Annotated in this window: 56 protein-coding genes (1 of these 56 only partly in view); 37 read left to right on the top strand and 19 right to left on the bottom strand. The window is 68.4% G+C overall.

Annotated features, from left to right (window positions below; genetic code table 11):
- From E0W80_RS08855 to E0W80_RS08840, 4 genes are all read right to left on the bottom strand, one after another.
- Window positions 1-676, bottom strand: partial view of an alpha/beta hydrolase gene (locus tag E0W80_RS08855; protein WP_240740489.1) — the 5' portion only. Its footprint begins 77 nt before the window's first position; only the first 676 of its 753 coding nucleotides appear in the window; its start codon is at window positions 674-676; its stop codon lies beyond the left edge, outside the window.
- Complete coding sequence (locus tag E0W80_RS08850) at window positions 673-1,257, bottom strand: TetR/AcrR family transcriptional regulator (RefSeq protein WP_131492155.1); 585 nt, start codon at window positions 1,255-1,257, stop codon at window positions 673-675. The genes E0W80_RS08855 and E0W80_RS08850 overlap by 4 nt, the downstream gene beginning before the upstream one ends.
- Complete coding sequence (locus E0W80_RS08845) at window positions 1,235-2,137, bottom strand: alpha/beta hydrolase (protein WP_131492154.1); 903 nt, start codon at window positions 2,135-2,137, stop codon at window positions 1,235-1,237. Before E0W80_RS08845 ends, E0W80_RS08850 begins: the two co-directional genes overlap by 23 nt.
- A gap of 76 nt (window positions 2,138-2,213) precedes the next feature.
- A complete protein-coding gene (locus E0W80_RS08840) occupies window positions 2,214-3,260 on the bottom strand; it encodes a YihY/virulence factor BrkB family protein (RefSeq protein ID WP_131492153.1) in 1,047 nt (348 codons plus the stop codon).
- Window positions 3,261-3,409: 149 nt separating this feature from the next.
- Here E0W80_RS08840 and lysA point away from each other — a divergent pair, with 149 nt between their 5' ends.
- From lysA to E0W80_RS08810, 6 genes are all read left to right on the top strand, one after another.
- Window positions 3,410-4,828, top strand: coding sequence for a diaminopimelate decarboxylase (gene lysA, locus E0W80_RS08835; RefSeq protein WP_131492152.1), 1,419 nt, complete (start codon window positions 3,410-3,412; stop codon window positions 4,826-4,828).
- Between the two features lie 21 nt (window positions 4,829-4,849).
- A complete protein-coding gene (locus E0W80_RS08830; RefSeq protein ID WP_131492151.1) occupies window positions 4,850-6,154 on the top strand; it encodes a homoserine dehydrogenase in 1,305 nt (434 codons plus the stop codon).
- Window positions 6,151-7,119 (top strand): homoserine kinase, encoded by a 969-nt coding sequence (thrB, locus tag E0W80_RS08825; protein ID WP_194239211.1) that lies wholly within the window; start codon window positions 6,151-6,153, stop codon window positions 7,117-7,119. Before E0W80_RS08830 ends, thrB begins: the two co-directional genes overlap by 4 nt.
- A 164-nt stretch (window positions 7,120-7,283) precedes the next feature.
- The gene (gene rho / locus E0W80_RS08820) at window positions 7,284-9,209 is read left to right on the top strand and encodes a transcription termination factor Rho (protein WP_240740488.1); all 1,926 of its coding nucleotides are present in this window, start codon (window positions 7,284-7,286) and stop codon (window positions 9,207-9,209) included.
- 11 nt (window positions 9,210-9,220) lie between these two features.
- Window positions 9,221-10,300: a peptide chain release factor 1 gene (prfA, locus tag E0W80_RS08815; protein ID WP_131492149.1), complete on the top strand. Its 1,080-nt coding sequence runs from the start codon at window positions 9,221-9,223 to the stop codon at window positions 10,298-10,300.
- Between the two features lie 34 nt (window positions 10,301-10,334).
- The gene (locus E0W80_RS08810) at window positions 10,335-10,742 is read left to right on the top strand and encodes a phage holin family protein (protein ID WP_131492148.1); all 408 of its coding nucleotides are present in this window, start codon (window positions 10,335-10,337) and stop codon (window positions 10,740-10,742) included.
- Window positions 10,743-10,764: 22 nt separating this feature from the next.
- Here the strand turns inward: E0W80_RS08810 and epsC are convergent, their stop codons facing one another.
- Together epsC and cysK are read right to left on the bottom strand one after the other, a co-directional pair.
- Window positions 10,765-11,334: a serine O-acetyltransferase EpsC gene (gene epsC, locus E0W80_RS08805; protein WP_131492147.1), complete on the bottom strand. Its 570-nt coding sequence runs from the start codon at window positions 11,332-11,334 to the stop codon at window positions 10,765-10,767.
- An 8-nt stretch (window positions 11,335-11,342) separates the two neighbouring features.
- Window positions 11,343-12,281: a cysteine synthase A gene (cysK, locus tag E0W80_RS08800; RefSeq protein ID WP_047520456.1), complete on the bottom strand. Its 939-nt coding sequence runs from the start codon at window positions 12,279-12,281 to the stop codon at window positions 11,343-11,345.
- 99 nt (window positions 12,282-12,380) lie between these two features.
- Between cysK and prmC the strand changes: the two genes are divergently transcribed.
- The 17 genes from prmC (at window position 12,381) to E0W80_RS08705 (ending at window position 29,139) form a co-directional block, all read left to right on the top strand.
- The gene (prmC, locus tag E0W80_RS08795; RefSeq protein ID WP_131492146.1) at window positions 12,381-13,241 is read left to right on the top strand and encodes a peptide chain release factor N(5)-glutamine methyltransferase; all 861 of its coding nucleotides are present in this window, start codon (window positions 12,381-12,383) and stop codon (window positions 13,239-13,241) included.
- Window positions 13,242-13,293: 52 nt separating this feature from the next.
- Complete coding sequence (locus E0W80_RS08790) at window positions 13,294-14,022, top strand: L-threonylcarbamoyladenylate synthase (protein WP_047520460.1); 729 nt, start codon at window positions 13,294-13,296, stop codon at window positions 14,020-14,022.
- The gene (locus E0W80_RS08785) at window positions 14,019-15,188 is read left to right on the top strand and encodes an MraY family glycosyltransferase (RefSeq protein ID WP_131492145.1); all 1,170 of its coding nucleotides are present in this window, start codon (window positions 14,019-14,021) and stop codon (window positions 15,186-15,188) included. The genes E0W80_RS08790 and E0W80_RS08785 overlap by 4 nt, the downstream gene beginning before the upstream one ends.
- A complete protein-coding gene (locus tag E0W80_RS08780) occupies window positions 15,188-15,706 on the top strand; it encodes a hypothetical protein (RefSeq protein ID WP_047520463.1) in 519 nt (172 codons plus the stop codon). The genes E0W80_RS08785 and E0W80_RS08780 overlap by 1 nt, the downstream gene beginning before the upstream one ends.
- A gap of 237 nt (window positions 15,707-15,943) precedes the next feature.
- On the top strand, window positions 15,944-16,636 hold the full coding sequence (gene atpB, locus E0W80_RS08775) for a F0F1 ATP synthase subunit A (RefSeq protein WP_227991600.1): 693 nt from the start codon (window positions 15,944-15,946) through the stop codon (window positions 16,634-16,636).
- Between the two features lie 43 nt (window positions 16,637-16,679).
- Window positions 16,680-16,916, top strand: a complete 237-nt coding sequence (gene atpE, locus E0W80_RS08770) for an ATP synthase F0 subunit C (RefSeq protein ID WP_017830994.1) — start codon at window positions 16,680-16,682, stop codon at window positions 16,914-16,916.
- A 27-nt stretch (window positions 16,917-16,943) separates the two neighbouring features.
- Complete coding sequence (locus E0W80_RS08765; RefSeq protein ID WP_131492144.1) at window positions 16,944-17,498, top strand: F0F1 ATP synthase subunit B; 555 nt, start codon at window positions 16,944-16,946, stop codon at window positions 17,496-17,498.
- Window positions 17,498-18,289 (top strand): F0F1 ATP synthase subunit delta, encoded by a 792-nt coding sequence (locus tag E0W80_RS08760; RefSeq protein WP_131492143.1) that lies wholly within the window; start codon window positions 17,498-17,500, stop codon window positions 18,287-18,289. Before E0W80_RS08765 ends, E0W80_RS08760 begins: the two co-directional genes overlap by 1 nt.
- A 47-nt stretch (window positions 18,290-18,336) precedes the next feature.
- Entirely contained in the window at window positions 18,337-19,977 is a 1,641-nt protein-coding gene (gene atpA, locus E0W80_RS08755) for a F0F1 ATP synthase subunit alpha (protein ID WP_047520471.1), read from the top strand.
- 19 nt (window positions 19,978-19,996) lie between these two features.
- Window positions 19,997-20,893 carry a F0F1 ATP synthase subunit gamma gene (locus tag E0W80_RS08750; RefSeq protein ID WP_047520473.1) on the top strand — a complete coding sequence of 299 codons (897 nt, stop codon included), beginning with the start codon at window positions 19,997-19,999 and terminating at the stop codon, window positions 20,891-20,893.
- A 21-nt stretch (window positions 20,894-20,914) separates the two neighbouring features.
- Window positions 20,915-22,369, top strand: coding sequence for a F0F1 ATP synthase subunit beta (gene atpD, locus E0W80_RS08745; protein WP_047520474.1), 1,455 nt, complete (start codon window positions 20,915-20,917; stop codon window positions 22,367-22,369).
- A 2-nt stretch (window positions 22,370-22,371) separates the two neighbouring features.
- Entirely contained in the window at window positions 22,372-22,632 is a 261-nt protein-coding gene (locus E0W80_RS08740; RefSeq protein WP_131492142.1) for a F0F1 ATP synthase subunit epsilon, read from the top strand.
- Window positions 22,633-22,708: 76 nt separating this feature from the next.
- The gene (locus E0W80_RS08735) at window positions 22,709-23,455 is read left to right on the top strand and encodes a peroxide stress protein YaaA (RefSeq protein WP_131492141.1); all 747 of its coding nucleotides are present in this window, start codon (window positions 22,709-22,711) and stop codon (window positions 23,453-23,455) included.
- Window positions 23,456-23,572: 117 nt separating this feature from the next.
- Window positions 23,573-24,376, top strand: a complete 804-nt coding sequence (locus tag E0W80_RS08730) for a large exoprotein (protein WP_194239212.1) — start codon at window positions 23,573-23,575, stop codon at window positions 24,374-24,376.
- A gap of 88 nt (window positions 24,377-24,464) precedes the next feature.
- Window positions 24,465-25,448 (top strand): aldo/keto reductase, encoded by a 984-nt coding sequence (locus tag E0W80_RS08715; protein ID WP_131492140.1) that lies wholly within the window; start codon window positions 24,465-24,467, stop codon window positions 25,446-25,448.
- A gap of 81 nt (window positions 25,449-25,529) precedes the next feature.
- A complete protein-coding gene (locus E0W80_RS08710) occupies window positions 25,530-26,327 on the top strand; it encodes a protein phosphatase 2C domain-containing protein (RefSeq protein ID WP_131492139.1) in 798 nt (265 codons plus the stop codon).
- A gap of 58 nt (window positions 26,328-26,385) precedes the next feature.
- The gene (locus tag E0W80_RS08705; protein WP_131492138.1) at window positions 26,386-29,139 is read left to right on the top strand and encodes an FtsK/SpoIIIE domain-containing protein; all 2,754 of its coding nucleotides are present in this window, start codon (window positions 26,386-26,388) and stop codon (window positions 29,137-29,139) included.
- Window positions 29,140-29,183: 44 nt separating this feature from the next.
- On the opposite strand, the gene E0W80_RS08700 is transcribed toward E0W80_RS08705, so the two are convergent.
- Entirely contained in the window at window positions 29,184-30,179 is a 996-nt protein-coding gene (locus tag E0W80_RS08700; RefSeq protein WP_131492137.1) for an asparaginase, read from the bottom strand.
- A 67-nt stretch (window positions 30,180-30,246) separates the two neighbouring features.
- On the opposite strand from E0W80_RS08700, the gene E0W80_RS08695 reads away from it, so the two are divergent.
- Window positions 30,247-30,741, top strand: a complete 495-nt coding sequence (locus E0W80_RS08695; RefSeq protein WP_131492136.1) for an OsmC family protein — start codon at window positions 30,247-30,249, stop codon at window positions 30,739-30,741.
- A gap of 15 nt (window positions 30,742-30,756) precedes the next feature.
- Here the strand turns inward: E0W80_RS08695 and E0W80_RS08690 are convergent, their stop codons facing one another.
- Window positions 30,757-31,554, bottom strand: a complete 798-nt coding sequence (locus E0W80_RS08690) for a lysophospholipid acyltransferase family protein (RefSeq protein WP_131492135.1) — start codon at window positions 31,552-31,554, stop codon at window positions 30,757-30,759.
- A gap of 93 nt (window positions 31,555-31,647) precedes the next feature.
- Here E0W80_RS08690 and E0W80_RS08685 point away from each other — a divergent pair, with 93 nt between their 5' ends.
- Window positions 31,648-32,634 carry an FKBP-type peptidyl-prolyl cis-trans isomerase gene (locus E0W80_RS08685; RefSeq protein WP_240740487.1) on the top strand — a complete coding sequence of 329 codons (987 nt, stop codon included), beginning with the start codon at window positions 31,648-31,650 and terminating at the stop codon, window positions 32,632-32,634.
- Between the two features lie 37 nt (window positions 32,635-32,671).
- Entirely contained in the window at window positions 32,672-33,754 is a 1,083-nt protein-coding gene (dxr, locus tag E0W80_RS08680) for a 1-deoxy-D-xylulose-5-phosphate reductoisomerase (RefSeq protein ID WP_131492134.1), read from the top strand.
- 37 nt (window positions 33,755-33,791) lie between these two features.
- On the opposite strand, the gene E0W80_RS08675 is transcribed toward dxr, so the two are convergent.
- From E0W80_RS08675 to E0W80_RS08665, 3 genes are all read right to left on the bottom strand, one after another.
- On the bottom strand, window positions 33,792-35,414 hold the full coding sequence (locus E0W80_RS08675; protein ID WP_205802325.1) for a UDP-N-acetylmuramoyl-L-alanyl-D-glutamate--2,6-diaminopimelate ligase: 1,623 nt from the start codon (window positions 35,412-35,414) through the stop codon (window positions 33,792-33,794).
- Window positions 35,415-35,509: 95 nt separating this feature from the next.
- A complete protein-coding gene (locus E0W80_RS08670) occupies window positions 35,510-36,187 on the bottom strand; it encodes a YcnI family protein (protein ID WP_131492133.1) in 678 nt (225 codons plus the stop codon).
- A gap of 110 nt (window positions 36,188-36,297) precedes the next feature.
- A complete protein-coding gene (locus E0W80_RS08665; protein ID WP_131492132.1) occupies window positions 36,298-36,882 on the bottom strand; it encodes a hypothetical protein in 585 nt (194 codons plus the stop codon).
- Window positions 36,883-36,947: 65 nt separating this feature from the next.
- Here E0W80_RS08665 and E0W80_RS08660 point away from each other — a divergent pair, with 65 nt between their 5' ends.
- The 3 genes from E0W80_RS08660 (at window position 36,948) to E0W80_RS08650 (ending at window position 39,922) form a co-directional block, all read left to right on the top strand.
- Window positions 36,948-38,261 carry a site-2 protease family protein gene (locus E0W80_RS08660; RefSeq protein ID WP_131492131.1) on the top strand — a complete coding sequence of 438 codons (1,314 nt, stop codon included), beginning with the start codon at window positions 36,948-36,950 and terminating at the stop codon, window positions 38,259-38,261.
- Window positions 38,262-38,330: 69 nt separating this feature from the next.
- Window positions 38,331-38,699, top strand: coding sequence for a YciI family protein (locus E0W80_RS08655; protein WP_131492130.1), 369 nt, complete (start codon window positions 38,331-38,333; stop codon window positions 38,697-38,699).
- A complete protein-coding gene (locus E0W80_RS08650) occupies window positions 38,696-39,922 on the top strand; it encodes a DUF6596 domain-containing protein (protein WP_131492129.1) in 1,227 nt (408 codons plus the stop codon). The genes E0W80_RS08655 and E0W80_RS08650 overlap by 4 nt, the downstream gene beginning before the upstream one ends.
- A gap of 17 nt (window positions 39,923-39,939) precedes the next feature.
- Here the strand turns inward: E0W80_RS08650 and E0W80_RS08645 are convergent, their stop codons facing one another.
- Both E0W80_RS08645 and E0W80_RS08640 read right to left on the bottom strand, forming a co-directional pair.
- Entirely contained in the window at window positions 39,940-41,823 is a 1,884-nt protein-coding gene (locus tag E0W80_RS08645; RefSeq protein ID WP_131492128.1) for a chorismate-binding protein, read from the bottom strand.
- 171 nt (window positions 41,824-41,994) lie between these two features.
- The gene (locus E0W80_RS08640; protein WP_131492127.1) at window positions 41,995-42,621 is read right to left on the bottom strand and encodes a pyroglutamyl-peptidase I; all 627 of its coding nucleotides are present in this window, start codon (window positions 42,619-42,621) and stop codon (window positions 41,995-41,997) included.
- A gap of 81 nt (window positions 42,622-42,702) precedes the next feature.
- On the opposite strand from E0W80_RS08640, the gene ispG reads away from it, so the two are divergent.
- Window positions 42,703-43,833: a flavodoxin-dependent (E)-4-hydroxy-3-methylbut-2-enyl-diphosphate synthase gene (gene ispG, locus E0W80_RS08635; protein WP_047522577.1), complete on the top strand. Its 1,131-nt coding sequence runs from the start codon at window positions 42,703-42,705 to the stop codon at window positions 43,831-43,833.
- A gap of 188 nt (window positions 43,834-44,021) precedes the next feature.
- Window positions 44,022-44,888 (top strand): hypothetical protein, encoded by an 867-nt coding sequence (locus E0W80_RS08630; protein ID WP_131492126.1) that lies wholly within the window; start codon window positions 44,022-44,024, stop codon window positions 44,886-44,888.
- A gap of 2 nt (window positions 44,889-44,890) precedes the next feature.
- Here the strand turns inward: E0W80_RS08630 and E0W80_RS08625 are convergent, their stop codons facing one another.
- From E0W80_RS08625 to E0W80_RS08610, 4 genes are all read right to left on the bottom strand, one after another.
- Window positions 44,891-45,583: a hypothetical protein gene (locus E0W80_RS08625; RefSeq protein WP_131492125.1), complete on the bottom strand. Its 693-nt coding sequence runs from the start codon at window positions 45,581-45,583 to the stop codon at window positions 44,891-44,893.
- 56 nt (window positions 45,584-45,639) lie between these two features.
- Window positions 45,640-45,990 carry a GntR family transcriptional regulator gene (locus tag E0W80_RS08620; RefSeq protein ID WP_047522581.1) on the bottom strand — a complete coding sequence of 117 codons (351 nt, stop codon included), beginning with the start codon at window positions 45,988-45,990 and terminating at the stop codon, window positions 45,640-45,642.
- Window positions 45,987-46,892 carry a hypothetical protein gene (locus tag E0W80_RS08615; RefSeq protein WP_131492124.1) on the bottom strand — a complete coding sequence of 302 codons (906 nt, stop codon included), beginning with the start codon at window positions 46,890-46,892 and terminating at the stop codon, window positions 45,987-45,989. The genes E0W80_RS08620 and E0W80_RS08615 overlap by 4 nt, the downstream gene beginning before the upstream one ends.
- Before the next feature lie 71 nt (window positions 46,893-46,963).
- The gene (locus tag E0W80_RS08610; RefSeq protein WP_131492123.1) at window positions 46,964-48,379 is read right to left on the bottom strand and encodes an RNB domain-containing ribonuclease; all 1,416 of its coding nucleotides are present in this window, start codon (window positions 48,377-48,379) and stop codon (window positions 46,964-46,966) included.
- Window positions 48,380-48,464: 85 nt separating this feature from the next.
- Here E0W80_RS08610 and E0W80_RS08605 point away from each other — a divergent pair, with 85 nt between their 5' ends.
- Both E0W80_RS08605 and E0W80_RS08600 read left to right on the top strand, forming a co-directional pair.
- Window positions 48,465-49,235, top strand: coding sequence for an isocitrate lyase/phosphoenolpyruvate mutase family protein (locus E0W80_RS08605; RefSeq protein WP_131492122.1), 771 nt, complete (start codon window positions 48,465-48,467; stop codon window positions 49,233-49,235).
- Between the two features lie 37 nt (window positions 49,236-49,272).
- Complete coding sequence (locus E0W80_RS08600) at window positions 49,273-51,033, top strand: proline--tRNA ligase (protein WP_131492121.1); 1,761 nt, start codon at window positions 49,273-49,275, stop codon at window positions 51,031-51,033.
- 16 nt (window positions 51,034-51,049) lie between these two features.
- Here E0W80_RS08600 and E0W80_RS08595 read toward each other — a convergent pair whose 3' ends face one another.
- A complete protein-coding gene (locus E0W80_RS08595; RefSeq protein ID WP_131492120.1) occupies window positions 51,050-51,553 on the bottom strand; it encodes a pyridoxamine 5'-phosphate oxidase family protein in 504 nt (167 codons plus the stop codon).
- 142 nt (window positions 51,554-51,695) lie between these two features.
- Here E0W80_RS08595 and E0W80_RS08590 point away from each other — a divergent pair, with 142 nt between their 5' ends.
- Complete coding sequence (locus E0W80_RS08590) at window positions 51,696-52,736, top strand: TIGR00730 family Rossman fold protein (RefSeq protein ID WP_131492119.1); 1,041 nt, start codon at window positions 51,696-51,698, stop codon at window positions 52,734-52,736.
- On the opposite strand, the gene E0W80_RS08585 is transcribed toward E0W80_RS08590, so the two are convergent.
- Entirely contained in the window at window positions 52,705-54,060 is a 1,356-nt protein-coding gene (locus tag E0W80_RS08585; RefSeq protein WP_131492118.1) for an NAD(P)/FAD-dependent oxidoreductase, read from the bottom strand. The genes E0W80_RS08590 and E0W80_RS08585 overlap by 32 nt on opposite strands.
- Before the next feature lie 130 nt (window positions 54,061-54,190).
- On the opposite strand from E0W80_RS08585, the gene nusA reads away from it, so the two are divergent.
- From nusA to E0W80_RS08570, 3 genes are all read left to right on the top strand, one after another.
- Window positions 54,191-55,174: a transcription termination factor NusA gene (nusA, locus tag E0W80_RS08580; protein ID WP_047522603.1), complete on the top strand. Its 984-nt coding sequence runs from the start codon at window positions 54,191-54,193 to the stop codon at window positions 55,172-55,174.
- Window positions 55,175-55,236: 62 nt separating this feature from the next.
- Window positions 55,237-55,491, top strand: a complete 255-nt coding sequence (locus E0W80_RS08575; protein ID WP_081996981.1) for a YlxR family protein — start codon at window positions 55,237-55,239, stop codon at window positions 55,489-55,491.
- 94 nt (window positions 55,492-55,585) lie between these two features.
- Window positions 55,586-55,887, top strand: a 302-nt coding sequence (locus tag E0W80_RS08570) for a translation initiation factor IF-2 N-terminal domain-containing protein (protein WP_205802324.1), incomplete at its 3' end; no start/stop codon positions are given.

The following is a 55,887-nucleotide window of genomic DNA, read 5'->3' as shown; positions in this document are numbered from 1 at the left end:
CGTGGCCGCATCCGTCCACGACCTGGAGCGTGCTCTGTGGGAGGGCCGCGTCGAGTGCGGCGGCAGAGCGTTTCATGAGTGCTTTCTCCGCGGCGCCGACCAGGATCACCGCGTCGCCGGGAAAGGCTCCCCACGCCGTGGGGGGAACGAACCGGAGATTCTCTTCGACGGAGCGCAGGAGGGTCTCTCGGGATATGCCTGCGGAGGTCCGGATGTACTCGGGGAGGAGTTCATCGGGGATGTACAGCTGACGCGCCTGCAGCTTCGCGAACCACCTCTGCCGCGCGAGCCACGACAGGGCGCCGAGCATCGCGAGCGTCGCGGCGGTGCCTCGCATCGGCGTGGCCTGCGCGCTGATGACGACCACGCGGTCCACGAGGTCGGGCCGTTCCGCGGCGAGTCGGACGGCCAGTTGCGCGCCGAGCGAGAACCCGACGACCGTCGCAGAACCTCCTTCCTCCTCGAGGAGTTGCGCGAGTGCGGCGGTGGTCTCTGCGTGCGACACATACGGATCGGCGGCGTTGCGGCCGTGGCCCGGGAGATCCGGAACGAGGAGGTTATGCTCCGCGGTGAGGTGGGAACGCAGCGGATCCCACATCCATCCGGCCACGCCCCCGCCGTGGAGGAGCAGCATCGGGCCGTCGTGGGCCGGAGCGGAGGATTCCCGTTGCATCATCGCTCCGTTTCGAAGGTCGCGGCCATCCGGCCGATGGTGTCGATCGTGTCCTCCAGCAGGGACCGATCGAGCGGGCCGAGCAGACGCGCCGCAGAGAGGAGCCCGATCGTCGCGCTCGACAGGGCCAGGGCGAGCGAGCGGGGATCGACGTCGGCGATGATGAGGTGGCGATCCTGCAGTTCCCGGAACCACTCGACCACTCGGTGATGGCGTGTCCGGTAGCGATCGTCGGTCACCTCCATCACGTGGGAGCCGAGCACGCCCCGGTCATCCAGGAAGGCCGCAGTCATCAGCGGATCATCCAGCAGCGCTCGCGCAGTCGCCCGGCAGACATCGCCGAGACGAGGGTGATCTCCTAACTCGCGGCGGACGCGATCGGCCATGCGCGTGTTCCCTCGCAGGAGCAGGGCATCGAGGACATCGCGTTTGCCGGCGAACTCCAGATACACGGCGCCCTTGCCGATGCCTGCGCGTGCGGCGACGGACGCGACACTCATATGGTCGAAGCCCTGAGCGAGCACGAGCTCTTCTGCGGCATCGAGGATGCGTTCTCTCCGGTCAGGGACGCGCGGTCGCGGCATCGTCGCTCCTTCGCAGGTGTTCGATCATCGCGGGGATCACGAGATCGGGCCGGTCGCGCTGGACCCAGTGCCCGGCTTCGGGGACCGTGAGCAGGGCTGCATCCGGCAGCAGCTCAGAGGCCTTCTCGATGCGTGCGAGCGGAACGCCCGAGTCCCGGGTTCCGTGCACGAACAGCGTCGGGGTGCGGATCGACGGCAGCCGTTCCGTGTAGACCGTGCGCAACCGATTCCACTGCACTTGGTCGCGCTGCCACTGACCGAAGGTCGCCAAGCCTGTTCCGTTCGCCGCTTCGACGGCCACGGCGTCCACGAGTTCCGGTGTGCGCGCACGCGGATCGCGGACCAGGTCGCGCAGACCGCGCTCCATCGCCGAGGCGTTGCGCGCGTACGAGCGGGTCATCGCAGCCAGCAGGCCCGAGCGCAGGAGGAGGAAGGAGGCCAGATGGGTCACCCGACCGAGCGGGCCGTCGGCGAGGCGGGGCATCACTCCGTAGCATCCGAGGAGGACAGCGGTGCGCGCCCCGGCGGGGCGGTCGAACAGATGCCCGATCGTCATCCCGCCGCCGAGGGAGAGTCCGGCGATCGCGTAGTCGCTCAGCTCGAGGGCGTCGACGAGTTCGCCGACGTGGCGGACGAGGTTCTCCTGCGTGAGGGTCCACGCGGCGCTCGGGCTCTGTCCGAAGCCGGGATGATCAGGCGCGAAGACGCGGTGTCCGGCGTCGGCGAGGGCGGGGCCGACCTCGCCCCAGGAGAGAGCGGCACTGTCGGCACCTCCACCGTGCAACAGCAGCACGGGCGGCCCGGACTCCGTCGACGGCCGCCACTCCAGCGCGGAGACCGTGGCGTGGGGAAGGTCGATCCGCCGTCGTCGAGCGTGCATGGCTTCCTCTCGTTGTGACCAGTATAGGCGGAATGGTCACAACGGAGCCGTGGTGATGTAGCGGGGCGCGGTGACGCTAGGACGACGTGTCCGCTGCTACGGCCTCCTGCGCGGCCCGCAGCTCCGCCGTCGCAATCCGCACGTCGACCTCGGCCCGCTGCAGACGCCGCTGAGGGAAGGTGGTCGCGGCATAACGTGCGTGCACGCGGTCCGAGGCCTCTTCCTCGGCCGTGACGATGTACGCGCAGGCGAACAGCATCACCTGCGCGGAGAAGTTCAACCAGATGAGCAGCGCGAGCAGCGTGGCGAAGGAGGCGAGGAGCGGGTTGCTCGTCGCGCCGCCCACGAACAGGCCGGACAGCTCCTGCAGGACCAGGAGGCCGAAGGCGCCGAGCAGCGCGCCGGGCCACAGGGAGCGCGCGGCCGGGCGCACTCCCGAGAGCACGCGGAAGACGCCGATGATGAGTGCGGTGTCGAGAGCGAACACGACCAGGAGTGAGAGCAGACGCACGCCCCACGTCACCGCAGGGGAATCGGACGGGAGGCCCAGGATGTCGGCGATCCACGTCACGCCGAGCTGACCGACGAACGTGAGTCCTGCCGAGACGACGAACGCCAGACCGATGCCGAGCGCGAGAGCGAGATTGCGCAGGATGACCCAGATCCACAGGATGTCGTCCTGCAGGGTGCCGGCGAGGACCCGCACCGCCGTGCGCAACGAGCCGATGGCGCTCAGCGCGGCGCCCACCAGGGCGATCAGGGAGATGATGCCGGCGATGGAGAAGGATGCGGGCGCCCGGAGGGCGTCCGGATCGATCACCCCTTCCTCTCCGATCAGTCCCGGCACGGCCGCCTCGACGGCATCGATGATCGCCTGCAACGCTGCCGGATTCCCCGCGAGCCAGAGCGCGGCGATCGAGAAGCCGAGCAGTACGCCGGCGAAGACGCTGAACAACGCGCGGTAGGTGACGCTGTCGGCGAGCATCGGCCCGCGTCGCTCGCTGTACAGCAATGCCGCGCGCACCGGGCGCCGTGCCAGAGCCCACGCGATGAGCGGGCCCGTGATGCGCGCGACCAGTCCGGGGCGCGCGGGGGAGTCTGTCGGTGTTTCGGTGTTCGCCACGTCCCCACCCTAGGAGCCGTGAACTGCTCATCACAGGGGGCTTGACGTCGAGCGTCACTCTGACCAGGGTGGCGGGGCCGGTGCCCTAGAATCGGGACAACCTCGATGTGCGCCCGCTCGCCCGAGATCCTTCCCACGATTGGTGATCAGTGCTTCCCCCTGCCGATTCGCTCGCTCCGGAATGGCTCGTCGTCCCCGACGACGCGAACGATCTCGCCGACGGCGTCTGGCCCGAGTCCGCCGTGCGCGACGACGACGGCGCGCTCCTCATCGCCGGCGTCAGCGCCCCCTCGCTCACCCGTACCTACGGCTCGCCGCTGCTGGTCCTGGACGAGGATGAGGTGCGGGGTCGTGCCCGACGGTTCCGTGTCGCGTTCGATCGTGCAGCGGCCGAGCACGGGACGACGGCGCAGGTCTACTACGCAGGCAAGGCGTTCCTGTGCACGACCGTGGCGCGCTGGGTTGTCGACGAGGGGCTCCGCATCGACGTCTGCACCGGAGGGGAGCTCGCGGTCGCGCTCGCTGCCGGTGTCGCCCCGGCGTCCCTCGGTTTCCACGGCAACAACAAGTCGGTGGCCGAGCTGGAGCGTGCGGTCGAGGTCGGAGTCGGCACGATCATCGTGGACAGCGCGATCGAGATCGAGCGGCTCGCGGCCATCACCGCCCGCACCGGCGCCACGCAACGGGTACTGGTGCGTGTGATCAGCGGTGTGCACGCCGAGACGCACGACTTCCTCGCCACGGCCCACGAGGATCAGAAGTTCGGCTTCCCGCTGCCGGACGCCGAGCACGCCGTCGCCCGGATCCGGGAGATTCCCGGGCTGGTGTTCGCGGGCCTGCACTGTCACATCGGCTCACAGATCTTCGGCGTCGCAGGATTCCGCGAGTCGGCGTCGCGCGTGCTCGACCTGCATGCCACCCTGCTCCAGGACGGCCCGGTGCCGCAGCTCAACCTCGGCGGCGGCTTCGGCATCGCCTACACGCGCGTGGACGACCCGACGCCGATCGAGGACCTCGCCGGTGAGATCGTCGACGCGGTGGCGGAGGGGTGTGCCGCGCGCGGAATCCCGATGCCTGCCCTGTCGTTCGAGCCGGGCCGCGCGATCGTCGGTACCGCCGGCGTCACCATCTACGAGGTCGGCACCACCAAGGACGTGACGGTGGAGTCGGGTGCCGTGCGCCGCTACGTCAGCGTCGATGGCGGAATGAGTGACAACGCGCGCCCCGCTCTGTACGGAGCGCAGTTCTCTGCACGCCTTGCTTCGCGCGTCGGTGCGGGCGAGCCCCGCCTCAGCCGGGTCGTGGGCAAGCACTGCGAATCGGGCGACATCGTGGTCGATCACGAGTATCTGCCCGACGATCTCGTGCCCGGAGACCTCTTGGCGGTACCGGCGACCGGCGCGTACTGCGTGTCGCTGGCCAGCAACTACAACCACGTTCCGCGTCCGCCGGTCGTCGCCGTGCGCGAAGGCCGGTCGACGGTCATCGTCCGTGGCGAGACCCTCGTCGATGTGCTGGCCCGTGACATGGGCATCGACGGGGCGCCGGCCGCCGATCGAGACAAATGACCCACCTCCGAAGGAGTAACCATGACTGACTACCGACGACTTCGTGTGGCACTGCTGGGTGCGGGAGCGGTCGGCTCCCAGGTCGCGGCGCTCCTGCTGCGCCACGGTGACGAGCTGGCCGACCGCGCGGGTGCCGAACTGGAACTCGCCGGCATCGCAGTGCGCGATGTGAACGCGCCCCGCGACGTCGATCTCCCCGCGGAGCTCTTCACCACCGATGCGGAATCGCTGGTCCTCGGCGCGGACATCGTGATCGAACTCATCGGCGGCATCGAGCCGGCCCGCAGCACCATCCTGCAGGCGATCGGCGCCGGTGCGGACGTGGTCACGGCCAACAAGGCGCTGCTGGCGACCCACGGCCCCGAGCTGTTCGAAGCGGCCGACCGCGTCGGTGCCTCCGTGTACTACGAAGCCGCGGCCGCGGGTGCGATCCCGATCATCCGCCCCCTGCGCGACTCGCTGGCGGGTGACCGAGTGGTGCGCATCATGGGCATCGTCAACGGCACCACGAACTACATCCTCGATCGGATGGACAGCGAGGGCGCGGACTTCGCCGATGTGCTCGCCGACGCGCAGCGCCTCGGGTACGCCGAGGCCGACCCGACCGCCGATGTCGAGGGCTATGACGCCGCGCAGAAGGCCGCGATCCTCGCGAGCCTCGCCTTCCACACCGCGGTGCCGCTCGATGCCGTGTACCGCGAGGGGATCACGTCGATCACCCCGTCGATGATCGAGGAGGCGCGCGCAGCGGGCTTCGTGATCAAGCTGCTCGCCGTGTGCGAGCGGATCGAGGCGAACGGTGCCGAGTCGATCTCGGTGCGCGTGTACCCGGCGCTGGTCCCGAACTCCCACCCCCTCGCTTCGGTGCACGGTGCCAACAACGCCGTGTTCGTCGAGGCGGAGGCCGCCGGATCCCTGATGTTCTACGGTGCGGGTGCCGGTGGCGTCCAGACCGCGTCCGCCGTGCTCGGAGACGTGGTCTCGGCGGCCCGTCGCCACATCGCCGGCGGCGTCGGCGTGGGCGAATCGACCCGCGCGAATCTTCCGGTCGTCCCGATCGGACACGTCACCACGCGCTACCAGATCACGCTCGAGGTCTCGGATGCGCCCGGAGTGCTCGCCACGGTCGCGGGCATCCTCAGCGACGGAGGAGTCTCCGTCGCGACCGTCGTGCAGACCGTCGAAGGCGAGGACGAGCCGACCGCACGGTTGATCATCGGAACCCACCGTGCGACCGAGCAGGCACTCAGCGCCACCGTCGACGCCCTCGCCGACAGTGCCGTCGTGGCACGGGTCGTGTCGGTGCTCCGCGTGGAAGGCGAGTGACGGTGGCGACAGCACTGCCCCCGGTCGACGGGGTATCCGTCGAGGGGCGCACCGTCGAGGTGCGGGTCCCCGCGACCAGCGCGAACCTCGGTCCGGGATTCGACACGCTCGGCCTGGCCCTCAGCATCTACGACACGCTCCAGGTCACCGCGCTGCCGGCCGGTGAACTCGACATCGAGGTCACCGGTTCGGGTGCGGCCGAGATTCCGCGCGACGCCTCGAACCTCATCGTCCGGACGATCGCCTATGTCTTCGCGGACGCGGGCCGACCGGTGCCCGGACTGCGCATCGTCGCCGAGAACGGCGTGCCGCACGGCCGCGGTCTCGGATCCTCCGGGGCTGCCGTCGCCGCGGGGGTGCTCGCGGCGAAGGGGCTCCTCGCGGGCGACGTCGAGATCGGCGACACCGATCTGTTGCGCCTGGCCACCGAGATCGAGGGCCACCCCGACAACGTCGCCCCTGCGCTCTTCGGCGGATTGACGATCGCCTGGATGGGAGAGCACGGCCCGCAGCACAAGAAGCTGCTCGTGCACCGCGGTGTCTCGCCGCTCGTCCTCGTCCCGGCCTACACGATGTCCACCTCGCAGGCGCGATCGCTGCAGCCGCCCCATGTGTCCACAGCGGATGCGGTGTTCAACGTCTCCCGCTCGGCGCTGTTGATCGCCGCCCTCATGCAGAGCCCGGAACTGCTCCTCGATGCGACTGCCGATCGGCTTCATCAGGACTACCGGGCCGGGGCCATGCCGGAGACCCAGCGACTCGTGCAGGCGCTGCGCAAGGCGGGCTTCGCGGCGGTCGTCTCCGGTGCCGGGCCGAGCGTTCTCGTCCTCGCGGACGGACCGGGGAGTCGTCAAGACGCGGTGGAGCTGGCCGACCAGGTCACCGACACCCCGTGGGAGGCGCTCCTGCTCGCAGTCGACGTTCGTGGTGGTACAGTGGGGACTCGAGCGGAGGGCTCCACGTAACGACGTGAATCTGGCCCCATTGCAACTCTTGCAAGACCCGCACGCAAACCCTTGAGGCACAAGTGCCGAGGCTGGCTGGCGCTGAGCGCCGGCCCGTGCGATCGTGCGCAGCACCCGTTGTGCGCGTTCAACGCTCATTCCCCATGACATATAAGGGAGTACTCGTGGAGAACCTCTCCGAGACCCAGAACGATTCGTCGGCACCGGCCGCGGAAGCTGCTGCAGCGACTACCGAGACGGCGCCGGCGCGCAAGCGCGCACCGCGTCGTGCGAGCACCGCCACGACCGCGGAGAAGGCCGAGAAGGCCGAGAACGCGGAAAAGGTCGAGAGCGCCGAGAAGCCCGCGAAGCCGAAGACGACGAAGGCGAAGACGACGAAGGCGGCTGCCGCCACGACGAGCGAGCCCGCATCTGCGGAGGCGTCCGCCGAGTCGCCCGAGGCGGCGCCGAAGGCGAAGACACCGCGTCGGAGCCGCGCGAAGAAGGCGGACGCCGAGGCTCCCGCCGCGGATACCGCTTCCTCGGATGCTCCGGCTGCAGACGCCGCCCCGGCCGAAGCCGCTGCGGAATCCGCACCGAAGTCGACGGGACGCGGTCGCCGCGGTGCGCAGAAGTCGACGCCCGACGCCGATGCCGCCGCGCCGGTGAAGGACACGGCAGCAGACGCCGCTCCCGCCGACGCGCCTCAGAACGGCGACTCCGGCTCCGACTCCGACAGTGGTGAGGAGCAGGGCGGGCGTGGCCGCAACCGCAACCGCAGCCGCAACCGAGGACGCGGGCAGAACAGCTCCGGGCAGGACCAGCAGGCTCAGCCGGCCGGGGATGACGAGCAGTCCGGCGGCAGCAACCGCAACCGCCAGCGCAACAAGCGCCGCAACGGTGCTCCGACCGATGAGTTCGACACGGAGATCGGCGAGGACGATGTCCTGATCCCGATCGCCGGCATCCTCGACGTCCTCGACAACTACGCGTTCGTCCGCACGACCGGCTACCTCGCCGGACCGAGCGACGTCTACGTTTCGCTCGGACAGGTCAAGAAGTACAACCTGCGCAAGGGTGACGCCGTCGTCGGCTCGATCAAGCAGCCGCGCGAAGGCGAGCAGCAGGGCCGTCAGAAGTACAACGCGCTGGTCAAGGTCGACTCCATCAACGGTCTGTCGATCGACGACGCGGCCACGCGTGTGGAGTTCGGCAAGCTCACTCCGCTCTACCCGCAGGAGCGCCTGCGTCTGGAGACGGCTCCCGAGAAGCTGACCCAGCGCATCATCGACCTGGTCGCTCCGGTCGGCAAGGGACAGCGCGGCCTCATCGTCGCTCCGCCCAAGGCTGGCAAGACGATCGTGCTGCAGCAGATCGCGAACGCGATCGCGCAGAACAACCCTGAAGTCCACCTCATGGTCGTGCTCGTCGACGAGCGCCCCGAAGAGGTCACCGACATGGAGCGCTCGGTCAAGGGCGAGGTCATCGCCTCCACGTTCGACCGCCCCGCCGAAGACCACACCACCGTGGCGGAGCTCGCGATCGAGCGTGCGAAGCGTCTGGTCGAGCTCGGTCGCGACGTCGTCGTGCTGCTCGACTCCATCACGCGCCTCGGCCGTGCCTACAACCTGGCGGCTCCGGCCTCGGGTCGTGTGCTCACCGGTGGTGTCGACGCCTCCGCGCTCTACCCGCCCAAGCGCTTCTTCGGAGCCGCGCGCAACATCGAGAACGGTGGATCCCTCACGATCCTCGCCACCGCCCTGGTCGAGACCGGGTCGAAGATGGACGAGGTCATCTTCGAGGAGTTCAAGGGCACCGGCAACAGCGAGCTGCGCCTGTCGCGTGCGCTCGCGGACAAGCGCATCTTCCCGGCGGTCGACGTGAACGCGTCGAGCACCCGTCGCGAGGAGATGCTGCTGTCGGCCGACGAGGTCAAGATCACGTGGAAGCTGCGTCGCGCCCTCGCCGGCCTCGACCAGCAGCAGGCCCTCGAGGTCGTCCTCGGCAAGCTCAAGGAGACCAACTCGAACGTCGAGTTCCTCGTGCAGATGCAGAAGTCGATCCCCACGCTCCCCTCGGGCGCGCACGGGCACGACAACAACATCCGCTGAGCGGCCGAGCCGTGTTCGAGTCCGTCCAGACTCTGATCGACGAGCACCGCCGGGTTCAGGAGGAGCTCTCCGACCCGGCGGTGCACGCCGACGCCGCCCGCGCGAAGCGTGTGAACCGTCGCTATGCCGAGTTGTCGCGCATCGTCGCCGCCTACGAGGCATGGGTCGCGGCGACCGATGATCTGGAGACGGCTCGCGAGTTCGCCCGGGAAGACGAGTCCATCGCGGCGGAGATCCCCGCGATGGAGGAGGAGGTGCAGGAGTCCCAGGAACGTCTGCGTCGTCTGCTCATCCCGCGTGACCCGGACGATGCGCGTGACGTGATCATGGAGATCAAGGCCGGTGAAGGCGGTGCGGAGTCCGCACTGTTCGCAGCCGACCTGCTGCGCATGTACATCCAGTACGCCGCCTCCAAAGGCTGGAAGACGGAGCTCCTGGAGCGCAACGAGTCCGACCTGGGCGGCTACAAGGACGTGCAGGTCGCGATCAAGGGCTCCTCGTCCGACCCCGCGCAGGGCGTCTGGGCGCATCTCAAGTACGAGGGGGGCGTGCATCGCGTGCAGCGTGTGCCGGCCACCGAGTCGCAGGGACGCATCCATACCTCCACGACGGGTGTGCTGGTCTTTCCCGAGGTGGATGAGCCGGAGGAGATCCACATCGATCAGAACGATCTCAAGATCGATGTCTTCCGCTCGTCCGGCCCCGGCGGGCAGTCGGTGAACACGACGGATTCCGCCGTGCGCATCACCCACGTCCCCACGGGCATCGTCGTGTCGATGCAGAACGAGAAGTCGCAGTTGCAGAACCGCGAGGCCGGAATGCGCGTGCTTCGCGCCCGACTGCTCGCGAGGCAGCAGGAGGAGCTCGACGCGGCGGCGTCCGACGCGCGCCGTTCGCAGATCCGCGGGATGGACCGCTCCGAGCGCATCCGCACGTACAACTTCCCGGAGAATCGGATCGCGGACCACCGCACCGGCTTCAAGGCCTACAACCTCGATCAGGTGATGGACGGCGCGCTGGACCCGCTGATCGAGAGCGCGATCACCGCGGATGAGGAAGCGCGGCTCGCCGCACTCGGCGCCGAATCCTGAGGCGCGAAGCCACGCTGAGCGCTAGGCTCGGGCCGTGATCACACTCCTGTTCCGCGGTCTGATGTACGTGATGTCGGCCGGCCTCGGCCTGATCGTCGCCGACCTCGCTCTCGAAGGGTTCCAGATCGAATGGGACAAGTGGTGGGGCTTCGTCATCTGCATCCTGATCTTCGCGATCCTGCAGAGCGTCCTGGCACCGTGGGTCGGCAAGATGGCGAATCGCTACGCGCCCGTGCTCATGGGCGGCATCGGCATCTTCTCGACTCTGATCTCGCTGATCATCGTGGTGCTGCTTCCCATCGGCGGACTCCGCATCACCGATCTCACCGGCTGGCTTCTCGGATCGGTGATCGTGTGGTTGATCACCGCGCTGGGCAGCGTCCTGCTGCCGCTGATCTTCCTGCGCAAGAAGGTCGAGTCCGTCAAGGGCGCACGACGCTGAGTCGTGCAGCGACGCCCGACGCTCAGATCGCGTAGTCCGGAGCGGTGAGCAGCGCGCGGGTGTCCTCACCGGCGCTGCGCTGTCGTGGTTTCGCGGGAACGCCGACCAACACGCTGTCGGCGGGCGCATCGCGCGTGACCACGGCGTTCGCGCCAATCACGGAGGCGGCCCCGATCGTCACGGGGCCGAGGATCTTCGCGCCGGCGCCCACGGCCACGCCGTCCTCGAGGGTCGGATGGCGTTTCCCTGCGGTGCGAGTGCGTCCGCCGAGGGTGACGCCGTGATACAGCATCACGTCGTCACCGATCTCGCTGGTCTCGCCGATGACCACGCCCATGCCGTGGTCGATGAAGAAGCGGCGCCCGATCTTCGCGCCCGGGTGGATCTCTATCCCGGTCATCCAGCGTGACAGCTGCGACCCGGCGCGCGCGAGCAGTCGGAGTCGCCGTCGCCAGAGCGCGTGCGAGACGCGGTGCGCCCAGATCGCGTGGAGTCCCGGGTACAGGAGTGCCACCTCGACGGCGCTGCGTGCGGCCGGATCACGGAGACGGGCTGCCGCGATGTCTTCGCGCATTCGCCCGATGATGCCCATCGGAGATCTCAGTCTTCGCGCAGGTCCTCGAACAGCGCGGTGGAGAGGTAGCGCTCACCGGTGTCCGGGATCACCACGACGATCGTCTTGCCCGCGTTCTCGGCGCGGGCCGCCACCTTCAGCGCCGCGGACACGGCGGCCCCGGAGGACATGCCCACGAGCAGACCCTCCGTGGCGGCGAGGTCGCGGGCGACGCGGAGGGACTCGTCGAATTCGGCGGTGATGATCTCGTCGATCACGTCGCGGTCGAGCACGTCCGGGACGAAGTTCGGACCGATGCCCTGGATCTTGTGCGGGCCGGGGTGTCCTTCGCTGAGGACGGGGGAGTCCTTGGGTTCGACGGCGATGACCTGCACACCGGGCTTCGCGGCCTTGAGGGCCTGGCCGGTGCCGGTGACGGTTCCGCCGGTTCCGACCCCGGCGACGAAGATGTCGATCGCGCCGTCGGTGTCGCGGAGGATCTCCTGCGCCGTGGTCTCGCGGTGGATCTGCGGGTTGGCCGGGTTCTCGAACTGACGGATCCAGATAGCGCCCGGCGTCTCGGCCACGATGCGCTTCGTCTCCTCGATCGCACCGCTCATGCCCTTGGTGGGGTCCGTGAGCACGATCTCGGCGCCGAACGCCTTGAGCAGGACCCGGCGCTCCTTCGACATGGAGGCCGGCATCGTGAGGATGACGCGGTATCCGCGTGCTGCTCCGACCATCGCGAGGGCGATGCCCGTGTTGCCACTGGTCGACTCGACGATCGTGCCACCCGGCTTCAGCTCGCCCGAGGCTTCGGCGGCGTTGATCATCGCGATGCCGATGCGGTCCTTCACGCTGGACGCGGGGTTGTAGTACTCGAGCTTGGCGAGCACGGTGGCTCCCAGGCCTTCGGTCACGCGGTTCAGACGAACGAGCGGCGTGTTGCCGAACGCGGTCGTGATGTCGGAGTGGATGCCGGGCATGAGGAGCCTTCCTGTGCGGGATCGCTGCCGGACCAGCCTAGGGGAGAGGGGAGTGGACGGCGCCTATGTGACAGGCGCGTGCACTCTACGCTGGAAGGCATGTCCGACACCTCTCTGGCGGCGCACGTCCGTGCCGCAGCCCAGCGCCTGACCGACGCCGGCGTCCCGGATCCTCTGGTCGACGCCGAACTGCTCGCAGGTCATGTCCTCGGCCGTCGACGTGGCGAGGTGCAGGCCGGCATCGTCCGCGGAGACGGCCTCGACGACGAGCGGGCGGCGGCGCTGGATGCTCTGGTGACCCGCCGTGCCGCACGCGAGCCGTTGCAGCACATCACGGGCTCGGCGCCCTTCCGCCACCTCGAACTGGCCGTCGGCCCCGGTGTCTTCGTGCCGCGTCCGGAGACGGAGACCGTCGTGCAGTACGCGATCGATGCGCTGCTGAACTCCCCGGAGTCGGTACCGATCGGCGTCGACCTCGGGACCGGGAGCGGCGCGATCGCGCTGGCGATGGCGACCGAGGTGCCGCATGCGCGGATCTTCGCTGCGGAGCTCTCCGAGGATGCGCACGAGTGGGCACGGCGCAACGTCGCGGGAGTCGAGAATCTGACGCTCGTGCTCTCCGATCTGAGAGAGGCCTTCCCCGAGTTGGACGGCACGGCGACGGTCGTGATCTCGAATCCGCCGTACGTTCCCGATGAGGCGATCCCGCGCGACCCCGAGGTGCGGCTCTTCGATCCCGCGCTGGCGCTCTACGGGGGACAGGACGGCCTCGACGTGGTGCGGGCGCTCAGCTCCCGCGCGCGGCGTCTGCTGCATCCCGGGGGACTTCTGGTCATCGAGCACGGAGAGCTGCAGGGGGAGTCGATCCGCGACATCCTGGCTGCGGACGGATGGCGGGCGACGGCGACGCATCGCGATCTCACCCTGCGCGACCGCACCACCACGGCGCTCAGGCCCTGATCAGCAGCCTCCGAGCATCCGACATACCCGCGCCGCATAGAATCGAACCGTCATGTCCACCATCTTCGACTGCCGCGACGAATCGCAGCTGCTCGCCGGCATGCGCCATGCGCGCCAGGCGATCGGCCGTGGCGACCTCATCGTGATGCCCACCGATACCGTCTACGGCGTCGCTGCCGACGCCTTCTCACCGGCCGCCGTGCAGCGGCTCCTCGATGCGAAGGGGAGGGGACGCGATCAGCCGCCGCCCGTTCTCATCGGCACGAAGGAGACGCTCGCCGCCCTCGCCGAGTCCGTGCCGGAACCGGTCGAGCGGCTGGTGGAGGCGTTCTGGCCCGGTGGGCTCACGATCGTGCTCCCCGCACAGCCCTCGCTGGTGTGGGACCTCGGCGAGACCCAGGGGACCGTCGCCGTCCGCATGCCGGAAGGCCGCGTGGCGTTGGAGCTCCTGGCCGAGACCGGACCGCTCGCGGTGTCCAGCGCGAACCTCACCGGACGGGCGGCGGCGATCTCGGCGCTCGATGCGGAGAAGATGCTGGGTGACAGTGTCGCCGTGTACCTCGCCGATGGACTGAGCAAGGACGGCATCGCCTCCACGATCGTCGATGCCACCTCCCTCGTGCGCCGGGGTGGGGATGCAGATGCCGGAACGGTGCGCATCCTCCGCGACGGTGCGGTGACGCGTGAACAGCTGCACGACGTGCTGGGTGACCTCCTCGAGCCGGAGGAGCAGCACGAGGGGCACGAGCACGCGGAGGAGCAGCAGGACGCGGATTCGTGAAGCAGTATCTCGCCACGGTCATCCTCACGGCAGCGATCACCTTCGCGCTGACCTGGGCGGTCTGGCGACTGAGCCTTCGCTTCAAGCTGTATCCCGGCATCCGTGAGCGTGATGTGCACACCACGCCCACGCCACGACTCGGCGGTGTGGCGATCTTCCTCGGCATCGCGGCCGCCTTCGGGTTCTCCGCCATCAACCCGTTCTTCCAGAGCATCTGGATCCCCCCGCAGACGATGTGGTCGATCCTCGGCGCTTCGCTGCTGATCGCGATCATCGGGGTCGTGGACGACCTCTGGGACATCGACTGGATGATCAAGCTCGGTGCGCAGTTCCTGGCCGCCGGCCTCATCACGGTCGGCGGGGGGCTGCAGATCCTGTCCCTGCCCTTCGGCGATCTCATCGTGGTCTCGAGCTGGCTGAGCATCACGATCACGATGTTCGCGATCGTCATCGTCATGAACGCGGTGAACTTCATCGATGGGCTCGACGGCCTCGTCGCGGGCGTGTGCCTCATCTCCAACGGTGTCTTCTTCGCCTACTCGTACATCTTCACGCGTGACTCCGGCGCCTCCAGCTACTTCAACCTGTCGACCTTCCTCGCCGCCGTGCTGATCGGTGCCTGCCTGGGCTTCCTCCCGTTGAACTGGAGCCCGGCGAAGCTCTTCATGGGCGACTCCGGCGCTCTGGTGATCGGGCTGCTGATGGCGACCTCGGCGATCGCCATCACCGGGCAGATGGACCCGTCCGCCTTGGAGCCCGAGCGTCTCGGACGTTCGCAGCTCGTCGGTGCCTTCCTGCCGATCCTGCTGCCCCTGCTCGTCGTCCTGCTGCCGCTGCTCGACTTCGGTCTCGCGGTGCTCCGTCGCATGAGTGCGGGGCGTTCGCCGTTCTCGCCCGATCGCAAGCACCTGCATCACCGGATGCTCGACCTCGGGCACCGGGACCGCGACGCAGTCCTCATCTTCTACGCGTGGACGGCCGTCATCTCGATCGCCGTCCTCCTGATGTACGTCGGTGCGCGGGAGGACTGGCCGGGACAGTACCTCCCGGGCGTCGGCTTCGGCATCGTGGGCATCGCCGCCTGCCTCGTCGTCACCCTGAGCCCCACCCGCCGCAGGAAGAACCCCGCGGCCGCCGAAACCGACCCGACACCCGTGGAGTCCTGATGAGCCCGAGCCCCGTTTCCAGCACGCCGATCCTCCGGCGCACACTCATCGCATCGGGCGTGGCCACCGCCGTGCTCGCGATCATCGCCGGTGGCGTCGGCTACCTCGTGGCCCAGGGGGAGGGGCTGGTCAGCGGACTGCTGGGCGTGCTGCTCGCGGCGCTCTTCCTGGCCATCACCGGGATCAGCATCCTCATCGCCAACCGCTGGTACGGCGATCCGATCTACGTGCAGCTCTTCTTCGCCATCGTCCTCGGGGGGTGGCTGCTGAAGCTGGGTCTGTTCGTGGTGGCGATGATCCTGCTCGCGGGGCAGCCGTGGCTGCACCCGATGGTCTTCTTCCTCTCGATCGTCGCCGGCGTGCTGATGTCGCTCGCGATCGACGTCATCGTCCTCACCCGCATGCGGTTGCCGAACGTAAGCGATATATCGCTTCCGACGGAGGTGCCGGAGGACCGTGCCCCCGGAAGGGCCAACGACATCGGAGAAGGGCCCGTCGACGAGGCCCCGCGGTCTTAGGGTCCCCTCAGATTCTGATACTGTTGAACCGTGCCCGCCGCTCGCCCGCGAGCGCTTGCGCTGTGTAGCACACCGACCATCGTCGCCCCGGTTTAGACCGGTGCCCCGAAGCTGGAGCCCGCGCTGTTTAATCTTGCTGCGACCCTGACCCCCCGACTTGCCTCCGACGGTGAGTTCCACGGCCCTTCGATCGACGATTTCTTCCCGGAGATCCTCTTCCACGTCGGCCCCGTCCCCGTGAACCGGATCCACCTGGTCCAGTTGCTCGCGGTGATCGCCGTGGTGCTGATCCTCTGGCTCGGAACCCGCCGCATGAAGGTCGTCCCCGGACGCTTCCAGAGCCTGGTGGAGATGGGCCTCGGCTTCGTCCGCACCAACGTCGCCCACGACATGCTCGGGCGCAAGGATGGCGATCGGTTCCTGCCGATCCTCACCACGATCTTCTTCATGGTGCTGTTCATGAACATCACGGGAATCATCCCGTTCCTGAACATGCCGGGCACCGCGATCATCGCGGTTCCGCTCACGCTCGCGGTGGTCAGCTATGTGACCTTCATCTACGCCGGCATCAAGCGCCATGGCTTCAAGTTCTTCAAGAACTCCCTGTTCCCGCAGGGTGTGCCGGTCGCCGCCATGCCGATCGTCGCGGTCATCGAACTCATCTCGACGTTCATCCTCCGCCCCGTCACGCTGACGCTGCGTCTTCTCATGAACCTCGTCGTGGGGCACATGATCCTGGTCCTCGCGTTCTCCGCGACCCAGTTCTTCTTCTTCACCGCAGGCGGCGGCTGGGCCGCGCTCGGTGTCGGAACCCTCGCCTTCGGCGGCGCCTTCACTCTCTTCGAGATTCTGGTCGCCGTCCTCCAGGCATACGTCTTCACCGTCCTCACCGCGGTCTACATCCAGCTCGCGGTCGCAGAAGAGCACTGAGCGGGCAGGCATACGCCTTCCCACCCAACGAAAGGAAAAACCCGTGGACGCTACTACGGTTCTCGCTGAAATCAACGGTCACCTCGGAGCGGTCGGCTACGGCCTCGCAGCCATCGGCCCGGCCATCGGCGTCGGCATCGTCGTCGGCAAGACCATCGAGGGTGTCGCCCGTCAGCCCGAGCTGGCCGGTCGTCTCCAGGTCCTCATGTGGATCGGTATCGCCTTCACCGAGGCGCTTGCGTTCGTCGGCATCGCCGTCGCATTCATCCCCTTCCCGTAATCCTCACCGACTTCTGAAGGAGACAGGATGCTGAACGCTCTTGTCACGAACCTCGCAGCAGAGGGTGAGCCGAACAACCCTCTCATCCCTGCGTGGTACGACATCATCTGGTCGGGCCTCTGGTTCATCGTCATCCTTTTCGTCGTCTGGAAGTTCGCGCTTCCGCGTCTGACGGCGATGCTCGACAAGCGGTCCGCCGCGATCGAGGGAAACATCGCGAAGGCCGACGAGGCTCAGAAGCAGGCTGAAGCTGCGCTCGAGGAGTACACGCGTCAGCTCGCTGAGGCGCGCACCGAGGCCGGCGAGATCCGTGAAGCCGCCCGTGAGGACGGCAAGAAGATCGTCGCCGAGGCGAAGGAAGCTGCGGCTTCCGAGGCCGCTCGCATCGCCGCCACCGCGCACACGCAGATCGAGGCCGAGCGGCAGACCGCTCTCGTCTCGCTCCGCAGCGAGGTCGGAACGCTCGCCATCGACCTCGCCGGTGGCGTGGTCGGTGAGACGCTCTCCGACGACGCACGTGCGACGGCCGTCGTCGACCGCTTCCTCGCCGAGCTCGAGTCATCCGAGAAGGCGGCTCAGTAATGGGCAGCGCGACCACTCAGGCACTCGCGGCATCCATCAAGACGCTTGCCGCAGCGAAGGACCTCTCTCTCGACACCGCACGGGAGCTGCTGGCTGCCGCGCGTGCCGTGAGCGAGTCGTCCCAGCTGAGCGGCGCGCTTGCTGACCCTTCCGCTCCCGCCGTGGCACGACAGAACGTCGTCACCGCGGTGTTCGGCGGGTTCTCCGCAGGTGCTCAGGACGTTCTGAAGACCGTCGTCGCTGAGCGCTGGTCGAACGCGGGTGAGCTCGTCGACGGTATCGAGGAGCTCGCGATCCGCGCGGCAGCGATCGCGGAGCCGGGCGTCGACATCGAGGGGGAGCTGTTCGGCTTCTCCCGGGTGATCGCCGCCAACCCCGAGCTCGAGCTCGCTCTGGGCAGCCGCGTCGGAGGAGAAGATGCCAAGAGCGCGCTCATCGAGCGTCTCCTGGCCGAGGGCTCCACGAGCGCCGCCTCGACGCTGATCATCACCTCGTTCGTGCGCGAGCCGCGCGGACGCCGGATCCGGCGACTGCTGAACCGGGCGATGAGCATCGTCTCGAGCCAGCGCGGTCGCGTGGTCGCCACGGTGCACACCGCGGCACCTCTCAGCGATGCGCAGCGCACCCGTCTCAGCGACTCGCTCTCGCGTCGCTATGACGGTCAGGTCTCGCTCAACGTCGTCATCGACCCTGCCGTCGTCGGAGGTCTGCGTGTGCAGATCGCCGATGACGTCATCGACGGCAGCATCTCCGCACGACTCGCCGACCTTCGCCAGAAGCTCGCGGGCTAACACGACTTCGCGCGGGGAACCGCGCACCCAGATACAAAGGGAAGACAATGGCAGAACTATCGATCAGCCCCGACGTCATCCGTGACGCGCTGAAGGACTTCGCCGCCGCATACGAGCCCTCCGGGGCCGGGGCGACCGAGGTCGGCACCGTCATCGACGCCGCAGACGGCATCGCGCACGTCGAGGGACTGCCCGGCGTCATGGCGAACGAGCTCGTCATCTTCGCGGACGGCACCAAGGGTCTCGCGCAGAGCCTCAACGAGCACGAGATCGGTGTCGTCGTCCTCGGCGAGTTCACCGGTGTCGAAGCCGGACAGGAAGTCACCCGCACCGGCGAGGTCCTCTCGGTTCCGGTCGGCGACGGCTACCTGGGTCGTGTGGTCGACCCGCTCGGCAACCCGATCGACGGCCTCGGCGCCATCGAGACCGAGGGCGTCCGCGCTCTCGAGCTCCAGGCCCCGGGCGTCATGCAGCGCAAGTCGGTGCACGAGCCGATGCAGACCGGCATCAAGGCCATCGATGCGATGATCCCCGTCGGTCGTGGTCAGCGTCAGCTCATCATCGGCGACCGCCAGACCGGCAAGACGGCGATCGCGATCGACACGATCATCAACCAGAAGGCCAACTGGGAGTCGGGCGACGTCAGCAAGCAGGTTCGCTGCATCTACGTCGCCATCGGCCAGAAGGGCTCGACCATCGCTTCGGTGAAGGGCGCGCTCGAAGAGGCCGGCGCGCTGGAGTACACCACGATCGTGGCCGCTCCGGCTTCTGACCCCGCAGGCTTCAAGTACCTCGCGCCCTACACCGGTTCGGCCATCGGCCAGCACTGGATGTACGGCGGCAAGCACGTGCTGATCATCTTCGATGACCTGTCCAAGCAGGCCGAGGCCTACCGTGCCGTCTCCCTCCTCCTCCGCCGCCCGCCGGGCCGCGAGGCGTACCCCGGTGACGTGTTCTACCTGCACTCCCGTCTGCTCGAGCGTTGCGCGAAGCTCTCCGACGAGCTCGGTGCCGGTTCCATGACGGGTCTCCCGATCATCGAGACCAAGGCGAACGACGTCTCCGCGTACATCCCCACCAACGTGATCTCCATCACGGACGGCCAGATCTTCCTCCAGTCCGACCTCTTCAACGCCAACCAGCGTCCGGCGGTCGACGTGGGTATCTCGGTCTCGCGAGTCGGTGGTGACGCGCAGGTCAAGTCGATCAAGAAGGTTTCGGGAACGTTGAAGCTGGAGCTCGCGCAGTACCGCTCCCTCGAGGCGTTCGCGATGTTCGCGTCCGACCTCGACGCGGCTTCGCGTCGTCAGCTCTCCCGCGGTGCGCGTCTGACCGAGCTGCTCAAGCAGCCGCAGTACTCGCCGTACCCCGTCGAAGAGCAGGTCGTCTCGATCTGGGCCGGTACCAACGGCAAGCTCGACACGATCGAGGTCGAAGACGTCCTGCGCTTCGAACGCGAACTCCTGGATTACCTGCGTCGCAACACCAAGGTCCTCGACACTCTGCGCGACACGAACGTCCTCGATGACGCCACGGTCGCCGAGCTCGAGAAGCAGACGGATGCCTTCGTCCTGGAATTCCAGGGTGGCAAGGGTCACGCCATCGGCGCCCCCGGTCACGAGGAGTACGCTGCGGCTGAGGCTGAGGACGTCAACCAGGAGAAGATCGTCAAGGGTCGTCGCGCGTAATCGCGTGAGGTACTGACATATGGGCGCTCAACTCAGGGTCTACAAGCAGAAGATCTCTTCTGCTCAGACGACCAAGAAGATCACGAAGGCGATGGAACTCATCGCGGCTTCGCGCATCCAGAAGGCGATGGCACGCGTCAAGGCGTCCACCCCCTTCGCGCGAGCCGTGACGAGGGCCGTATCGGCCGTCGCGACGCACTCGAACGTGGATCACCCGCTGACCCGCGAGTCCGAGAACATCACCCGCTCCGCGGTCGTGATCTTCTCCTCGGACCGCGGTCTCGCCGGAGCCTTCAACTCGCAGATCCTCCGTGAGGGTCTCGAGGTCGCGGAGCTCCTGCGCGAGCAGGGCAAGGAGCCGGTCTTCTACCTCATCGGACGCAAGGCGGTCGGATACTTCCAGTTCCGTCGCCTCGCGGCCGCTGCGGAGTGGACCGGTGACACCGACACCCCGTCGTTCCACACCGCCGAGGAGATCTCCGCCTCGCTGCTCGAAGCCTTCGCCCGCGGGGGACAGGACGGCGGCGTCGACGAGATCCACCTCGTGTACAACCGTTTCGTCAGCATGATGACGCAGTCGCCGGAGTCCGTGCGTCTGCTCCCGCTGGAGATCACGGAAGCCGATGAGTCGGAGGCGGGCAACACCGTTTACCCGCTGTACGAGTTCGAGCCGGATGCCGAGACCGTCCTCGACGCCATCCTGCCGGTGTACATCCAGAGCCGCGTCTTCAACGCACTTCTCCAGTCGTCCGCCGCGAAGCAGGCAGCGACGCAGAAGGCGATGAAGTCGGCCAGCGACAACGCCGACAAGCTCATCACCGACTACACCCGTCTGCGCAACAATGCGCGCCAGGCGGAGATCACGCAGCAGATCGCGGAGATCGTCGGCGGCGCCGACGCCCTCTCGAGCAAATAGACCATCAGGAAAGAGACGAAAATGACCCTCACCGCTCCGGCTGACCAGCCGGCGACCGCGGTCGTCGGGCGCGTCGCACGCGTCAACGGTCCGGTTGTCGACATCGAGTTCCCGCACGACTCGATCCCCGACATCTACAACGCCCTGAAGACGACGATCGAGATGGGCGAAGAGTCCACCGAGATCACGCTCGAGGTCGCTCAGCACCTCGGCGACGACCTCGTCCGCGCCATCGCCCTGAACCCGACCGACGGTATCGTCCGCGGTCAGGAGGTTCGCGACACCGGTGAGGCCATCTCGGTTCCCGTCGGTGACGTGACCAAGGGCAAGGTCTTCAACGTCATCGGCGAGGTGCTGAACCTCGAGCCCGGCGAGACCTTCGAGGTCACCGAGCGCTGGCCCATCCACCGCAAGGCTCCGAACTTCGACCAGCTCGAGTCCAAGACTCAGATGTTCGAGACCGGCATCAAGTCGATCGACCTCCTCACGCCGTATGTGCTCGGTGGAAAGATCGGCCTGTTCGGTGGTGCCGGTGTCGGCAAGACCGTGCTCATCCAGGAGATGATCCAGCGCGTCGCGCAGGACCACGGTGGTGTGTCGGTGTTCGCCGGTGTCGGTGAGCGTACCCGTGAGGGTAACGACCTGATCCACGAGATGGAGGAGGCGGGCGTCTTCGACAAGACCGCCCTCGTCTTCGGCCAGATGGACGAGCCGCCGGGGACGCGTCTGCGCGTCGCGCTGTCGGCTCTGACGATGGCGGAGTACTTCCGTGACGTGCAGAAGCAGGACGTGCTGCTCTTCATCGACAACATCTTCCGCTTCACGCAGGCCGGTTCCGAGGTCTCGACGCTGCTGGGCCGCATGCCCTCGGCCGTGGGTTACCAGCCGAACCTCGCCGATGAGATGGGTGTGCTCCAGGAGCGCATCACCTCGACGCGTGGTCACTCGATCACCTCGCTGCAGGCGATCTACGTGCCGGCCGATGACTACACCGACCCGGCTCCGGCGACCACCTTCGCCCACCTCGACGCCACGACCGAGCTGTCTCGTGAGATCGCCTCGAAGGGTCTGTACCCCGCCATCGACCCGCTGACCTCGACGTCGCGCATCATGGACCCCCGCTACTTGGGCGAGGACCACTACCGCGTCGCGACGACCGTCAAGCAGATCCTCCAGAAGAACAAGGAGCTGCAGGAGATCATCGCGATCCTCGGTGTCGACGAGCTCTCCGAGGAAGACAAGATCGTCGTGTCGCGCGCACGTCGTATCCAGCAGTTCCTCTCGCAGAACACCTACATGGCCAAGAAGTTCACGGGTGTCGAGGGTTCGACCGTCCCGCTCAAGGAGACCATCGAGTCGTTCGATGCGATCACCCGCGGTGACTTCGACCACGTCGCCGAGCAGGCCTTCTTCAACGTCGGTGGTATCTCCGACGTCGAAGAGCAGTGGGCGAAGATCCAGAAGGAGAACGGCTGACCATGGCGCTGCATGTCAGCCTCGTCTCCGCGGATGCGGAGGTCTGGACGGGAGAGGCGAGCCTCGTGGTCGCCAAGACCGTCGAGGGTGAGATCGGCTTCATGAGCGGCCACGAGCCGGTGCTGGCCATCCTCGCCGAGGGGCAGGTTCGCATCACGCAGTCGGATGGCACCAAGGTGCTGGCCAACGCGCAGGACGGCTTCCTCTCGATGGAGGGCGACACCCTGACGATCGTGGCCGGCAACGCGGCTCTCATCGGCTAGCTTTCTCCTTTCGACGCGTCCGCCTCGGTACCCGCTCGGGTCCCGAGGCGGACGCGTCTGCATCCACCGAGGTTTCATGAAGATCCTGCTCCCTCCGTCCGAGACGAAGCGAGAGGGGGGCGTCGACGTCCCGCTCGACCTGCCCTCGTTGGCCCTGCCCGGTCTGGCCCCGCACCGCGCCGCCGTGCTGGATGCGCTCGTCGACCTCGCAGCCGACGAGCAGGAGTCGCGGCGTGTGCTGAAGCTGAGTGAGCGTCAGGCCGGTGATATCGCCCACAACCGGCGACTGCGGACGGCACCGACGATGCCTGCCGTCGACCGGTACACGGGCGTCCTATTCGACGCGCTCGACGCCCCCTCTCTCTCGACGGCGTCCCGCCGGTGGTTGGGCGACCATGTCTGGATCCACAGCGCACCGTTCGGTCCGGTCGGCGCCCTCGATCCGATACCGACCTATCGTCTCGCGGCGGGAACGTCGCTCCCCGGCCTTCCCGCGCTGCGGCGCCATTGGGCCGATGCGACCTCTGCGGCGTTCGTGGAAACCGCTGTGTCGTTCGTGCTCGATCTGCGCAGCGAGGCGTATGTCGCTCTGGGGCCGGTTCCGGACAGCGTGCCGTCGGCGTACGTGCGGGTCGTGACCGAGCACGGCAGGGCATTGAACCACTTCAACAAGAAGTCGAAGGGGCTGCTCGTCCGCGCCCTCGCCGAGGATCGGCCCCGAAGCTCCTCTCTTCGTGGCTTCCGCACGTGGGCGCAGTCGCGGGGGATCACGCTCCGCGACACCGATCATCGGGGCACCATCGAACTCGTCGTCGCGGAGTAGCGGGCGCTTTCGGGCGCTGACGCGCTTCCGCAGACCTCGTTGCCCGGGGATCGCGCGCACCGCTAGTGTGGTGTCGCGGCGTCAATCGCGTCCGTACATTCAGATCCGGAGGGGATCATGGACTCCTATTACGACTCGGGATACCTCGCCGTAGTTTTCGGCATCGTCATCTTCAGCGTCATCATCGGTCTTGCCGGGTACGTGCTGGGCTCTCTCTTCTTGATGAAGATCTTCGACAAAGCAGGTGTCGAGGGCAAGTGGCGTGCGTGGGTGCCCGTCTACAACGCGATGATCTTCTTCAAGCTCGGTGACCTGAGCCCGTGGCTCGTCCTCTACGGAATCGCTGGTGCCGCGCTGCTCAGCTGGATCGGCATCGGCTACGCGTTCTCGCTCGCTCTCGGAGTCTTCTCCGCGATCGCGGCCTGGCGCATCGGCCTCAAGCTTCAGAAGGACGCCGTCTGGGTCGTCCTCTACGTGTTCCTGAGCATCGTGTGGCTCGGTATCAACGCGTTCGACAAGTCTCGCTGGAACCCGAACATCCAGCCGGCATCGTGGGCTTCGAACGGCTTCCTCGGCGACCGGACGGTCTGGAACGGCGTGCCCGTCCAGCCGGCCGCTGCAGCCCCGCAGCCTGGCTACGGTGCGCCGCAGGGATACGCTCCGCCCGCGCAGCCGGGCTATGCGCCGCCGGCCCAGCCCGGGTACGCACCGCCGGCCCAGCCCGGGTACGCACCGCCGGCAGGCCCTGCGGCGCCCGCGACCGGAGCCCCGGTTCCCCCGGTTCCTCCGACGACGCCTCCGGCACCTCCCGCGGCCCCGCCGGCACCTCCTGCCGGTCCGCCGGCACCGCCCGCAGCTCCGCCGGCGCCTCCTGCGGCTCCGCCCGCATCGCCGAACGATCCCACGCAGCCTCCGGCGTGACCGTCTGACACAGAGCCCCCGACTTCGGTCGGGGGCTCTGTGCTGTGTGCGATCGTCTCCGGGCCCGAGCGGACGCTAACGTGGAGACATGGTCTTGACGCAGCGCCGAGTCGGCGCATCCGGTCTTCTCGTCTCCGCGACCGGCCTCGGCTGCAACAACTTCGGGCGCGCGGGGACGGCCACCGAGACCCTTGCCGGAACGCGAGAGGTGATCGACGCGGCGCTCGCGAACGGCATCACGTTCTTCGACACGGCCGACATGTACGGTGCGGTGGCCGGCGCGAGCGAGACGCTGATGGGCGAAGCGCTCGAAGGGCGGCGCGATCGCGTCGTGCTCGCGACCAAGTTCGGCCACGAGCGGGACATGGGGTATGCGTTCCCCGCCGCCCGCGGCTCCCGTCGATACATCCGCCGCGCCGTCGAGGAGTCCCTGCGTCGCCTGCGCACCGACTGGATCGATCTTTACCAACTGCACCTGCCTGACCCGGAGACGCCGATCGCGGAAACCACCGACGCGCTCGATGAACTCGTGCGCGAGGGGAAGATCCGCTACTTCGGGCACTCGAACTTCCGCGGATGGGAGATCGCCGAGGCGGAGTTCACGACCCGTGCGCGTTCGTCCGGACGGTTCATCTCCGCGCAGAACCACTATTCGTTGCTGGCGCGTGCCGCCGAGCGCGAAGTCCTCCCCGCCGCCGAGCGGTACGAGCTGGGCTTCTTCCCCTACTTCCCGCTGCACAACGGTCTCCTCACCGGGAAGTTCACGCGTGATGGTGGGCCTGCGTCGAGCAGGATCATGTCCGCACGAAGGCATGTCTGGGAGGACGCTCCGTGGGAGGCGCTCGAGGACTTCCGGCGCTTCTGCGACGACCGCGGCATCACGATGCTGCAGGCGGCTTTCGGGTGGCTCCTCGCGCACCCGGCGGTCTCCAGCGTCATCGCCGGAGCGACATCGGCGGAGCAGGTCGAAGCCAACGCGGCAGCGGGTGATGCCTGGCGTCCGGACGCCGCCGACCTCGAGATCATCGACCATCTGTTCCCGCTGCCCGCAGACCCGGGCGCACGAGTGTGATCGCAGTGCGGGGGAGTTCTACTACGATGTGTGAGTATCCTGCGGTCGCCCGATCCGTCGCAGGCCCATCGGAGGCAGTACGTGGCTGAGACGAAGACGCATCGCGTCACGGTTGCGCAGCGCCCTCTGCTGCTGTCCTGGGCAGGGGCCACCGACCTCGGTCGCCGCCGCGAGATCAATCAGGACGCGTTCCTCGCCGAGTACCCGCTCTTCATCGTCGCGGACGGCATGGGGGGCCATGCCGGCGGCGAGATCGCGAGCAGCAGCACCGTCGCGCGGCTCCAAGCCGTGGTCGCTGCCGGTGAGGTCAACGGGCCGGCGATCGAGAAAGCACTCGAGTTGGCCGTGGCTGACATCGCCGACCACCCGGAGACGACCGACGAAGGCACCGGCACCACGCTCACGGGTGTCTTCCTGGTCGGTGACGGCGAAGATGCGCACTGGGTGGCGTTGAACATCGGGGATTCGCGGGTGTATCTGCTCCGCGATGACCGGCTCGTACAGGTGACGACGGATCACTCCGTGGTCCAGGAACTGATCGCGGCAGGCAAGCTCAGCCCCGAGGAGGCGGAAGGGCATCCGTACAGCAACGTGATCACACGGGCGGTGGGGGCGAGCGAACTCACTGCGCCGGACTACGTCACCGTGGACGTACGCGCGGGGGATCGGTTCGTGATCTGCTCCGACGGGCTCACGAAGGAGCTCACCGACTACGGGATCCAGCACTTCCTCCGGGCCAACAGCGATCCAGCGGCAGGCGTCGATGCCATGCTCGCGGCCGCCTTGGAGAACGGTGGGCGTGACAACGTGACGCTCATCATCGTCCAGATCGAGGACGACAACGACTCCTCCTCCCCACCCGAAGACACCTCGGAATAGTCGCTCAGCGCTGTGGAGAGCGCCGTTCCTCTGACGTCCGTGCGGTCCACTGGGTGGCATGGAATCTCTTCCGATCGTTCTCCCGGCGGCCCCCGCAGCCTCTCGCCGCGCTCCGCTGCCGTTTCTGGCGGCCGTCGTCCCGGTGGTCGGGGGTGTGGCGCTGTGGCTGATCACCGGTTCGCTGTTCGCGCTCTGCTTCGCGGCACTGGGCCCGTTGATGATGGCGGCATCGTTCCTCGATGCGGCCCGAAACCGCCGCCGCGAACGTCGGCAGAGTGAGGCTGATGCGGAGCGGAACTGGGCCGCGGCCGACGCAGACCTGATCCGCCGCCATCGGGCTGAGCGTGAAGCGCTGTGGCTCCGTCTGCCCGACGCTTCCGTCTGCCTCACGCAGCCGCCCCTCCGCGGGGCACAGCCGCCCGATGCGGAGACCTCCCTCGTCGTGGGCACCGGCAGCGTCGCGAGCGGGGTCCGTTGCAGCGGGGGAGACGACAGCCGTGGCCGCGACTTCCGCCAGCGGTCCGGCGTCCTCGACGACGCGCCGATCGTGGTCCGGCTGGGTGGGGGCGTCTGCATACGCGGGGCGCGACCGGTGATCTTCGCCGTCGCGCGGGCGTTGGTGGTGCAGCTCGGTCTGCGTTTCGGTGCCGCACAGCTGTCGTTGGTGGGCACCGCTCTCGACGATTGCGGCCTCGCCGCGCTGCCGCATGCGCGACATTCGCGTCGAAGCGGCTTTCGCCTCGGCGTCGGGACGCCTGATTCCGGTCGCGTGGAGGCGGATGCACTGATCTGGCTCGCCCCCGCCGACACCGAGGTGCCGGAGGGGATCACCACCGTGATCGACGTCATCGAGCCAGGACGAGCGAACCTCCGTACGCCGAACGGGACGTCGACGCTGGCGGTCGAGTGCCTGTCGCTCGCCCAAGTGGGTCAGGTCGCCGAAGAACACGCAGTGCGGAGCGACGGCGCCGACGTGCTCCCGGACGTGGTCTCCTTGCACGAGCTGGAACAGCCGCCCGCCGGCGAAGGTCTGCCCGCGGCGATCGGACGGAGCGCGTACGGCGATGTCATGCTCGACATCGTCGAGGACGGTCCGCATGCCATCGTCACCGGCACGACGGGGACGGGCAAGAGCGAGTTGCTCATCAGCTGGGTCACCGCGATCGCTGCGCACCACGGCCCCGACAGGGTCACCTTCCTCCTGGCTGACTTCAAGGGTGGCACGGCCTTCGAGCCGCTGAGGGCGCTGCGACAGGTCGCGGCGGTGATCACGGACCTCGATGAGGAAGGCGCACGGCGCGGCGTCTCGAGCCTCACAGCGGAGCTCCGTCGGCGTGAGGCGCTCTTGGCGGCCGCAGGGGCCCGGGATGTGCGTGAGGTCGGGATTCCGCGGTTGGTCATCGTCGTGGACGAGTTCGCGGCGCTGTTGGCCGAGCACCCCGATCTCGGGGCGGTGTTCATCGATGTGGCGGCCCGAGGACGCGCTTTGGGCATGCATCTCATCCTCGGTACGCAGCGTGCGACCGGTGTGGTGCGAGACGCACTCGCCGCCAATTGTCCGCTTCGCATCAGCCTGCGGGTGGGGGACGCGGCCGACAGCAGGGCGATGATCGGCACCGATGCTGCGGCCGAGCTTCCCGGAGGTGCTGCTTCCCGCGGGGTCGGGCTCGTGCGGCGACCCGCAGACTCGGAACCGATCGCCGTGCGGGTCGCGCTCACCGGAGCCACCGAGTTGCGCGGCATCGGATTGCGCTGGGCGGAGACCGCGTCACCACGCAGCCCGTGGCTTCCGGCGCTTCCCTCGCGGCTTCCGCTCGGCGATCTGCTCACGGCGCCTGACCGCGCGTCGGGTGATGCGGTGATCCTTGGCCGGGCAGACGAACCGGCACAGCAGATGCAACCGCTGGAGAGGTTGCACTGCGGGCAGGAGCGGGGGCTGGTGTTCCTCGGGGCGTCGGGATCGGGACGCACAACGGCCCTGCGAGTTCTCGCGGCGCAGCGCTCCGGCACGGACACCGTCTGGGTGCCGCGGGACCTCGAGGGCGCATGGGATCTCGTCGACGCATGGAGCTCGGGCGAGGAGCGGGTCCCCGCTCTCGTGCTCTGCGACGACCTCGACGCGCTCGTCGCGGGCTTCCCGCCTGACTACGGCCAGCAGTTCGCCCAACGCTGGGAACACCTGCTGCGCTCCTGCGCGGGGACGACTTTCGCCGTGACCGCCGGCCGATCGACGGGAGCGGTGGGACGCGTGCTCGATGCACTTCCGCGCCGCGCGCTCCTGCGCATGGCGACTCGGGTCGAGCACCTCGCGGCCGGAGGTGAGGCATCCGCGTTCCTCCGCGACCGCAGCCCCGGGCGCGCGTGGATCGGTGACCGGGAGGTCCAGCTCGCCTGGGTCGATGACGACCACGACGGCGTCGGCGAGCCGATCGAGCCGCCCGCGATGACGACGTGGTCGCCGTCGTGCGCCGTCACCGCGATCGTCAGCGCCGGCGCGAGGGCGACAGCGTCGCGGCTACGTGACGCGCACGCCGGCTTCGAAGTAGTTCTCGTCGGTGCAGAGCCGACCCTGCCGGACGGTCACCGCATCCTGATCGCCGATGCCGAGACCTGGCAACGCAACTGGTCGTCGTGGCAGCGCATCCGCGCCGAAGGAGAGGTCGTGATCCGAGCGGAGCAGCCGGCGGACCTGCGGCAGCTCGCGGGGGTCCGCGAACTCCCGCCCTTTGCACGGTCGCATGCAGGACGGGCCTGGTCCGTTCGGGGAGCGGAGCCGCCGCGCCGAGTGATCCTCGCGGAGCTGACGCCGTGAGGACCAGCGGATCTTCGAGAGCCCGTGAGCCGACCGCTCGCGCCTCAGATGGCGGCGCTCGGGCGGATGGTCCCGACGATCGAGCCACCGCCGGACACGCCCAGGGGCAGAGCCTCCGCCAGCGTCGCGACGTCGGTGTCACTCAGGCCGCCTGAGCGGGCGAGCAGCGTGGCGGCCACGATCGTCGCTGCGCGGGTCGCTCCGTCCAGGACCTTCAGCGCCACGGTCGTGCCGTTCGGGGCGACCATCACCATGATGCCCTCGGCTCCGAACTTGGCGAACACTCCGAGCTTCTCGATCGCGATGGTGTCGGGCCGACCAGGGCCCTCGATCGCCCAGGGGTTCTCCCGCACTGCGCGGACCAGAGAACCCGCCACCCGATGGAGGGCGAACGGCGAACGGTCGGATGCCGTGCCGATGCGATGGATCGAGCGCGCCAGGCCCGTGAGCGTGATCGCGTGCACGGGGGCGCCGCAGCCGTCGATCGCCGTGTGCGCCACCTTCTCGCCCGTCAGGCGCTCGACGACGTCGCGGATGTGCGCCTGGAGAGGATGAGCGGGGTCGAGGTAACCGTCCGTCGGCCAGCCGGTCGCCACGCAGGCGCGCAGCATCGCGGCGTGCTTTCCCGAACAGGGCATCCGGACCCGCGAGGGTTCGCCGTGCTCGCGGACGAGTTCGTCGCGGCTGGCGGAGTCGGTCGGCCACGACGCCGGGCAACCGAGGTGGTCTTCGGTCAGCCCGCCTTCGGTGAGCATGTCGCGCACCACGGAGGCGTGCCGATCGGTGCCGACGTGACTCGCGGTGGAGATGGCGAGCTGCTCGCCCTCCAAGACGGCACCGGCGGTGATGCAGGCGACGGCCTGCAGGGGCTTGAGGCTCGAACGAGGGAGGATCAGGGCGTCGACGTTGCCGTGGCGGGCGATGACATCACCGTCGGAGGACAGCACGACCGCGGCTCCGACGTGACGCGATTCGACGAAGCCGCTCCGCTCGACGACGGCGAGTTCCACGGAATCCTGAATGGTGAGAGTCTCCAGCACCCGTCAACTCTATCGCCGCAGGCCTGGTCGCTCCGCCGACGTCGCACGGGGCTGGCAGACTGGCGACATGGCACAGTCGACTTCCCGCGCCCTCGGCGAACACCACTACGCACTCACCGCGACGTGGACCGGCAATCTCGGAACAGGCACATCCGGCTACCGCGACTACCGCCGTGACGTGACCATCGAAGTCAGCGGAAAGCCGGAGCTCCTCGCATCCGCCGACAAACCGTTCCGCGGGGACCCTGCACGGTGGAATCCGGAAGATCTGCTGCTGGCATCTCTCTCCGAGTGCCACCTGCTGTCATACCTGCATGCCTGCGTGACGCTGGGTGTGGTCGTCGTCTCCTACAGCGACGACGCCAGCGGGATGATGCGCGAGGACGGAAAAGGGGGAGGGGCCTTCGTGGAGGTGATGCTCCGCCCCGATGTCGTGGTCGCGGAGGCGTCGATGATCGAAGCCGCAGAGCGGGCGCACGAGTTGGCGAACCAATGGTGCTTCATCGCCAACTCGATGAACTTCCCCGTGCGCCACGAGGCGAAGATCAGCGCGCTCGCGTAGAGATGCGGTGGACCGTCAGCGACGTTCGTGGGGGAGCGCCTGCTTGATCTTCTCGATGGTGCTCTGCGCCGGTGCCTCGTTGTAGGCCCCCGCGAGCTCCTGGCCCGACAATCCGTGGATCGCGGCCATGATCTCATCGGTGGCGAGGCGGCGCGCACGTCCGCTCGTCGCGGGACCGTGCGGAGACAGATCGAGTGGCTCGCCGAAGCGGACCGTGATGCGCTCCGAGAGCGTCGGGACCTTGGCCCCCACGGGCATCACCTTGTCCGTGCCGATCAGCCCGACCGGGACGACGGGCGCGCCCGTCTGCAAGGCGAGGAAGGCGACGCCGGTGCGGCCCTTGTAGAGTCGACCGTCCGTGGAGCGTGTGCCTTCCGGATACAGCGCCACCGCGAGGCCCTCATCGAGGAGCTGCCGCTGCAGATCCAGCGCGTCCAGTGCTGCTTGGCCGGCCCCGCGTCGCACCGGGATGGCTCCGATGGACTCGAAGAACGTCTTGCTCATCCAGCCTTGGAAGCCGGTGCCCTCGAAGTAGGCGGACTTCGCGAGGAAGTGCACCGGACGGGGCGCGGCGACGGGGATCGCGATCGAGTCGATGAACGAGAGGTGATTGCTCGCGAAGATGACGGGCCCGGTCAGCGGCACCCGATCGCGACCTTCGATACGCGGCCGGTACACGAGGCGGGCGAGCGGGGTGATGAGGCTGCGGCCGAGGGTGTACGCGAAGCCGGCATGGCGTGGTTTCGCGGCCTCAGCGGGCGAGGATCCCTCTGCGGGCGACGATTCGGGCTCGACGGACTGCTCAGAGGTCATCAGAGCAGGTTACTCCCGGATCCATGCTCGTGTGGGAATGAAGAGTTCCGCCGCGCCTCCCAGCCGGGGCAAAGGGGTATGGGGGAGTATGGGGTGTCCCGCCCGCGATCCCGAGGTCTCACTGTGCGCAAGCGTCCGCTCATCGTCCTGTCCACCGTCGCCGCGGCGACCCTGCTGCTGGCGGGCTGTTCCGGCAGTTCCGCGCCGTCGAGCTCCGGCACGCCTGACCCGTCGGCTTCGAGCACGTGTGCTCTGGACGCGCAGCCAGGTGAGACCTCGGATGCCGTCGTCGTCGAGGGAGAGGGCGCCGACACGAAGGTGACCGTCCCGTCTGACGCGGCTTTCGCGGGCGTCGAGCGGACGGTCGTCTCTGCGGGCGACGGGGACGACGTGCTCGTCAACGACCTGGTCTCGGTCCAGTACCAGATCGTGGATGCGACGACCAACGAGGTGCTCGATTCCTCCGCTCGCGGCGAGGGAGGGGTGCTGCCCGTGCTCCTCGACACCAACCAGTCCTCGCTCTTCGTCGCCGCTCTCGAGTGCGAGCCGGTCGGCTCACGCGTCGTGCTCTCGCTGCCCGGCAGTGCCCTGGGCGAGGGCGCGAACAACGTGGTCGTCTACGCACAGGCCGTCGAGCAGCTGCCCGAAATCGCCACCGGAACCCCCGTCGACCCGACCCCCGGCATGCCGACGGTCACGCTCGATGATGACGGCAAGCCCTCGATCAAGATCCCCGAGGGTGACGCACCGACCGAGACCAAAGTTGCTGTCCTCACGCAGGGCGACGGACCGACCGTCGGAGCCGGCGACCTCGTCGTCGTGCAGTATCTGGGCGTCAAGTGGTCGGACGGCGAGGAGTTCGACTCGAGCTGGAGCCGCGACGCTGCACCGGCACAGTTCCAGACCACCGGCGTCGTCGCGGGCTTCCAGAAGGCTCTCGAAGGGCAGAAGGTCGGCTCGCAGGTCATCGTCGTGATGCCGCCGTCCGACGGCTACGGCGCGAGTGAAGGTCACGAGCTCCAGAAGGAGAGCCTCGTCTTCGTCGTGGACATCCTCGCCACCACGCCCGTCCAGCAGTAGCAGGGGCGGTATCCAGGACGTGTCCTAGGCTGGCGTCATGCGTCGCATCATCGTCCTCGGCTCCACCGGCTCCATCGGCACCCAGGCGCTGGATGTCATCCGCGCCAACCCCCGGCGATTCGAACTCGTCGGTCTCGCCGCAGGATCCAACCGCGAGATGCTGGAGGCGCAGGCTGAGGAATTCCGCGTCGAGCACACGGCGCTCGGAGCCGTCGACGCCGAGCAGCTCGTGCGCGACGTCGAGGCCGACGTCGTTCTCAACGCCATCACGGGTTCGATCGGTCTCGGCTCGACGCTGGCCGCGCTGCACGCGGGGCGCACTCTCGCGCTGGCGAACAAGGAATCCTTGATCGTCGGCGGTGACCTCGTCCTGGCCGCTGCCGCGCCGGGGCAGATCGTCCCGGTCGACTCCGAGCACTCGGCGTTGGCGCAGGCGCTCCTCGCCGGCACCCACGCCGAGGTGCGGCGCCTCGTGGTGACCGCATCCGGCGGCCCGTTCCGAGGGCGCTCCCGCGCAGAACTCACCGAGGTGACCCCCGCCGAGGCTCTGGCGCACCCGACCTGGGACATGGGGCGCATGGTCACGACGAACTCGGCGACCTTGGTGAACAAGGGGCTCGAGGTGATCGAGGCACACCTGCTCTTCGACGTCGCCTACGACGACATCGAGGTTGTCGTGCATCCGCAGTCGATCGTGCACTCGATGGTCGAGTTCATCGATGGTTCGACCATCGCGCAGGCGTCACCGCCCGACATGCGCCTGCCCATCTCCCTGGGGCTGGATTGGCCGCACCGTGTCGGGGGCGTCGGACGGCCGTTGGATTGGACGCAAGCGACGTCCTGGACGTTCGAACCGCTCGACAGAGAGGCTTTTCCCTCCGTCGCCCTGGCGAAGGCGGTCGGTCGCGCCGGCGGGACCTTCCCCGCGGTCTACAACGCCGCCAACGAGCAGGCCGTCGACGCGTTCCACGAGGGACGGCTGTCGTTCCTCGGCATCGTCGACACGATCGCCCGCGTCATCGACGCCCATGACGCTCCCGACGCCTTGACCGTCGAGACGCTCGCGGCGGCCGAGACCTGGGCGCGCGAGACGGCCGATCGAATCATCGCGGCGGGCTGAGCCCGGGGTCGGAGCGACCGGCGCCGCCCCGACGAGGTCAGTCCTCGTCGGGGTAGGGAACGGGCCAGCGCGGCTCCGGAACCGGCCATCCCGCCGCACGCAACGCGCGACGGGCGAGTTCACGAGCGGAGTAGGGCGTGCGGACGCCGCGGATGTCCCGGTAGTCCTGGTGGCCGGGGCCGGCCCAGAGGATCGCGTCGCCGTCGCCGACCAGTCCGACAGCGGTGATGATCGCGTTCTCGGGCGGTGAGGCCTCGTGGATCTCCGCGTCGGGCCGGGCCTGTCGCGCGCCGGCGATGAGCGTGGCGCGGATGGATGCCGGATCCTCGAACCGCGGATGGTGATCGGTCACCACGAGGATGTCGCTGCCTTCGACCGCCGTGCGCGCCATGTCGAACCGCTTGCTCGCATCGCGGTCTCCGTCGGCGCCGAACAGCATCAGCACTCGGCCCGGTGTCACCCGACGGACGGCGGCGAGCGTCTTCTCGAACGCGTCGGGGGAGTGCCCGAAGTCGACGAACACGGCGGGACCCCGCTCGCCGGACACGAGTTGCGTGCGGCCGGGGAGATACGCGCGGATGCCGTCGTCCTGAGCGAGCGCCGTGACGATGCGGTCCCACGCGTAGCCGCCCTCCAGGAGCATGACGATCGCGAGCGCGGCGTTGGCGGCCATGTGCGGACCGATGACGGGGACCGTCGTCGTGAGTGAACCGGAGGGGCCGGTCATGGTGAACGTGGTGCCGGCCGCTCGCTCGTCGTCGATCACGACGACCCAGTCCGCCGCGGAGGCCGCGGCGGGGTCGGCTGCGATCGACGGTGTTCCGACGGTCACCACGGGGATCTCTGCGCGTTCGACCACGATCGCCCCGGACAGCGAGTCGAGGCAGATGACGCCGCGTTTCGCACGGTCGGGTCGGAACAGCGGCAGTTTGGCCTCGAAGTACTCCTCCATGTCGGCGTAGTCGTCGAGGTGATCATGGCTGAGGTTGGTGAAGCCGGCGACGTCGAAACGGAGACCGTCGACGCGGTGCCGGGACAGCGCCTGAGCGCTGACCTCGACGGCCACCGCTTCGACCGCTCGTTCTCGCATGAGGGCGAGAAGGGCATGCATCTCGGATGCCTCGGGCGTCGTCAGTCGGGAGACGATGACCTCCCCGGCGATGTGGCGCTCTGCTGTGGAGGAGAGCCCGGTCACGACCCCGAGCTGGTCGAGGATCCCCTCGAGGAGGTGCGAGACGCTGGTCTTCCCGTTGGTCCCCGTCGTCGCGAACAGCAACGGCAACGGATCATCGGCGCCCGTGCCGTGCACCCAGGCGCTCAGGTCGCCGAGGACGGCGCGGGGGTCGTCGACCACGATGATCGGCAGCCCTGTGGACTCCGCGATGGCCGCTCCCGGCTCGTCCGTGATGACGGCCACGGCGCCCTTCTCGGCAGCGGCGAGCGCGAAGTCCGCGCCGTGACGGTTGACCCCCTGAATCGCCACGAAGGCCTCACCCGGACGGAGGTCCGCCGTGGCCAAGGTGATGCCGGAGAGGGTGATCCCGTCGATGTCGCCGCGTACGGAACGGGCGAAACGGGAAGCGAGTTCGGACAGCTCACGCCGGGGCGGGTTCGCGGGGCGGAGCACGGGAGGCAGGCTCGGTTGTTGTTCAATCGACATGTCGCATCCATGATCTCATGACGGCGCGGCGAACCCTCCTGCGGCACGACTCCCCGCACGCCCGGAACACAGCGCGCGAGGAGTCGTGCGCGGCGTCAGGCCTTTCGGCGGTAGGCGAGGACCGCGACGACGAGAGCCGCGACACCGGCCACGAGCCCGCCGGCGCCGAGGGCGATGCCCACGGGGTCACTCGCAGCGGCCTGGGTGCTCTCCTCCGTCGTCTCAGCAGCCTCGTGGTCACCGTGACCGGAGGTTGCGGCCTCCGTGACGGACACGACCGGCGCCGGTGCGTCGAGACTGTGCGGGTCCTCCCCGTTCTCGGCGAGCTGCGTCCACTCGGTCGACCCCTCGACGCACTCCTGCACGACGGGGAACGCCAGGGTGTCGGGGGTGCTCTCGTCGAGCCCGACCGACATGCTCACCGCACCGCGGAGGTCGTTCGGCACCGGTGTGACAGCGGTGTAGGTCACCGCGCTGACGAGGCCATCGCCCCCGCGCTCCACCTCGATGTTCCAGTCGCCGTCCATCGTCGGCGCGACGGAGGCGAGACCCTCGGGCATCGTGATGCGCAGGGCGGTGGTCGGCGAATTCTCGCAGCCGTGCGAGAAGGAGAAGGTCAGGACGCCGTGGTCTCCGGCGACGAGTTCATCGGGGCTGACGCCCACATGGGCGCTCGCCATGGCGGGAACCGCGAGGGCGAGGAGCGCACCGCTGAGGAGGCCGGTGGTGGCGAGGACGGTGCGGCGCGTGCGAGAGGGGGTGTTGCGGGACATGGTGTATCTCCTGGTGCTCAATGTGCGGGCGCGCCGGACGGCGCGAATCCGCGAAAGGGTGAGGCCGCTCGGGAACGAGCAGCGGACTCCGTGCAACCGATCGGTGCGGATCAGTCGCGGATGAGCGCGGGTGGACCCCGTCGCGTCACGGCGGCCGCGAAAGCGACTTCGAGGACAGGAAGATCGAGGGAACGCAGTCCGGACGGCCTGCGGTGGTCGGTCGGGGTGGTCGTGACGGAACGCCGGAGAAGGGCCTCGACCCAACGGGCCACCGCTCGCACGACCGCTTCGCCGTGCCAGATCAGGAGCATGGTGAGGACGGCGGCGACGACGTGGGCGACGAGCATGGGGGCACCGGCGGCCGATGCGGACGGCGTGGAGGCGAGCAGCGCGAGATCGAGGTGGTGCACGTGGCCGAGCCCGCCGGGGGACGATGACGCGACCGGGGAGCCCAGCACCTGGAACAGCACGTGGAAGGCCGCCTGTGCGAGAAGAACGGTGACCGCGACCCGGCCACGCGAGGGGCGGGCACCGATGAGCAGTGCGGACAGCGGCGTGACGAGTGTGGCGACCGCGAGGATCAGCAGCGGATGAGGGGCGGAACCTCCGCCGAGCGTGTGGGAGACACCGGCGAGCAGCGTCGCGATGGAGGAGACGGCGGCGGCGCGCACGAGTCGCAGCTGCCGGGCATTCACGCTCACAGCCTAGCCGGGACGAGCGTGCCGGGCGGATTCCTAGCTCGGGGCAGTAGCGTTGGCACGTGGAATTCCTGCTCTATCTGGGCGGCATCCTCTTCATGCTGATCGGCCTCGGCCTGTCGATCGGCCTGCATGAGGTCGGCCATCTCGTCCCCGCGAAGCTCTTCGGCGTGCGCGTCGGCCAGTACATGATCGGCTTCGGGCCGCGTCTGTGGTCGAAGCGGATCGGAGAGACCGAGTACGGGTTCAAGGTGCTGCCGCTCGGTGGCTTCATCTCGATGTCCGGGATGTACCCGCCGTCGAAGAGCACCGGACCCGCATCCGGCGTGTTCCGGTCGTTGATCCAGGACGCGCGCTCCGCCAACGACGAGACCATCGCGGAAGGCGCAGAGGACCGAGTCTTCTACCGTCTGCCCGTGTGGAAGCGTGTCATCGTGATGTTCGGCGGCCCGCTGATGAACCTGATCCTGGCGACCGTCATCTTCACGGTGCTGGTGTCCGGTATCGGCGTCCAGCAAGGGACGACGACGATCGCTTCGGTCACCGAGTGCGTCGTCCCCGCAGGATCCACCCAGACCGAGTGCACCGCGGACGACCCGAAGTCGCCCGCTGCGGAAGCCGGGATCAAGCCGGGGGACGTGCTCGTCTCCGTTGACGGCCAGCCGGTGTCGGACTTCGCGGAGGCGACGGCGATCGTGCAGGCGGCGCCCGGTGAGACGCTCGACCTGGTGGTCCTGCGGGACGGCACCGAGCAGAGCCTGAGCATCACCCCGGTGGCCGCCGAGCGCACGATCACGGATGCCTCGGGCCAGCCCATCCTGGACGACGCCGGTGATCCCGTCGTCAAGGAGGTCGGCTATGTCGGCATGGGATCGCAGATGGGATACGTGCAGCAGCCGCTGAGTGCGGGACCGCAGATGGCGGCGGAGAACGTCGCCAGGGTCGGCTCGTTGCTCGTCACGCTCCCCGTGCGTCTCTGGGACATCGGCGTCTCCCTGGTGACCGGGGGTGAGCGGGATCCGAACGGACCCTTAAGTGTGGTCGGTGTCGGGCGCCTGGCGGGTGAGGTCGCGGCGACGGATGCCCCCGTCCTCAATCGCTTCGCGATCCTGCTCGGACTGCTCGGTTCGCTCAACGTCGCCCTGTTCGTGTTCAACCTCATCCCGTTGCTCCCGCTCGACGGAGGGCACATCGTGGTCGCCCTGTGGGATGGGATCAAGCGGGCCTGGGCGAAGCTCTTCCGGCGGCCCCCTCCTGCACCGGTCGATGCGACCAAGCTGGTGCCGCTGACTGTGGTGGTCGCGGTCCTGCTGATCGCGATGGGCGCACTGCTCCTGATCGCCGATCTCTTCAATCCGGTGAATCTTCTCGGTTGACGTGTCGAATTCGTCCTTGCTCGTTCGCTGTGGGGGTGAAACGGTTCTCAAGACGAAAGGACGAACCTCATGAAGTACGTCATCATGTTCACCTCGACTCCACAGCTCGACGCCGCCATCGCACCGGAGGTCGCACAGGACGTCTACGGACGCGTGTTCCAGTGGTTCCAGGACAACGCCGAGGTGATCGACGACAGCGGTGCCGAGTTGCAGCCGGTGGAAACCGCGACCACCGTCCGGCACGGTGCGCGGGGAGCGGTCGTCGTCGACGGGCCGTTCACCGAAGCCCGGGAGGCGGTCGGCGGATTCACGATCATCGACGTGCCTGACCTCGACGCGGCGATCGCTCTCGCGAAGAGCTGGCCGATGCTGGAGATGGAGGGCACGTCGGTGGAGGTCCGGCCCATCGTCACCGACTACAGCCAGTTCGAGCAGTGACCGCATCGGATGCCGCGTCGCCGTCGGGCGCGGCATCCGATCGTGCCCTCGAACGCGTGGTCCGCGCGGAGTCTGCTCGCATCGTCGCGGCGCTCACCGCCTCGCTGGGCAACCTCGATCTCGCGGAGGAGTCGGTGGCCGAGGCGGTGGCCGAGGCGCTCGTCTCCTGGAGGGAGGTCGGTGCGCCTCCGAATCCGGGCGGCTGGCTGACCGTCGCGGCTCGGCGCAATGCGCTCGACCGGCTGCGGCGCGACCAGCGATATCGCAAGAAGCTCGAGCTCCTCGCCGGCGCACCCGCCCCCTCCGAGAGTGCGATCGATGAGCGCGTCTCGCTGCTGTTCGGCTGCTGCCACCCTGCCCTGACCGAGTCGGCACAGCTCGCCCTCACGCTCCGCGCCGTGTGCGGACTCACGACGGAGCAGATCGCTCGGGCGACGATGAGCACCCCGACCGCGGTCGGGCAGCGCATCGTCCGGGCGAAGCGCAAGATCGGCGCGGCCGGAATCCCGCTGCGTGTTCCGATCGGTGCGGAGCGCTCGCCCCGGCTCGACGTGGTTCTCACGGTGATCTCGGTCATGTACAACGAGGCACATCTCACCGCCGGTGGCGGTGCGGAGGCGAATCGCGACCTCGCGGAGGATGCGCTCTGGCTCGCCGATGTGGTCGCTCACGCACTTCCGAGTGAGCCTGAGGCGCTCGGGCTGGTGGCCCTGCTGAAGTTTCATCGCAGCCGGGAGCCTGCGCGATCGGTCGCCGGGCGCATCGTGCTCCTCGCTGACCAGGACCGCTCACGATGGGATGTCGGTCTACAGGCGGAAGCGCATCGGGCGCTCGCGGCAGCGGCGGCGCTTCGGCGACCGGGGAGGTGGCAGCTCCAGGCAGCGATCGCAGCGTGCCATTCCGACGCCCGCGTGTTTTCGGAGACCGACTGGGAGCAGATCATCGTCCTCTACGACATGCTGCTCGCCTACGACCCGTCGCCGGTCGTCCGTCTGAACCGTGCCGTCGCGCTCGGGGAGACCGGCCGACGAGAGGCTGCGCTGGCCGAGGTCGAGGCGCTGGAAGATGAGATGGTCCGCTTCCACCTCTGGCATGCGGTGCGCGCCGAACTGCTGCGCGGGCTCGGCCGAGAAGAGGAGGCGATCCGCGCGCTTCATACGGCGCACGGCCTGACGACCAACGAAGCGGAACGGCGGCTGCTCCGCTCGCGAGAACTCTGCTGAGCCGACTGGGCGTCCGCTCAGCTGAGGGCGTGGGAGACGAGGCGTTCGAGGGTGTGGATGCCGTCGCGCGACAGGATCGATTCGAGATGTCCCTGCACCGAGGCGAAGTGCGCGCCGCGCAGGGCGTAGACGTCGCCCGACGCGTCGTCTGCGGACACCTCGGCCGATGCGACGGTCGTCGTCCCCGGTGTCACTCGCGCCGTGAACGTGTTGTAGAAGCCGATCGATGCGTCCTCTCCGAACACCGGGACCGCCTTCTGCAGGCCTTGGTGCGGCGCAGCGAGCGGTGTCAACGCGATGCCCAGCCGGTCGGCGAGGATCTGATGGCTGAGGCAGACCGCGAGCAGCGGAGCTTCGGCCTCGAGGCGGCGTCCCACGATCTCGCGCATCCGCGAGATGCGAGTGCTCGTGGCGTCCCGCGGGTCGCCGGGGCCGGGGCCGGCGACGACGAGATCCGTGGTGTCGATGTCGGCGTCCGTCACCTCGTCCCAGGGCGCGATCGTCACGGCGAGCCCGAGGTGTCGCAATTGGTGGGCGAGCATCGTCGTGAAGCGATCCTCGGCGTCCACGACGACAGCCGTGTGCCCCGCGAACGGTCCGGTGAAGTCCTCGCCCTGCGGGTTGAGCCAGAATTCGGCCAGGCGTGCGTTGCGCGAAGACAGCAGTGCGGCGATCGCCGGGTCGTCGGCGAGGGCGCGTTCCCCACCCGGCGCATCGGCATCGCTCCGGGCCTCCGCCACACGATCGCGATCGATCGCACCGATCGCGCCGAGCACGCCGGCCGCCTTGCCGTGCGTCTCCGACACCTCGCCCAGAGGATCGGAGTGGCGGACCAGTGTCGCACCGACGGGAACGCGCAGCGTGCCGTCCTGGAGGTACACGGTGCGGATGAGGATGGGGGCATCCAGGTCATGTCCGCCGTCCGCGTTCGGGGTGAACAGTGCGGCCACGCCGGAGTAGTAGCCTCGCGGCTGGCACTCATGACGCCGGATCACAGCGCAGGCGTTCTGCATGGGTGATCCGGTGACGGTCGGTGCGAACATCGTCTCCCGCAGGATGTCGCGCGGGTCGAGGGCACTGCGTCCGCGAAGCATGTACTCGGTGTGCGTGAGCCGCGACATCTCCTTGAGGTGCGGGCCGGTGATGCGCCCGCCGTCGGAGCAGACCGCGCTCATCATCTTGAGCTCCTCGTCCACGACCATGAACAACTCCTCGGTCTCCTTGGTGGAGGCGAGGAAATCGATCAGTGTGTCCTTGGTCGCGCCCCCTGCGGGGTGGCGGAAGGTTCCGGAGATCGGGTTCATCGTGACGACGCCCTCACGCGCGACGACGTGTGCTTCCGGGCTCGCGCCGACGGCGATGTGCCCCGGCGTGAAGACCGCGAACGTCCAGTACGCGCCGCGCTCGTGCGTGAGCAGGGCGCGGAACCAGGTGAGCGCCGCGGTGCGGTCGTCGACATCGATGTTCGCGGTGAAGTCGCGGCGGATCACGAAGTTCGCGCCTTCGCCGCGCCCGATCTCGTCTGCGATGACCTTCTCCACGATGGCCGCATACTCGTCGTCCGCGATGTCGAAGCCGTCGTCGCGGAGAGGCACCGGGGTGTTCGGGAGCTGCTCGAGGAGAGCGGGAGTCGGAAGGTGGAGGTGCTCGTTGACGATCACGCACCGCAGCGGTGCGCCGTCGTCCTGTGCGACGAAACCACGCTCACGCACCTGGCGGTAGGGGACCAGGGCGAAGATCTCGCGCGGGGTGCCGTCGAGCATGAGCGGGATGTCGGCGAGCAGGTCGACATCGACCACGTCGCCGCTGAGCAGCTCGACGGTGTCGGCACCGTCGCGGGCGATCAGCACGAAGGATGCCGTCGGGTCGGCGCTGAGCTCGGCGAGTCGTGAGAGGGTCATCGATGTCTCCTGTGCAGTGCTCCGGCTCGGCGCAACGAAAAGACCGCCCCGGAGGCGGTCTGGATTCGTGGGAACGCGAACACACCGCCTAGAAGGCGGGCCACCAGGTGAAGTTCGCGAGCATGGGCCTGAAACTACCACATCGCCCGTGCCCGTCTGAGCGGCAGGGCCTCACCAGAGACTGCCGCCGGGCCGGGTCACCTCGGCATCGAGGGCGTGATCGACGACGAGGCGCACGGCGCGTGCGAGATCCTTGTCGGCGAGGTGCGCTGCGCCGGCCGGTGCGGTGCTGGTGGACCAGGGCAGATGCACGAATCCGGCTCGCGCGTCCGCCCGAACAGCGCCGAGGGCTGTGTAGAGCACGTGATTGCAGACGTAGGTCCCCGCCGACAGCGAGAGGTGCGCAGGCAGCCCCTCCTCGGTCAGCACCTGGAACAGACGCTTGGTCGGGAGGCTGGCGAAGCGAGCGGCGGGGCCGCCGATCTCGCTCGGAGCATCGAACGGCTGCGCGCCGTCGTTGTCGGGGATCCGTGCGTCGATCAGGTTCACGCCGATGCGCTCGACGGCGATCCGCTGGCTGCCTCCGGCGAGCCCGGTGGCGATCACGGCATCGGGGGAGTGCATCGCGATCAGGTCGCGAAGGCGGAGCGCCGAGGCATCGAAGGCGACGGGCAGCGTCGCGATGACGAGATCGTGCGGGCCGTCGTAGTCTGCCGCCACCGCGCGGACGGCGTCCGCCGAGGGGTTGCGTGCGGCGCCGTCGAAGGGCTCGAAGCCGGTGAGGAGGATGACCGCCATGCGACCAGCGTAGGTGCGTCCGTCCAGCCCTCTCGCATCCGGGCGGCGTAGGCTGGTGGGGTGCCAGCAGTGAACCTCGGAATGCCGAAGATCCCCGAAGTCCTCGCCCCGCGCCGGAAGTCTCGGCAGATCAAAGTGGGCAAGGTGCTCGTGGGCGGCGACGCTCCCGTCAGTGTGCAGTCGATGACGACCACGAAGACCACCGACATCAACGGGACCCTTCAGCAGATCGCCGAGCTCACGGCGTCCGGTTGCGAGATCGTGCGCGTCGCCGTGCCGCATCAGGACGATGCCGATGCGCTCAAGATCATCGCGATGAAGAGCCAGATCCCCGTGATCGCCGACATCCACTTCCAGCCGCGCTACATCTACACGGCCATCGATGCGGGGTGCGGGGCCGTCCGCGTCAATCCCGGCAACATCCGGGAGTTCGACGGCAACGTCGGCAAGATCGCCGAGGCAGCCAAGGCCGCCGGCGTCTCGCTGCGCATCGGCGTCAATGCCGGATCGTTGGACCGTCGCATCCTCACCAAGTACGGCAAGGCGACGGCCGAGGCTCTGGTCGAGAGCGCCGTCTGGGAGGCGTCGCTGTTCGAGGAGCACGACTTCCACGACTTCAAGATCTCCGTCAAGCACAACGATCCCATCGTCATGGTCAAGGCCTACCGTCAGCTCGCCGAGCGCGGCGACTGGCCCTTGCACCTCGGGGTGACCGAGGCGGGGCCGGCGTTCCAGGGCACGATCAAGAGCGCCACGGCATTCGGCATCCTGCTCGGCGAGGGGATCGGCGACACCATCCGCGTCTCCCTCTCGGCGCCGCCGGCGGAAGAGGTGAAGGTCGGGCACCAGATCCTGCAGTCGCTCAACCTCCGTGAACGCAAGCTCGAGATCGTCTCGTGCCCGTCGTGCGGACGCGCTCAGGTCGACGTCTACACACTCGCCGAGAACGTCACCGAGGGGCTCAAGGACATGACGGTGCCGTTGCGCGTCGCCGTCATGGGCTGTGTCGTCAACGGTCCGGGCGAGGCCCGTGAGGCCGACCTCGGCGTGGCATCGGGCAACGGCAAGGGGCAGATCTTCGTCAAGGGCGAGGTCATCAAGACCGTGCCGGAGGCGGAGATCGTCGCGACCCTGATCGAAGAGGCCACCCGGATCGCCGCCGAGATGGGCCCGGAAGCGCCCCTCGGCACCGCGCAGGTCGTCACCGCCTGAGTCCTGAGGAGCACGAACATGTCCGAAGCCGCTCTTCCCGCCCCCGTTCAGGCGATGGTCGATGCGATCGGGATCTTCGTGATCGAGGGCGACAAGCTGGCCGGCTTCACCATCCCGCCGTCGCACTGACCCCGCCGCCACAGGCCGCCGACCGCACTCCGGCAGCACCGTCGAATCCGAGGAGATCCATGTCGACGCCCACCATCGTGACCTTCGCCGAAGGCGCTGTAGACGGTGACGGCGTCGTCACCCGCATCGAGCAGGGCTCGCACGGAACGGTGGTCGTGGTCGACGCGACTCCTTTCCACCCCGTCGACCACACCTGGCCGGATCAGCCGGGCGACAGCGGAACGATCACGTCGGGCGGGCAGGTTCTCCCGGTCGCGGAGGCCGTGATGGCCGCTGCCTCCGCGGAGGGCGCCTTCGCCGTGGGCAGCGACATCCCCGTCAAGCGTGGCGCGGAGGGGTGGACGTGGCTGGTCGGGCACCGCATCGATGCCGAGGTGCCCGACGGGCTGGCGGAGGGCACCCGCGTCCGCCTTTCCGTCGACGAGACGCGCAGAGCCGGATTCAGTCGTGGTCACACGGCCTGCCACCTGGCCTCCCTCGCGCTCGACCTCGCCGTCTCCGACCTGTGGCGGAAGGACCCGGGAGTGGATGCGCTCGGGAATCCCGACTTCGAAGGCCGCGCGAACCAGTCCAGCCGTATCCACGAGAACGGCGCCGTCGACGAGTACCGTCTCGGCAAGAGCTTGCGCAGAGCTGGATTCGACACCGAGACCTTCGCCGCGACGCTCGCCGATCGTGAGGAGCAGATCAACAGCCGGCTCGCCGCGTGGGTGGCGTCGGGCGCAGCCAGCTTCATCCGGACGGAGGGGCCCACGATCGTCGACCGCCGGCGGTGGCACTGCGACCTGCCGGAGGGCCACGCGGCGATCCTCTGCGGCGGCACCCATGTCGACAGTCTCACGGAGTTCTCCGCGATTGTGGTCGAGCTCGATCTGAGCGACCCGCAGCTCCTGGTGATGACCACGACCGCGACCCCGGCGGTCTGACCTCAGCGGACGAATCCCGCCTGAACGCGACCACCCGCTCGCCGCAGTTCGGTCTCGACCTGTGCGGCGAAGCGCGCGATGTCTCCTGCGAGCAGCGGGTCGCCCAGGAGGTCGGCCCGTTCGGGGCTCAGGGAACGCAGTCGACGGGGAAGCCATTTTCCCGTCGCGACCCAGTGGCCCTCGGACAGGAGCATCAATTCTGCGATGCGCTCGAACAGCAGGTTCGCCACGACCCGTTGTTCCAGGGGATCCTCCGCGTCGTGGAGGTCATCGAGGAGGTCGGTGATCACGTAACGACGGAAGGCGGACTCTTCAGCGGTGAGTGTCGGCCCCGCGGCCAGGAGTCTGCTCCAGTGCGCACGGAACTCATCCAGCGACCCGTCATCCCGGATCGGCATTCCTTCCACGAGCATGTGGACGATGACGGGGCGGTGGTTGTCGAGCCCGCGATCCGCCCACTCGGCGAAGCCGTCCGGAGTGTAGGCGAACACCTCGAAGATCTCTCCTTCGAACTCGTGGGTGGCCGCCTCGCTCGACTGCGTCGGGTCATCGAAGAGCGGATCGCCGATGAGCAGGAGGTCGGTGTCGCTGGTTGCCGTGCGCTCCTCACGGGCTGTGCTCCCGGCGACGATCGCGATCCGCGCGCGGGGGTAGGTTCCGGCGATGAACCGCTCGGCGCGTTCGGCATGATCCATGCCGTCAGAGTATCCCCGATGTCGTTCGTGCCCGGTGGCCTCGCCTCGGCGAGCGGTCACCAGATCGCGCGGAGGACCCGCTGCGTGTCTGCGAGCGTGAGGCCCTCCGCCCGGGCGACGGCGGCGAGCGCGTGGGCGGCGTCGGCGATGCCGCCCGCGACGGGGCTGGCCGTATCGCTCACCCGCGTGCCGGAGCCGATGCGCGAGGTCGCGAGCCCGTCTTCCTCGAGCAGGCGATACGCCTTCGCCACGGTTCCGGGGGCGATCGACAGGTCCGAGGCGAGTTGACGCACGGACGGAAGGCGGTCACCGGCCAGGAGCCGACCGGTCGTGATCAACCCCCGGATCTGATCGTGGACCTGTTCTGCAGGCGACTCTCCGGTATCACGGCGGATCGTGATGATCATGACGTGCGCACCCGACTCGGTGTCCGCGCGCCCATCGGTACACCGCTGAGGGCGGTGAGCAGCCAGAGCGCGATTCCCGCCGTGGTCGAGAGGGCCCACGCCACGAACAGTGCGGGCTCCATCGCGGCGAACGGGGTGCCGAGGGAGACCATGCCGAGGGGACCCGCCTGCACAGACAGCATTATCGACGCGGTGCCGCGGAGCGAATTGAATACGACGGCGAGGTGCAGCAAGACGGCCCCGCACGCGATCCGCGCGATGTTGGCGGCCCGTAGGCGCCGGTTCGCGGTGTCCCGCTCGATGTCGTGGCTCCACGCCGGACGCGGGATCAGGAGCCAGCCGATCGCGGTGGTGAGGAGGAGTAGGCCGAGCAGTGCCAGTGCCGGCAGCGAGTAGTGCCAGCCGTAGATCCCGGTGGAGGCCGACGTGGTTCCCGACGTTCCCAGGTTGATCGAGAACTGCGTGTACTGCCCCCGCTCATCCGTCTCCGACGCGGCCCCGGCGGCAAGAGCGAGAATGACGGCGACGGCGGCGAGGACCCCGAGGAGGATGGGCTGTCTCGGGCGGAGGAACGTCCGGACCGTACGCGGGACGAGCTGTGCCGAGGCGTCCATCTGCGTCGACCGTGAGGGGAGGCAGAGCAGGATCACGCCGACGATACCCAGTATCAGCGGAAGTGCCGTCCGGCTCCCGAGGTCCCACCAGAGCTGCGGGCCGAAGCCGAGATCTCCGGCGAGGGGAGCGAGGAACACGATCACCGGCACTCCGCCCGCGATCGCGGTGAACACCGCGTCTCTGGTCGGGAGCCGTGGGGTTCCGCGCAGGAGAGTCAGCCGGAGGGCGAGCGCGATCACTGCGCCGAGCACGCTGGGCCCCCAGATGAGAAGCAGGAACAGGATCATCGTCGCCTCTGTTGGTGTGTCATCACGCTGATACATTATGTACCAGGCTGATGACACACTTCAAGGCTCGTTCAGACGGCGAACTCGACCTCGGCCGCGGCGATGTCCGCGTTGACGACCTGCAGGCGCACGAGGTCTCCCGGCTTCACGCCGGCGGGAACGGGTGCTGTCGCCGTCACCGCGGGGTCGGCGATCTGCACGCTCGCGCGCTCACCGCGCAACTCGATGACCGTCGCCTCGATCTTCGTGCCGATCAACGGAACGAGCAGCGCGGCTTCCACGGTGTTGATCGTCGTCGAGTTCAGCTGCGACGCGCGCTGACCGGACTCCTGCATGCGAGCAGGGAGCTCGGGAAGCGACGCGCGGGCCCACTCCGGTACCGGAGCGCCACTCGATGCCGCAAGGCAGATGACGAGGGTCCAGCGGTCGACGAGTCGGCGCAGGGGAGCGGTCGCGTGCGCGTAGGGAGCGCCGATCGCGGCCTGCACCGTGTCCGTCGGGGGCGCTCCGTCGAAGACGACATACCCTGCGCCACGAAAAAGCGATGCTGCGGCTTCGAGCACCGGGAGAGTGACGGGGTCGGCGCGATCCAGCCGGCGCAGGTACTCCCCGTAGGTTCCTGACGTCCACGGTTGCCCGAGGGCTACCGTCTGGTGCTGGAACGTGGTGAAGGCCGCGTCGTCGGGTTCCGGCATGGTGCGGAGGACACCGATCCCGGCGTCGAGCATGAGTGACGCCGCCGCCATCCCCGTCATGAGGGACAGTTGAGCGTTCCACTCCTCGACGGGGAGAGGACTGCGGCGTTCGATCGAATACGCGCCGTCCGCGCCCTGGACGACCTCTTCATCGGGGAGGTTGAGACTCGCCCCGCCCCGTGACCGTTCCTGTTCGAGGCGCCGCGCTCCGATCTCCGGCAGCAGAGCCGCGGGTCCGTCGTCGCCGCGGTCCAACGCCTGCTGCGTGGTCACGTACTCGAGCTGGGCGCGAGAGCGGATGAGTGCGCGTTCGAGGCGGAAGTCCTGCACCGAGGCCGCCTCGTCGAGGTCGAAGGTCCAGACCAGCGCAGGGCGGTCGACGTTTGCGAGCAGCGAGGCGCGATCCTCGCTCAGTGCTCGAGGATGTAGCGGGATCGACCCGTCCGCCGCGTACAGCGTCTGTCCGCGGCGTCGAGCCTCGGTGTCCACCGCTCCGCCCGGCACGACGAATCCCGGAACGTCGGCGATCGCGTAGCGCACCGTGTAGCCGGTGCCCGCACGAGCCAGGTGGAACGCCTGGTCGAGGTCGCGGGAACCCGCCGGATCCAGCGTCGCGAACGGCACGTCCCGGAGGTCGAGCTCCGGGGCGGTCGCGGTGCTGGTCTCTGCTTCGGCGAGCGCCTCGGGTGGGAATTCGAGCGGCGCCTCCGAAGACTCCCGCAGCGCGGCCAGGGCGGCCGCGAGCTCGCTCCGAGTGGCGGAGGAGGACACATGCGATCGGCGCTGCGGCATGGCTCCACACTATGCGGGCTCCCTCATCGATGCCGGATCCGCTGGAGCCGCCCCGACCGTCCGCGGGTCGCGTTACCGTGGTTACATGACCACTGCAGCCAAGGCCCAGACTCTTGTCGGACTCTATGACGCTCCGGAGATCCTCCGCGTCGTGAATGTGTGGGACGTCGTCTCCGCGAAGGCCGTCGCCGCGCTCCCGGAGACGAAGGCGCTCGCCACCGCGGGGCACGGCATCGCCGCCTCGTTCGGCTACGAGGACGGAGCCACGCCGCGAGAGCTGATGATCGACATGGTCGGGCGGATCGCCGCCGCTGTGCAGGTTCCCGTCACCGCCGACCTCGATGACGGCTACGGGGACGCGGGGGAGACCGCGCGTCTCGCCATCGCTGCCGGTGTCGTCGGTGCGAACGTCGAGGATCGGCTCAAGCCGCTCGACGAGTCCGTCGCCGCCGTCGAGGCGATCGTCAAGGCGGCAGAGGGCGAAGGAGTGCCCTTCGCCCTCAATGCGCGCACCGACGCCTTCGTCCGTGCCGGTGGGCGGTCCGTGAAGGAGAGCGTCGCCGATGCCATCCAGCGCGGTCGTGCCTACCTCGACGCCGGTGCGACGGCGGTCTTCGTCCCCGGCATTCTCGACATGAACGTCACCCGTCAGCTCGTCGAGGGCATCGGCGAGCGCAAGGTCAGCGTCATCGGTCTTCCGGGAGCGCTCGCCGCCTCGGAGTACGAGAAGCTCGGCGTGGCTCGCATCTCCTACGGTCCTCTTCCGCAGCGGGTCGCTCTCACCGCCCTGCAGGAACTCGCGGCCGACCTGTACGCCGGTGGGGTCGTCCCCGCGAACCTCCCCGCGCTCAACTGACGCGAGACGAGTGACCACGGCTCACTAGACTTGCTCCGTGGTCACTCGTCTTTCGAATTTCTTCCTCCGCACGCTCCGCGAAGACCCTGCAGGCGCAGAGGTCGCCAGCCACCGGCTGCTGATCCGGGCCGGGTACATCCGGCCGCAGGCCGCCGGGATCTTCGCGTGGCTGCCACTCGGTCTGCGCGTCAAGGCGAAGATCGAGTCCGTGGTGCGCGAGGAGATGGCCGCGGCCGGTGCGCAGGAAGTCCACTTCCCCGCACTGATGCCGCGTGAGGCGTATGAGGCGACCGGTCGCTGGGAGGAGTACGGCGATCTGCTCTTCCGACTCCAGGATCGCAAGGGGGGCGACTATCTCCTCGCCCCGACGCACGAGGAGGCGTTCACGCTGCTCGTGAAGGACCTGTACTCGTCGTACAAGGACCTCCCGCTCACGATCTACCAGATCCAGGACAAGTACCGTGACGAGGCGCGTCCGCGGGCCGGCCTGCTCCGTGGCCGCGAGTTCACGATGAAGGACGCCTACTCGTTCGATTCCTCCGACGAGGGTCTGGACGTCAGCTACCAGGCGCAGCGCGATGCCTACGAGCGGATCTTCCAGCGTCTCGGTCTCGAGTACGCCATCGTCCAGGCGGATGCCGGCGCGATGGGGGGATCCCGCAGCGAGGAGTTCCTGCACCCGACGCCGGTCGGAGAGGACACGTTCGTGCGCAGCGCGGGCGGATACGCCGCCAACGTCGAGGCGTTCACGACCGCGGTGCCCGAAGCGATCGAATTCGACCCGGACGCAGAGCCGGTCATCTTCGACTCACCCGACACCCCGACCATCGAGACGCTGGTGGCGCACAGCAACCGCGAGCTCGACGGCGACTACACGGCGGCGGACACCCTCAAGAACGTGGTTCTGGCTCTCACGCATCTCGACGGGACCCGTGAGCTGGTCGTCGTGGGCATCCCCGGCGACCGCGACGTCGACGAGAAGCGTGCGGAGGTGGCGTTCGCTCCCGCTGAGGTCGAGACCGCCACGGCCGACGACTTCGAGAAGAACCCGCTGCTCGTGCGGGGCTACATCGGCCCGTGGTCACCCACCGGCGCCGTGTTGGGCGAGGAGTCCGCGACCGGCATCCGCTACCTCGTCGACCCGCGTGTGAGCGAGGGGACGACCTGGATCACCGGGGCGAACATCGACCAGAAGCACGCCCACTCCGTCGTGGCCGGACGAGACTTCGCCGCCGACGGCATCGTCGAGATCGCGAACGTGCGTGCCGGAGACCCGGCTCCCGACGGATCCGGCCCCGTCGAGCTCGCGCGCGGCATGGAGATCGGTCATGTGTTCCAGCTCGGCCGCAAGTACGCCGAGGCGCTGGGCCTGAAGGTGCTGAACGAGAACGGCAAGCTCGTCACCGTCACGATGGGCTCCTACGGAATCGGTGTGACCCGCATCCTGGCGATCATCGCCGAGCTCAACAACGACGACAAGGGGCTCATCTGGCCGGCCTCGATCGCACCGTTCGACGTGCAGGTCGTCGCAGCCGGTCGTGACCAGGTCGCGTTCGACGTCGCTGAGGGCCTCTCCGCTCAGCTCGAGACCGCTGGGTTCGACGTGCTCTACGACGACCGTCCCAAGGTGTCGCCGGGAGTGAAGTTCGGCGACGCCGAGCTCGTCGGCGTGCCGAAGATCGTGATCGTCGGACGCGGCGCGGCCGAGGGGCAGGTCGAGCTGTGGGACCGGGCGACCGGTGCCCGCGACGCCATCTCGGTCGACGAGGTCGTCGAGCGTCTCACGGCCTCGCGGTGAGACCAGGGCCGCGTCGTCAGCAGACGATGCGGCCGTGGTTCATGATGTCGTCATCCGGTGTATCGCGGGTGACGAGGGACTTGAGTGCCCCCGCGGCGAGAGCGAGTTTGCCCTTGGCGGGCTCCCAGAACTCCGTCACCTTCGGCGTCACCTTGAGCAGCGCGATTCCCGGTGTGTCGAGTCCGTCGGCGAACCAGATCTCCAGTGACGCGGAGTAGAGCTCCTCCATCTTGGCGCGGTCGTGCACGATCTCAGCTGTCCCGGCGACGGACACATAGCGCATTCCCTTGGCATCGCAGTATGCGAGCCCGACGTCGTGGTTCTGTCGAGCCTCGTCCACCTTCTCGGTGTCCTCAGCCGTGAAGAACCAGATGTCCCCGGCATCGTCCATCTGCCGGGTCGACATCGGCCGGCTGACGAGGTTGCCCTCGTCATCCGTGGTGGTCAGCATCGTGATGTCGATGTCCTGCACGAGCTCGGCGACGCGGGCGAGGGCTTCGGGTCCTGTGATCTCCGTCATGGCATCAGCGTGCCCGCTGCCGGGATGGTGGTCACGGGCATTGACACCGCCGCGGTGTCGTGCTCAGGGGATGACCGACCGTGTCGGTCCGGTGCCCGGCGTTGCGGCCCCCACTCCTCGCGCCGCATGACACGCTGGGGGCATGAACGACGAACCTCTGCCGGAAGCGCTCAGTGCCGAGATCAACACCGTCCTCGACGACGCGGGCGTGCACGCCGATCGACGATTGGTGATGCGGATGCTGCGGACCGCGATCCTGCTGGGTGAGGACGGTGCCGACCGACTCGACCTGAAGATCGCCTCCGCGGCACTGGCGGAGATGCGCGACGCCTTCCGACTGTTCGCCCCGTTCCGCGGCGTGCCCAAGGTCACCGTCTTCGGTTCGGCGCGCACCAGGCAGGATGATCCGCTGTACCTGACCGCCCGCGATGTCGCCGCGGCACTGGCCGGTGATGGATGGATGGTCGTCACCGGCGCCGGTCCCGGGATCATGCAGGCGGCGTCCGAAGGGGCGGGGCCCGCGCTCTCGCTCGGTGTATCGATCCGACTGCCCTTCGAGGAGAAGCCGAACGGCTTCGTCGCCGGCCAGGATCACGTGGTCGCGATGAAGTACTTCTTCACGCGCAAGCTGATGCTCATCAAGGAGTCGCTGGGATTCATCTGCCTCCCCGGCGGTTTCGGCACCCTCGACGAGATGTTCGAGCTGCTCACCCTCCAGCAGACTGGCAAGGCGGAGCCCACGCCCATCGTGCTCCTCGATCAGCCGGGCGGGACTTTCTGGCAGGGGCTGCGCAGCTTCATCGACGACCACCTCGCTCCGACCGGCGTCATCTCGGAGGGGGACTTCGACCGTGTCGTGATCACCGACTCCGTGGAGGAGGCGCGCGCGGAGATCACCGGCTTCTGGCACAACTACGACTCGCTGCGGTGGGTCGGCGACGCGCTGATCCTGCGCCTGCGGGAAGAGCCGACGGATGCCGAGATCGAAGCACTCAACGAGCAGTTCGCCACGATGCTGGCTTCGGGGCGTATCGAGAAGACGAATCCACGGCAGCCCGAGGTCGCCGACGACGACCGACTCGAACTGCCGCGACTGGCGCTCCACTTGGATCAACGCCAGGTCGGAAACCTGTTCCGCTTGATCGGGGCGATCAACGCCCTTCCTTCTGCTCCCGCGCGGTGATACCGGCGGCGAACTCGCCGAGGTCGACGGTGCGGCCGAGGATCCGTTCCGCCGCTCGGTGGCCGGAGTAGAAGGCGGCGCCGACCGTCGCGGGTTCGTCGCCCCAGGTGGCCTCGCCCGCGAAATGCAGCACGTCATCCACCGGACCGGCCAGGGCATCGTGGTCGTGATGCGTCGATCCGACCGCGAGGTGCGAGTAGGAGCCGTTCGAGAACGCATCCGGCCCCCAGTGCGTGATCCAGTGGGCGCGAGGTTCGCCGACCGCGTCGCCGTACAGTCTGCGGAGGGCGCGCAGGACGTCAGCGACCACCTCCTCGTCCGGCAGCTCCTGCATGTGCCGCCCGAAGGGCCCGGCCGCGAAGGTCAGCAGCGTGGGCAGTCCGCTGACGGCGGAGACGTCGTACCAGGAGTGCCAGTGCTCCCCGGCCTCGCCCAGAGCACGGATGACGTAGCTCTCGTCGTTCCAGAAACGTGCGGGGAACTGCAGGAAGATCTTGTTGAAGACCCCCATGCCGAGCCGGTCGATCGGGCCTGCGACCGCGTCCGGCAACGCCGGTTCGAACTCGATCGTTCCCGCCTTCAGGACACCGAGTGGCACGGTCACGATCACGCGGTCAGCGGTGTACTCGGTGTCGCCTGCCTGCACGGCGACGCCGTCCGTCGAGCGGGTCACACGTGAGACCGGCGTCTCGGTGCGGACATCGAGCCCGGCACCGATGCGCCGGGGGAGTTCGTCGTACCCGCGCGGGAAGATCACCTCGTCGCCCTCGATGGCATCCTCGTCGAGGCCGTGCGCATCCAGGTCGCCGATCCAGGCGCCGCACTGCTCCTCCACCCGGTGGCGGAAGAACTCACGGATCTCATCGATGCGCTCGGGCGAGAACCCGGAACGATCGAGGGCCCGCTCGGTGACGTCGAGGTACGTGTCACCCGAGGAGGATGCCGCGATCTCCTCGACGAGCAGGCGATCGGCCTCATCGACATCCGCGATCCACCGGGCGGTGGCGGTGTCATCCATCGCCCGCCCTTCGCCGTCGAAGTTCTCGATCGGTCGCCCGCCGACCTGGAAGCTGCCCACCGTGTACTCGATGGTCGGGACACCGAGGGCCTGGACGAGGTCCCACAGGGGAGAGCCGTCGATCCCGTGGATCCATGACGCGCCGAGGTCGACGGGGAACCCCGCGCTCCGATCGGTGTGCATGCGTCCGCCGATGCGGTCCCGTGCTTCGAGGACGACGACGCGCTGGCCGGCGTCTGCGAGCATGCGGGCGCTCGTCAGCCCCGACATGCCTGCACCGATGACGATGGTGTCGAATGCGCTCACGTGGTCCTCCTCGGGCCGGTCCGCGGCCGCCTCCGCTGCCGCCGTGGCAGGGGCCGGTCGGCACAGGGTATCGTGGTACGGATGTCGCGCGTGCGAACAGGCGCGACGAGAGCTGAATAGAGAGGCCGTCATGGACATCGAACTGAGTCTTCTGCGAGGGATCGAGAAGGAGAAGGCGATCCCCTTCGACGAACTCGTCGCGATCATCGAGCAGGCGATCCTGACCGCATACTCCAAGCACGTGTCCGAGGATGGTGTGACCCCCGAGGGCGTCCGCGTCGACCTGGACCGCAAGACCGGGCACGTCGCCGTCCTCCAGGTCGTCCGGGATGAGGAGGGCGCCGTCATCGGCGAGGAAGACGCCACCCCCGACGACTTCGGACGCATCGCGGCCTTCGCGGCGAAGCAGGTCATCAGCCAGCGTCTGCGGGACATCGCCGACGACGTGGTGCTCGGTGACTTCAAGGACAAGGAAGGCGACATCGTCGCCGGCGTGGTGCAGCAGGGTCCGAACCCGCGCATGATCCACATCGATCTCGGCGCCGTCGAAGCCATCCTGCCCCCCGAGGAGCAGGTGCCGGGCGAGGAGTACACGCACGGGTCGCGCCTGCGTGTGTACGTGACGAGCGTCGCCAAGGGGCTCAAGGGCCCGCAGATCACGGTCTCGCGCACGCATCCGGGACTCGTGCGCAAGCTCTTCGCCCTTGAGGTTCCGGAGATCGCAGCCGGTCTCGTCGAGATCGTGGCTCTGGCCCGTGAAGCCGGACACCGCACCAAGATCGCGGTGAAGGCGAATGATCCGTCGATCAACGCCAAGGGTGCGTGCATCGGCGAACTCGGACGGCGCGTACGCGCGGTCACCGAGGAGCTCGCGGGGGAGAAGATCGACATCGTCGACTACGACGCCGACCTTCCGGTCTTCGTCGCCCATGCGCTCTCGCCGGCGAAGGTCACGAGCTCGTTCGTGCTCGACGCGGGAACCAAGGCCGTCCGTGCGCTGGTCCCCGACTATCAGCTGTCGCTCGCGATCGGCAAGGAGGGTCAGAACGCGCGTCTGGCCGCCAAGCTCACGGGTGCGAAGATCGACATCCAGCCGGACAGCATCCTCGACTGAACGGCTCCGGACTCCCGGCTCGCCCCGCGTACGGGCAGGGCGGGGCGAAACGCAGGTGTAAGATGGAACCCGTACGAACGTGCGTCGGTTGTCGCACGCGTGCTCCCCGCTCCGCCCTCCTCAGGGTGGTGTCCCAGAACGACACCCTCATCGTCGATGAGAGTGCTGTCCTGCCGGGGCGAGGCGCGTGGGTCCATCCGACACGCGAATGCATGGATGCCGCTCTGCGGCGCCGCGCATTCGGACGAGCACTGCGCGTGACCACTCAGCTGGACACGCGGAACTTCGAACAGCATCCACCAAGAAACAAAGGCTGAACAGCTATGGAAACAAAGTGAACGGCTCGAAATGAGACCCGTCCGCGACTAGTGGTCTGCCCTGTCTGGGTGGACCGACTCAGACAGGAGAATTGTGGCTGGTAAACCACGCGTACATGAGATCGCCGCCGAACTCGGCGTCGACAGCAAGGTCGCACTTGCAAAGCTCAAGGAACTCGGCGAGTTCGTGAAGAGCCCGTCTTCGACCATCGAACCGCCGGTGGCGCGCAAGCTGCGTGCGGCGATCGAGGCCGACGGTTCGCTCAAGGCTGCGGCTGACGCCGCTCCCGCCGCGAAGCCCGCTGCGGCGAAGCCCGGCGCCAAGCCCGGTGCCAAGCCGGCACCGACCCCGGGTCCCAAGCCCGGTCCCAAGCCTGCCCCCGCAGCAGAGGCTCC

This window comes from Microbacterium sp. PI-1 (genome assembly GCF_004337555.1).
Classification (GTDB): domain Bacteria; phylum Actinomycetota; class Actinomycetes; order Actinomycetales; family Microbacteriaceae; genus Microbacterium; species Microbacterium aurugineum.
Note: the sequence above shows the minus strand (reverse complement) of the source record. Positions and strands in the feature narration are given on the sequence as shown.

Excerpts from the sequence above, each read along its gene's own strand:
- E0W80_RS08850 (WP_131492155.1), bottom strand. The coding sequence starts at position 1,257 with ATGCCGCGACCGCGCGTCCCTGACCGGAGAGAACGCATCCTCGATGCC.
- E0W80_RS08845 (WP_131492154.1), bottom strand. The coding sequence starts at position 2,137 with ATGCACGCTCGACGACGGCGGATCGACCTTCCCCACGCCACGGTCTCC.
- E0W80_RS08830 (WP_131492151.1), top strand. The coding sequence starts at position 4,850 with ATGACTGACTACCGACGACTTCGTGTGGCACTGCTGGGTGCGGGAGCG.
- epsC (WP_131492147.1), bottom strand. The coding sequence starts at position 11,334 with ATGGGCATCATCGGGCGAATGCGCGAAGACATCGCGGCAGCCCGTCTC.
- cysK (WP_047520456.1), bottom strand. The coding sequence starts at position 12,281 with ATGCCCGGCATCCACTCCGACATCACGACCGCGTTCGGCAACACGCCG.
- prmC (WP_131492146.1), top strand. The coding sequence starts at position 12,381 with ATGTCCGACACCTCTCTGGCGGCGCACGTCCGTGCCGCAGCCCAGCGC.
- E0W80_RS08790 (WP_047520460.1), top strand. The coding sequence starts at position 13,294 with ATGTCCACCATCTTCGACTGCCGCGACGAATCGCAGCTGCTCGCCGGC.
- E0W80_RS08780 (WP_047520463.1), top strand. The coding sequence starts at position 15,188 with ATGAGCCCGAGCCCCGTTTCCAGCACGCCGATCCTCCGGCGCACACTC.
- E0W80_RS08765 (WP_131492144.1), top strand. The coding sequence starts at position 16,944 with ATGCTGAACGCTCTTGTCACGAACCTCGCAGCAGAGGGTGAGCCGAAC.
- E0W80_RS08760 (WP_131492143.1), top strand. The coding sequence starts at position 17,498 with ATGGGCAGCGCGACCACTCAGGCACTCGCGGCATCCATCAAGACGCTT.
- atpA (WP_047520471.1), top strand. The coding sequence starts at position 18,337 with ATGGCAGAACTATCGATCAGCCCCGACGTCATCCGTGACGCGCTGAAG.
- E0W80_RS08750 (WP_047520473.1), top strand. The coding sequence starts at position 19,997 with ATGGGCGCTCAACTCAGGGTCTACAAGCAGAAGATCTCTTCTGCTCAG.
- atpD (WP_047520474.1), top strand. The coding sequence starts at position 20,915 with ATGACCCTCACCGCTCCGGCTGACCAGCCGGCGACCGCGGTCGTCGGG.
- E0W80_RS08740 (WP_131492142.1), top strand. The coding sequence starts at position 22,372 with ATGGCGCTGCATGTCAGCCTCGTCTCCGCGGATGCGGAGGTCTGGACG.
- E0W80_RS08735 (WP_131492141.1), top strand. The coding sequence starts at position 22,709 with ATGAAGATCCTGCTCCCTCCGTCCGAGACGAAGCGAGAGGGGGGCGTC.
- E0W80_RS08730 (WP_194239212.1), top strand. The coding sequence starts at position 23,573 with ATGGACTCCTATTACGACTCGGGATACCTCGCCGTAGTTTTCGGCATC.
- E0W80_RS08715 (WP_131492140.1), top strand. The coding sequence starts at position 24,465 with ATGGTCTTGACGCAGCGCCGAGTCGGCGCATCCGGTCTTCTCGTCTCC.
- E0W80_RS08705 (WP_131492138.1), top strand. The coding sequence starts at position 26,386 with ATGGAATCTCTTCCGATCGTTCTCCCGGCGGCCCCCGCAGCCTCTCGC.
- E0W80_RS08695 (WP_131492136.1), top strand. The coding sequence starts at position 30,247 with ATGGCACAGTCGACTTCCCGCGCCCTCGGCGAACACCACTACGCACTC.
- E0W80_RS08690 (WP_131492135.1), bottom strand. The coding sequence starts at position 31,554 with ATGACCTCTGAGCAGTCCGTCGAGCCCGAATCGTCGCCCGCAGAGGGA.
- dxr (WP_131492134.1), top strand. The coding sequence starts at position 32,672 with ATGCGTCGCATCATCGTCCTCGGCTCCACCGGCTCCATCGGCACCCAG.
- E0W80_RS08675 (WP_205802325.1), bottom strand. The coding sequence starts at position 35,414 with ATGTCGATTGAACAACAACCGAGCCTGCCTCCCGTGCTCCGCCCCGCG.
- E0W80_RS08670 (WP_131492133.1), bottom strand. The coding sequence starts at position 36,187 with ATGTCCCGCAACACCCCCTCTCGCACGCGCCGCACCGTCCTCGCCACC.
- E0W80_RS08655 (WP_131492130.1), top strand. The coding sequence starts at position 38,331 with ATGAAGTACGTCATCATGTTCACCTCGACTCCACAGCTCGACGCCGCC.
- E0W80_RS08645 (WP_131492128.1), bottom strand. The coding sequence starts at position 41,823 with ATGACCCTCTCACGACTCGCCGAGCTCAGCGCCGACCCGACGGCATCC.
- E0W80_RS08640 (WP_131492127.1), bottom strand. The coding sequence starts at position 42,621 with ATGGCGGTCATCCTCCTCACCGGCTTCGAGCCCTTCGACGGCGCCGCA.
- ispG (WP_047522577.1), top strand. The coding sequence starts at position 42,703 with ATGCCGAAGATCCCCGAAGTCCTCGCCCCGCGCCGGAAGTCTCGGCAG.
- E0W80_RS08630 (WP_131492126.1), top strand. The coding sequence starts at position 44,022 with ATGTCGACGCCCACCATCGTGACCTTCGCCGAAGGCGCTGTAGACGGT.
- E0W80_RS08625 (WP_131492125.1), bottom strand. The coding sequence starts at position 45,583 with ATGGATCATGCCGAACGCGCCGAGCGGTTCATCGCCGGAACCTACCCC.
- E0W80_RS08620 (WP_047522581.1), bottom strand. The coding sequence starts at position 45,990 with ATGATCATCACGATCCGCCGTGATACCGGAGAGTCGCCTGCAGAACAG.
- E0W80_RS08615 (WP_131492124.1), bottom strand. The coding sequence starts at position 46,892 with ATGATCCTGTTCCTGCTTCTCATCTGGGGGCCCAGCGTGCTCGGCGCA.
- E0W80_RS08610 (WP_131492123.1), bottom strand. The coding sequence starts at position 48,379 with ATGCCGCAGCGCCGATCGCATGTGTCCTCCTCCGCCACTCGGAGCGAG.
- E0W80_RS08605 (WP_131492122.1), top strand. The coding sequence starts at position 48,465 with ATGACCACTGCAGCCAAGGCCCAGACTCTTGTCGGACTCTATGACGCT.
- E0W80_RS08595 (WP_131492120.1), bottom strand. The coding sequence starts at position 51,553 with ATGACGGAGATCACAGGACCCGAAGCCCTCGCCCGCGTCGCCGAGCTC.
- E0W80_RS08590 (WP_131492119.1), top strand. The coding sequence starts at position 51,696 with ATGAACGACGAACCTCTGCCGGAAGCGCTCAGTGCCGAGATCAACACC.
- nusA (WP_047522603.1), top strand. The coding sequence starts at position 54,191 with ATGGACATCGAACTGAGTCTTCTGCGAGGGATCGAGAAGGAGAAGGCG.
- E0W80_RS08575 (WP_081996981.1), top strand. The coding sequence starts at position 55,237 with ATGGAACCCGTACGAACGTGCGTCGGTTGTCGCACGCGTGCTCCCCGC.